This window comes from Bacillus sp. AM 13(2015), assembly GCF_001518755.1.
Lineage (GTDB): Bacteria > Bacillota > Bacilli > Bacillales > Bacillaceae > Bacillus > Bacillus safensis.
Genome location: NZ_LKCP01000002.1, coordinates 115343 through 157796, shown reverse-complemented (window position 1 = coordinate 157796; position 42454 = coordinate 115343). Strand labels below are relative to the sequence as shown.

The window sequence follows — 42454 nt, the reverse complement described above, 5'->3', positions numbered from 1 at the left end:
CACAACAGCAAGAGCGGCAAAAGCGCTGTCAAAAGCGAAGGTCAATATTGAAATGATCAATCAAGGTTCTTCAGAGGTCAGCATGATGTTTGGCGTCAAAGCGGCTCAAGAAAAAGAAGCTGTTCAAGCCTTATATGAGGAATTTTTCTCTATGTCTACTGTCCCTGTCTCCCTTTAATCAGCAGGCTGCCAGATCTTAAGATCCGGCAGTCTTTTTTCCTCTCACCGATTCGAGTTCTCTGCGCATTAAAGTGTATCTATTTCTCGTTTGATTTTGTATGATAGATACAAATCAACTATCCGTTCCGACCTATGATCGGAGCTACAAGGAGTCCTAAAACAATGCCTCGTCAACAACTATTAAAACAGTTTCGCAATTTTCATGATGCTTCTACTAGTATTTTAAACATGATGAGTCAATTCATTGGTGTGAATACACTGTTTATCGCTAAAAATGATCAAAACACCAATCAAATTGTAAAAGTGTTAAATCATGACGAGCAGCTTCTTGAAGAAGGGGAAGAACTTCCTTATGAAAAGACATTTTGCAAGCTGGCGGTCGACCATCAGGCTACACTTGTGATCCCTGACATTTCGAAAGATGACCGTTTTAAATACTTAGAGGTCACGAAAAATCTTCAAGGCGGCTCGTTCATTGGGGTTCCCATTGATTTCACAGATGGGACGAACTACGGAACGATTTGCGGACTTGATGTGAGACCAAATCATTTCACAGAAGAGCATGTGTATATGTTTGAAACGATGGCTTCTTTATTAAGCTACGTTCTCGAGCTAGACCGTGCCAACAGGCAGATTCAGCAATTGTCTGTACCGATCGTACCAGTTGTTGACGGTGTCGCCGTGCTTCCTCTGCTTGGTGATATTGAAGAGACACGTGCTCAGCATATTTTGGAAACCATTTTACAGGAAAGCTACAGGCTGTCGCTCTCTCATTTGGTTATTGATGTATCGGGAACAAAAAGCCTGAATGAACAGAGCATTCAATATTTGGTCAGCTACGCACAAACGCTGAGACTTTTAGGAATTTCGGCAGTTTTAACAGGCATTAAACAAGACCTTGCTTTAAGTGCGATTCAATCCAATATATCGTTTAAAGACATCACCATCCGAAAAGATTTACCGCAGGCACTTGCTCATATTGGGTTAACGTTTACCAAAAATGAATAAGTGGTGATTCACCAAAAAGGGCTAAAATGAACTTCATTTTAGCCCTTTTCTTCTGGAAACGGCAGTCGAATGGTAAATGTCGTTCCATTGTTTTTTTCACTTTTCATATCAATATGCCCTTCATGTAAGTCCACAAGCTGCTTCACGATGGACAAGCCCAATCCATATTCTCCATACGGTGTATTCGTTCTTGAGATATCCGCTTTATAAAAACGTTCCCATATGTGTTTGACTTCATCTGGCGCAATGCCAATGCCTGTGTCTTCCACTTCAATGATCGTCTCTTGATTTCCTTGTTTTCCTCTTAAGTAAATACGACCACCTTCTGTGAATTGAATCGCGTTCTTTGTGATATTGACAAGCATTTGAATGAGCCTGTCATAATCCGCATAAACCTTTAGCTTGGGATCAACATCCACGATCAGCTGATTGTTTTTCTCTTCGGCGATTCGGCCCAGCTGTTCTTTCATCACTTCAAATGTGTCAATGAGTGGATAGTGAAATTTCTGAAGGGTAATTTGATTCGATCTAATTTTCTCATAATCCATATTTTCATTGACGAGGCGCAGCATACGTTTTGTCTCGTCAGTAATTAAGGAATAGCATTTCTCTTTCTCTTCTGCTGACACATCCGCTGTGTTCAGCCATTCCACCAGTCCTCGAATGGTGGTCAGCGGTGTTTTCAATTCGTGAGACACATCTGCGATGAATTGGCGTCTGCGCTTTTCGAGCCGGTCAATTTCCTCTCTTGATTGCTGAAGACGCTTGGCCATCATATTAAAATCCTCACCAAGTGTGCCAATTTCATCAAGGTGTTTGTTTTCAAGCTTGATGTTGTAATCACCTTGCGCAATCTTTTCAGTCGCCTCTCTCAACTTTTTGATGCGGTTCACATGAAATTTAGACAAGAACAGGCTGAGAATAAAGGTGATCGTCAGTGCCACAAATACGATGATATACAGATAACGATTCATTTGGGCGATGAGCTGTTCAGCGCCTTGAATCGGGGCAATAAGGACGACTCCACCCTTTAGCTTTCCATCCTCCATGACAGGGAGTGCCACAAGTGATGCCTCTTGATCAAGGCGGCGTGAATCACTTCGCTTGTCAATGATTTGCTCTCCTTTTGAGAGTTTGGCCCATAAATCCTTTGTCAATAATACTTCATGCGGCGGCATCTCTTGCTGCTGAGAGAGAATATCTCCTTTTTCATCAAACACGAAAAAACGAATTTGCCTCGTCGAAAGAATATCTTCAAATGGACGCAGACGAAAGGTCATCTCGCTTTTAGGGAGTCGTTTATAATCTTGCAAGATTTCATTCCCATAGGAGCTCATTTCATTCACTCTGTTTTGATAGGCAATATCTTTCACAAAATGAGATAAAAGGGTGCTGATAATGACAATGGCGATGAGCAATAACCCAAGATGACTGATCAGCAGCTGATAAAAATATTTAATCTTCATCGAACTTATACCCTACGCCCCATACTGTATACAAAAAGGGTTTAGGCCCGTCCCCAATTTTTTGGCGCAGCCGTTTAATATGGACATCTACCGTTCGTTCATCTCCATAAAATTGATATCCCCAAATTTGCTCAAGCAATTGTTCTCGTGAAAATACTTGCCGAGGATGCTGAATAAAAAAGCACAACAGATCGTATTCCTTCGGTGTGAGGTTCTCTATTCGCTCTCCATCCAGGAAAACTTCCCTCGTTTTCTTATCCAACTGAAAATGTACTGTCTCCAGCCGTTCACCCTCATTCACCTTTTCTTGAGTCGTTGTATGAGCAAAGCGTCGTTTCACCGCTCTAATTCTTGCCATCAAGGTTAGTGGGCTAAAGGGCTTGGTCACATAATCATCTGCCCCAAGATCAAAACCAAGTACCTGATCAGATTCGGTTTCCTTTGCTGTCAGCATGATAATCGGAACATCACTGATCTGGCGCACCTTTTGACAAATGGTCAGACCATCCATCGAAGGAAGCATGACATCTAAGATGAGCAGATCCCAATCCTCCTCTTGCTGAAAACGATTCAGTCCTTCTAATCCATCATGAACGAATTCAGCTTGAAATCCCTCTCGTTGAAAAAACATATCCGTCATTGTACAAACACTCTGATTATCTTCAATCATTAATATTTTCATCATCAGCCTCCGCTGCTGCCATTGTTTTTCTTTATGTAGCTTTATTTTACATCTTCCCTCTCAAATCTCAATTGGATTCCACTGTTTTCATGAACTTATCATCGTTTGGTCATCTTTTATTCATACTTTTTGAAAGAACTAATACTGCGGTGAATCACATGAGTTTTTTTATGATGGAATTGCAGAAGATGGTCAAGATGTTAGTTGAAGTTATAATTCAACATTACTTTACAACATATCAAGATGAGGACAGTGTCATTTATGGTTCTTTAACTCATGAGGAAGTCTCATATATTTAGATAAAGAACTTCCTGACAGTTTATGATAGATCTATTTAAAAAAGCTCATCTCTATTGATGAGCTTTTTTATCATGCCAGCAACTTCAAATACGCAGCGTCGTTTCCCTCTTCAACAGCCTGTAAAATCTGCTGTGCTTGTGATGCGCTTGTGATGCTGCTTAACTTTTGTATGATATCTTCTTTCGATAACGCACAGCCTGGTGCTCCCTGAGGTACATCAACTCGCTTACTGATGTTGGTGCCGTCAAGTAAAGTGAGCTTTACAATCGTAAAGCGTCCTTTTGGAACAGCATCGGGATGAGGCTCTATCATTTGATCATATCCTCTACTCACCCGTTTCATCCATATCCGCATGTCTGATGGAATGCTTTTTTTCGTAAAGGCATCCAGCGTAAGCGTCTGTCCAAACACTGCAAGTGCGATGACATATTCGACACTGAATCGTCCTTCTTCTCCAGTCGAAGGTGTCTGCTCAATAAGCGCTGCATCTCCGCCTGGCGGGAATATGACCTCGACCTGTCTTACCTGCTCCGGCAAAAAAGCCCGCTCTTTTATTAAAGATTGGATCGCATCTGCCGCATGGTGGGCTGCTGAGCAGAATGGATATACTTTGAACCACAGCCCAGGTGAAACGATACGCCATGTAGAACCATAGCCTTCTAGCAAACGGCTTTCCGCACGCTCCTGATCTCCATAGAGTGAAAAGAAACCAAGTGCACCATCAAGAACCGAGTCACTCCCGCCAAAACCTGAACAAGCTAAATCCATAGACCAAACGGCTGTTTTAGCAGCTAAGCCGGCTTGTAATGGTTTCATATCAGAGCCAAATTGCTTTCGCATTCCAGCTGATTGCGCCCCGGCAAAGCCGATTGCTTTCGTCAGTTCTTCTCGTGTGACCTGCTTCAAATAGCCAATCGCACACACTGCCGCAATGGCACCGAGTGTTCCCGTATTATGCCAGCCCCGCTCATAATGCGCCTTGCCGATGGATTCGCCAAGTCTTGCCATCACTTCAACGCCTGTAATGTAGGCTGCTAAAAACCGCTCGCCATACCCTTTGCCGTCTGTCAGCTGTGATAGCAGCGCCGGAATGATGACCGCACTTGGATGTCCTCTCACATCTGAGTGCACATCATCATAATCAAGGGCATGGATGAGGTAGCCGTTCAGCATCGCTGCGGATTGGCGGCTCACCTTCCTCCCTTGTCCCATGACAGGAATCTGAGCGGCTCCGCCTTCCTGTTCAACAAGCGCCATCAGCTTCTGAATCCCTTCATCCTCTTTCGCAGCAAGCGCTGATGCCGCAGCATCTAACAGGCCATTTCTAGCCATTTGAATGGCCCGTTCATCTTGCATCGGATCAGCAGAAAGCACTGCCTCTGCCAGTTGTTTTGTTAATTCCATGATCGAGACTCCAATGCCCGAACGGCAAGCTCAGCAAAGAAAGCAGCAGCAACCGGAAGTGCGTCTTCATTTAAAGTAAACGCAGGGTGATGCCACTCCTTCGTACCACTGGTCCCCATCCATACAAAAAAGCCTGGAATGCGTTCTTGATAAAGGGCAAAATCTTCTCCGCCCGGTGACTGCTCTGCCTGCACAACATGTAAGTCAAGCGAGCCCGCCGTTTCTTCTACTACCTTTGTCAGACCCTCATCATTCATGACAGAAGGCAAATACGGATGCCATCTCACTTCAGCCTCTGCTCCAAATCCCTCTGCAATCCCGCTGACGATTTGTTTCATAAGCTCTGGAATCATCGCTCTTACCTCAGGCTCAAACGTCCGCACCGTTCCTTCCATCTCGACACGGTCGGGTATGACATTCCATGATGTACCGCCCTGAATGCGTGTGATGCTGACAACCGCATGATGCAAGGAGCTGATGCGGCGGCTGACGATTTGCTGAAGGGCACTTGTGATCTGCCCGCTGATGGCAATGGGGTCCACCGTGTGATTTGGAATTCCGGCATGACCTCCCGTTCCTTTAATATCGATTTCAAACCGATCCACACTCGCCATCAATGCTTTTTCTCTAATGCCAATCGTGCCAACTGGCAGGTCAGGTTTGTTGTGCATGCCGAAAATCGCATCGACTCCATCTAAAACGCCTGCCTCTATGACGTGTTTCGCTCCTTGAGCAACTTCCTCAGCCGGTTGGAACAAAATACGGACCGTTCCTTTGATTTCGTGTTTCCGCTCCTTTAATAAAAGTGCCGCCCCAAAAATAGAAGCTGTATGGAAATCATGACCGCATGCATGCATTTTGCCCGGTACCTTTGAAGAAAATGGTTCGCCAGATGCTTCTTCAATCGGAAGTGCGTCAATATCGGCTCTCAGAGCAATCACCGGTCCTTCTTGTTCTCCTTTGATTTCACAGACAACGCCTGTTTGCAGGGCTGGGATATCAAGTACAGTGATCCCTTCCTCTTCTAACCAGCGGCGCAGTTTCTTTGTCGTTTCATATTCTTCAAACGCCAGCTCTGGATGCTCATGAAGCGCTCGGCGAATGTTGATTAAACGTTTGTTTAAAGCTTCATTTCCTATTGATTTCACTATCAATCACCCCTCTAAAGAATAAAAAGCAGCTTATGCTTCTTCAGCCGCTGCTTCTTTTTGGATAAATCGTTTCGTCCGTTCATTCTTCGTTTCATCAAATAACTCAGTTGGCGTGCCCTGCTCAATAATATGACCATCTGCCATGAAAATCACATGGTCTGCCACTTCTCTTGCAAACGCCATTTCATGTGTAACGATGATCATCGTTGTTTCTTGAATCGCAATGGATTTAATGACTTGAAGCACACCTGAAACAAGCTCTGGATCAAGCGCTGACGTTGGTTCATCCAGCAAAATCGCATGTGGATCAACCGCTAACGCGCGGGCAATCCCAATCCGCTGCTGCTGTCCCCCAGATAATGTGACTGGATAGCTGTCAGCCTTTTGCTCTAGCCCTACCTGCTTCAGCAGTTTCATACCGATTTCATTCGCCTGCTGCTTTGTCATTTTTTTCGTCACAAGCAATGATTCTGTAATGTTTTGCAGTGCTGTCTTGTTTTTAAATAAATTATAGTTTTGAAACACCATGGCCGTTTGTTGACGCAGGTGATGGGCTTCTTTACGTGAATATTTAGACGCATCGAGCTTCGCATCGCCAATTTCAATCGTGCCTTCATCTGGTGTTTCTAATAAATTTAAGCAGCGCAGCAAAGTGGATTTACCGGAGCCAGAAGGTCCGATAATGGCCACAACCTGCCCTTTTTGCACGTCGAGATTGATTCCGTCTAAGACGACAAGGTCGCCGAATGATTTCTTCAAATTGGTGAGCTTGATCATGTCCACACCTCCTTAATTCCGGTAAGGTTTGCTGATTTTTCGTTCAAATAGGTCTTGCAGGAAGCTATAAATGATGGTCATCACCCAATACACAATCCCTACGGCTAAATAGGTTTCAAAGTATTTATAGTTCGCCGATGCAATCATCTTCCCTTGTGCAAACATTTCTGCCACACCAATCGTAAAGGCAAGAGATGTTTCTTTTAAAAGACCAATAAAGGTATTCCCCGTCGCTGGAATCGCATTTCTGATGGCCTGCGGGAAAATAATTCTGACGTAAGACTGCCATCTTGTCATACCGACAGATAAGCATGCCTCAAGCTGCCCTTCATCCACTGAGTTCAGAGCCGCTCTGAAAATTTCTGCTAAGTATGCTGAGTTTTTAATACTTAATCCGATAATGACCGCTGTTAAAGCATCCATTGAGGTCATCGCAGGGAATAGCTGCGGGAGACCAAAATAAATGAGAAAGAGCTGAACCAAGGTTGGAACCGCTCTGAAGAAAGAAATATACAGCTTGGCAAATTGGTATAAAACAGGTATCCGGTTTTTTGTAATAAGAGCGAATACCACACCAATGATAATGGCAAATACCATGGAGACAATCGCCATGAAGATCGTTATCGGCAAGTATTGAAGCAGTGTCGGAAAAACCGTCACCATATACTGCCAATCAATTTTGTTCATGTCTGCTCTTCACCGCCGCTGTTGTTATTTTTTAATTGGCACTGTGACATCGTCTTTGAAATATTTCTCAGACAATTTCTTAAGTGTCCCGTCTTCTCTTAATTCTTTGATGGCTTTGTTAAATTCTTCTCTTAGTTTGTCATGCTTTTTATCTTTCGCAAATGGGTAGCCTACTTCTTCATACACAATTGGGTTGCCTACGATTTTCAGCGGCAGACCTGTTTTTTCAATTTGAGCAAGTAATACACTGCGGCCGTTGACATAAGCATCTACGCGGCCATTTGCCACTTCATTTAATACGCCGTCTTGCGTTTCATATGTTTTAATCTTAATTTTCTTATCTGGGTCTTTGCTCTCTAAGTTTTTAGCATGGTTAGAGCCAAGAACCGCCGCCACTGTTTTTCCTTTTAAATCATCAAGACCTTTGATGTCGTTGTTGTCTTTTTTTACGATGATTTGTGTTCCTGCGTATGCGTACGTATCTGTAAAGTTAAATGTTTGTTTACGCTCGTCTGTAATGGCAACTTGGTTTGACACCGTATCGAGCTTACCAGATGTCAGCTGTCCCATTAGTCCGCTGAATTCGCTCAGCTGCCAGTCTAGTTTGTAACCAAGCTTTTTCGCAATGGCTTCTGTTACTTCAACATCGAATCCGACGAGCTTGCCATTGTCTTTATAAGCAAAAGGATAGCTTTGTCCAGTAGCACCTACTTTTAATACTTTTTCGTCTTTGCCTTCACTCTGATTATTGCCGCCGCAAGCTGCTAAAACTGCTAGCATTGCTGCAAAAAGAACGACTAGCCACTTTTTGTTTTTCATGTTCGAAAACCCTTCTTTCGTCTTATGGTTGTGTGATATCTGATCTTAATTGTTTTTTAAAATAAACCGTGATATGACCTTTGCCTAAATCCTTTTCTCCTGCTCTGACATAGCCTTTGCGCTCATACATTTCTACGAGCCACGGGTGCTTATCAGCTGTACCGAGTGACACGTACGGTACCTTTAGTGTATCCCTTAGTACTTCGGTTTCAACCCATTCCAGCAAGGCAGAGCCTGTCCCTTTTTTGGCGGCTGGTTCTGAGGCAAACCACCAGATGTGAGGGACGCCGAACGGTCCTGGCTGCTCTCCCCAAGGCATACGGAGTGATAAGGTGGATAGAAGCTTTCCGTTCTCTTCCATCACATAGCAAAGATTCTTTTGTACATTATTCTGAACGAGAGCGAAATCGGCATGTGCTGCTTGGAACTGGATGCCGAGCTCACGAATTGGCTCATAGGCTCTTGTTGTTAGTTCAAGCAGCGCCTCTATATCTGCCTCTGTTGCCAGACGAAACGTGTATCCCAACGTTAGTCACCTCACCTTATGTCGTGTAGCGATTTTTTGGCTCTGTTAGTCCGAGATTTTCTCGTAAGGTTTGTCCTGTGTAATCGGTTTTGAATAAGCCTCGTTCCTGAAGGATTGGGACGACGCGGTCTACAAACACATCCAGTCCTTCTGGCAAGAGCGGCGGCATCACATTAAAGCCGTCTGCTGCTTCTTCATTCAGCCATGTTTCCATCACGTCTGCCAGCTGCTTCGGCGTTCCAATGAAAATATTATGACCGCGTGAGCCGGCAACTGATTGATAGAGCTGGCGAATGGTCAGGTTATCCTTTCTCGCCATATTCATCACGAGATCAAAACGGCTTTTCACCGCATTTGACGTGCTCGGATCAATCTCTGGAAGCGGTCCGTCTAACGGATACTGAGACAGATCAATCCCGCCTAAGTAATTTTGCAGAATGCTCAGTCCAATCTCAGGAACAATCAACTCCTGTAATTCTTCATATTTTGCTCGGGCTTCTTCCTCTGTCTCAGCAATGATCGGGAAGATACCCGGCATGATGCTGACGTCCTCTCTAGCACGGCCAGCAGCCTCTACTTTCCCCTTCAAGCTTTGATAAAATTCCTTCGCTTTTTCGAGATCGTTTTGTGCAGTGAAAATGAGCTCTGCTGTTTTTGCTGCAAGCTTTTTACCATCTTCGGAAGATCCTGCTTGAATGATCACGGGCTGCCCTTGCGGCGTGCGTGATACGTTGAGAGGCCCCCTGACTGAGAAGAACTCACCTTTATGCTGGAGCTCATGAAGCTTACTAGATTCGAAGAATTCTCCTGTTTCCTTGTTTCTGATAAGGGCGTCTTCCTCCCAAGAATCCCAGAGACCTTTAACGACTTCAACGAACTCTTCTGCCCGTTCATAACGTTTATGGTGTGCTAAATGCTCTTCTCCGCTAAAATTTTTCGCTGTTTCTTCAATAGAAGAAGTGACCACATTCCATGCCGCTCTTCCGCCTGATAAATGATCAAGGGAGGCAAACTGTCTTGCAATATGGAAAGGCTCACTGTATGTAGTGGAAGCTGTTGCTGCTAAACCAATCGTTGAAGTAGACTCAGCAATCGATGAAAGCAGCGTGAGCGGTTCAAATCTCGTTAATACGTTCGGATGAGAGGTTTGATTAATGGATAAACTGTCAGCTAAAAAGAGCAAATCCAGCTTTCCTTCCTCTGCCTTTTTCGCTAATTGTTTAAAATAATCTAGGTTCATGGCTGCGTCTGGTACTGCATTCGGATGTCTCCAAGAGGCAACGTGATGTCCAGTTCCTGCGATGAATACGCCTAGCTTGAGCTTCCTTTTCGGCTGTGACACTTGTTCTTCATCCTTTCTATATCCTACATGTATCAAACTGAAGTCCTTAGAAGATACATTTTTCTGATTGAATTAATCGGTTTTATTAATAAAAAAAGGGCAAATGTTGCGAAAAATGAAAAATAATTATTACTATATGCCCTTTTTACAGGATTGTCAACCGCCTTCTGAACCTCCAAAATAAGGGATTTCAAACGCTCATGATGGCGTATCAATCTCAATATTTCCGATGAGCCGGTCTGTGGTATGTGTCAACAATTGACTGCGTTCCAGCATGTTGTGAGCGATGACAGAATGAGTGGAACTTGCGGTGCGGACGGCAATCGCTTTTTGAGGAGATAGATTGATGATGTTATTGCGCAGCACACGAGCTGAGGAAGCCTGGTCAATAAAGATCGCTGTCGGCTGTCCGATCGATCGATTTAAATAGAAGCGGTTATCTCCAATTTGTGGTGAACCATTTTTAATATACATCACCACATATAAGGATGTTTCTTCAAAGGAATTGTCTTTAATTTCTAATGCCCCTGTCGTGCTACTGTATACAGCGTAGTTTTGATAGTTTTTAAAGCGATTCTGCCAGATGAAAGCCTTTGCATTTTCGGTGACACTGATCGTATAGGAAGAATCTAGCTCCGGGTGTCCTTCTTGAATAAAGTGGTTGCCGTTGATCCCTGTTTCCCCTTCCTGCACCCAGATTCCTCTGCTGAATTCTTTGAATTGATTGTGCTGAATAAGGATATTCGTTCCTCTCACCACGGCCGCATCGATAACAGAATAGACCGTATTGTTTGAAAAGACGACACTATCCGATTGATAGATACGCAGGGAGGCGCTCCTTTTTCCGGTACTCGTTCCTGATTCAATATGGTTTCCTTCTATTAGAATACGATTCGCCATATAAACGGACACAGCCGCATCTTCAAAAAGACTAATTTTATTACCTGTAATGTGAACACTGTCTCCCCTCACATCAATCCCTTTTTCAAACCCCTCAATCATATTGCCAATAATAATCACATTGTTTTCCGTTTGACCAAGTGAGACGCCTAAGCTCGTAATCCCTGCTTTTGTAACACCTCCTCCCACTGCACGAATCATATTGTTGGCAATGATCGTTTCGGTGGAGAAGCCATAGGAGATACTGCTATCTGTATGGTTGCCTTCAATGATCACACCATAGCCATTAAAGTTATAGATGGAGCTTGCAGCACCTCCTCTGACGATGTTGTTTCGAATCTGAATATTCAGCGGTTCTTCCATATTAACGGCATTTTCTCCATAGCCTTCAATATCAATGCCCATTCTCGGCTCGACCCCATTTACTCCTGCTCTTTCCAAGAGACAGTCCTCCACAATGACCCCATCACAGCCTGTAATCGAAATATTGTTGCGTCTCGAATCGGTGATGGTGCAGCCGGAAATATCAATAGATGCAGCAGGCGAGTACGGTTCCCCCTCTGTCAATAAACCATGGGGACTGACAATAATGCCGTCTCCCGTACAATTTTTTATTTGGACATGATTCACCTCGACATGGGAGGCACCTTCAATGCACACCCCAAAGCCCCATTCATGGGTTTTTCGTTCAGAGGGTAGCGGCTTGTATACATGCTCATGACGATCCCCTTCAATACGTCCGCCTCGGATGGTCACATTCTGAACCTTTCCTATATAAAAGGCTGCATACCCCCATGAATCATTTGGTTTTACCTTTATCACAGCGTCTGAAGCCATCTCAATGCATATATGACTTGGCACCCGTATACCTGCACCTCGGAAAGGAAAAAATGAATCACCTCTGTACACCGCATCTATTAAATATGTGCCGCTCGGCAGCCAGACATGGGAATACCCTTGTGCTTTTGTCCATTCTAAACATTCATTGAGCTTGGCTGTGCAATCCGTTTTCCCGTCAGCAATCACGCCAAAATCTAGTACATTGACAACAGGTTTTTTTAGATCAGCTTCATTCAATTCCCCCAACCTAAATCACTCCTTTTCACACATGTTCTCTCGTCATTCTATGCATGTGGTAAAGGTTTGCTTGTACATTGATTCAAATTTTAAATAAATTCTTCCGGAATAACTTTCCGATAATTTTTACTTCAATGAATTTTTCAATTTTTTGAGCCTTTAAGCCTATTGAACTAACATTTTCCTGTTTTAGAATAGTTTTATATTGACACAAGAACTATACAAGAATATCATTTTTCTCATATCTCTTTTTTTAAGAAAGGATCTATGCCATGTCTACAATTGACCACGATAAAATTGTTAAAAGTGTTCCTCAAAAAGGGTTTTTTGGACATCCTAAAGGACTTTACACACTGTTTTTCACTGAATTTTGGGAGCGTTTCTCCTATTATGGCATGCGTGCACTGCTTATTTATTATATGTACACAGAGGTGACAAAAGGCGGTCTAGGCTTTGACCAGACGACAGCCAATTCGATCATGTCGGTCTACGGTGCGCTTGTCTATATGTCAGGAGTTATTGGCGGATGGCTCGCCGACCGGGTATTTGGTTCGTCCAGTACGGTGTTTTATGGCGGAGTTTTCATTATGCTTGGCCACGTGATTTTGGCTTTGCCAAGCGGAGCAACAGCGCTCTTTATTAGTATGGGACTGATTATTATTGGGACAGGTCTTCTTAAGCCAAACGTTTCAAACATTGTTGGCGACCTGTATACAAAAACAGACCCGCGCAGGGACTCTGGATTTAGTATTTTCTACATGGGGATCAACATGGGTGGCTTTATCTCCCCATTAATTGTCGGAACACTCGGTCAAAAAGTGAATTTCCACCTCGGGTTCTCACTCGCTGCCGTTGGGATGCTTGTTGGACTCATTACATTTGTGGTCACAAAAAAACCGAACCTTGGTCTTGCCGGCACTTATGTGACAAATCCATTATCAGCTGCCGAGCGTAAGAACTTCAAAATTTACGGATCATTGGTTGTGATTTTGCTCGCAGTTTTTGCTGTCATTGGCATTCAAACAGGCGCACTCACAATTAATCTATTCACTTGGTTTGTCAGTGCCCTTGGTGTACTCATTCCGATTGTTTATTTCATTGTCATGTATTTCAGTAAAAAGACGAGTGCAGTGGAGCAATCCAGGGTTCTCGCTTATATTCCATTGTTCCTTGCTGCCGTGATGTTCTGGGCGATTCAAGAACAAGGCTCAAACATTTTAGCGACATATGCAGATCAACGAACAAACTTGAATTTTCTTGGGATGACACTAGCGTCTTCATGGTTCCAATCATTGAACCCAATCTTTATTGTGCTGCTGTCTCCAGTGTTTGCTTGGTTATGGGTCAGACTTGGGAAGAAACAGCCGTCTACCCCGATTAAATTCTCACTCGGCCTTCTGTTTGCGGGGTTATCCTTCATCATCATGATCATTCCTGCATACATGTCCGGTCCGAACACACTTGTGAGCCCATTATGGCTCGTTCTGAGCTTCTTCCTCGTTGTGATCGGAGAGCTCTGCTTATCACCAGTTGGACTGTCAGCGACAACAAAGCTGGCACCTGCTGCCTTCTCAGCGCAAACGATGAGCCTTTGGTTCCTTTCAAATGCGATGGCACAGGCGATCAATGCGCAAGTAGTCAAACTGTTTGATAAAGTGCCAGAAACCGTCTATTTCGGTATCATCGGATTGCTGGCCATCGTTTTATGCGTTGTAATGCTATTACTGACACCAGTGATTAAGAAAGCGATGAAAGGCGTTCATTAATAAAAAACTGGACATGAGTACATCATGTCCAGTTTTTCACTTTATTGATGATCAGTCTTCATATAGAAATTTTATATCTTACTGCATGATTCATTCGTTTTCATTGGTACTGTCTCATTTATTTCGATGTTAAAATAATTCACGGCATTGTGATAACAAATATCTTTGACTATTTTTCCTATAAATTCGTAATCCCTTGGAAGCTCACCATTTTCTATCCAAGTCCCAAATAAATTACATAAAATTCTTCTGAAATATTCATGGCGAGGGAACGATAAAAAGCTTCTGGAGTCTGTAAGCATACCTACGAAAGTGCTAAGCAAACCTATATTAGATAATGTTTTCATTTGATCTAGCATGCCGTCTTTTTGATCATTAAACCACCACCCAGATCCAAATTGAATTTTTGCTCTGGCATCAGAAGATTGAAAATTCCCTATAGTAGAGGCCACAATCGCATTATGAACGGGATTTAAATTATAGATAATGGTTTTAGGTAAAAGGTTATCTTTGTCTAATTCATTCAAAAAACCATTTAAATGTCTTGCTAGGTGGAAGTCAGACATAGAGTCGTACCCACTATCTTTTCCCGTTAACTTGAACATTCGTGTGTTATTATTCCTTAAAGCACCTATGTGTAATTGCATGGTCCAATGAAGAGAATGATATTTTTTACTCAGGTGAAGAAGAGTGTTTGTTTTAAATTTATTGATATCCTCTTGGGATAGTGTTTTTCCTTGCAGCGCACGTACAAATATAGAAGATACTTCTTGTTCAGTAGCTGGTGAAAATGGAAATATTTCAAAACCATGATCAGACATTCTGCATCCATTCGCGTGAAAATAATCAATTCGTGAATGTAATGAAGCGATAAAGTTTTCATATGTTAAAACAACGCCGTTGATTGACTCACCTAATTTTTCTATATAATTCACAAAATTTGATTGTTCAATATTTAAAGCTTGATCCGGTCTAAATGTAGGTAGGACCCTAGTAGTAATTCCTACATCTTTACGTATGATTTGATGAATTTTTAAAGTATCGATTGGATCATCAGTCGTACATACAACTTTTACATTAAATTTTTCTAAAATTCCATTTGTGGACATGTTCCTTTCATTTAATCTCTCATTACAGATATCCCAAACTTTATGTGCATTTTTTTCTGAGAACAACTCATTTATATTGAAATAACGACTTAATTCTAAATGTGACCAATGATAAAGAGGGTTTCCTATTGTATATGGAACCGTTTGGGCCCAAGCTAAGAATTTTTCCTTGTCACTTGCATTCCCCGTGATCAATCTTTCTTCTACACCAAACCACCGCATAGCCCTCCATTTATAGTGGTCTCCATTAAGCCAAATATCAGTCATATTTTCATATTTTTTGTTAGCAGCAATGTCATCAGCCATTAAATGCGTATGAAAATCATAGATTGGCATATTTTTCGCGTAATCATGATAAAGAACTTTTGAACTTTCGTGATTAAGCATCATATCTTCGCTTAGGAATGTAGACAATATAGTCACCTCTATACTTATGTTTAGAAAATCTCAATTAAATGAAATAAGGTGTTATTAACAAAAATAACACCTCACTTTTTTAGATCTTACTTAATTCAATCTCCGTATTTACATAGATTGCGTCTCGTTGTGCAATTAAGCATAGTTCTGCGGCTTTAAAAGTATGCTCTTGAGTCATAGCATTTTCAGTATCGTTTAAACAATCTAAAATAAGTTCACCAAAGTAAGGGAAACCTACTTCTCCATTTAGAGAAAAATGTTGCTCTGTCTGTTGATTTACTAAGTATAAATGGTCTCCTATTTTATCCCTTGCTATGTCTACGTATTTGCGAATTTCAATATACCCGTCTGTTCCAAGAATGAATGTGCGCCCATCCCCCCAAGTGCTAAGGCCATCAGGAGTCAGCCAGTCTACTCTAAAATAGTTTGTAGCCCCATTATCCGCAATTAAAGTAGCATCGCCGAAGTCTTCCAATTCTGGATACTGATGATGTTTGTAATTGCCCACTTTACTATGTACAACTTTTGCATCTTTTGCGCCAGAATAGTAAAGGAATTGTTCAATTTGGTGACTACCAATATCACATAGAATACCTCCATAATACTCCTTTTCAAAAAACCAGCTTGGTCTGCTTTCTACATTACTACGATGTGGGCCAGTTCCAAGAACTTGTACCACTTTTCCAATGGCTCCTTGTTCAATCAGTTGACCAGCAAATACGGCACTTTCCACGTGCAAACGTTCACTATAATAAACAGCCCATTTAAGCCCCGTTTCAGCTGTTTTTTTACGAGCAAGCTCCAATTGTTCCAACGTTGTAAAAGGTGATTTATCCGTAAAGTAATGCTTACCATGATCTAAAACACGCAGCCCTAAATCACAGCGTTTAGATGTAATGGCTGCGCCTGCCACGAGCCTTACATCTGGATCTTCGAGAATTTCTTTCTCACTTTTGGCTGCCTGTACCTCCGGATAAGCCTTACAAAATTCTTGTACTTTTTTCTGATCATGATCATAAACCCATTTTAATGTAGCCCCAGCCTCAGTTAATCCATTGCACATTGCATAGATGTGTCCATGATCAAGACCTATAGCTGCCATTACGAATTGTCCTTCTGTAACGACAGGGGCACTTTTTCCCTTAGGAGCATAATTCATTCCATCACTTTTCTGCATGATTGTTCCTCCTCTAGCAAGCTTCCAGTTTATTTTTAATAACTTAATAACGTTAGACTCATAGTTTCTCGTAATTTCCTCCAACGGTTATCGTATCGTCTGAAAAATTTTCTACACTGCTTTGTTTTTCATAAAAATGCTTAACGTTCGCAAGCATTCCTTCACGTGTATAAAAAGGATCGTCTGCTAAAAGAGGAAGCTTCACATGAACACCTTGGTTTGCAGATTTATAGATGGCTGTAATAAGTTCTAGTGTTTTTCTTCCTTCTGTTCCATCAATTAAAAGCTTCTGGTTACCCTTGATAGCCATTAAAAAATTATTTATTTGTCCTTTATGCCCTTCAAATAGCAATTCCGGATACTGATTAAAAGCTTCCTGAATACGATTTTCTAAATCCTCATCATTTTTCTCTTGAGGAAACCCATTTTCTTTAGCTATTTGAGCATTTACTTTCCATGGGACAGATACTCTAGCTTTTTCACCTTGAAAAATCAGTTGTTGTTCTTCTCCATGATGAACAACAGAACTGGTTACTTGTGCTAAGCTGCCATTTCCATAGCGAAGTACCGCAATAGAAAGGTCTTCAACCTCTGCATTATCATGCAAGGTATTACTAGTTGCTGCAAAAATGTCAGTCGGCAATCCTAACATCCATTGCAACATATCAATATGATGGACAGCATGATTAAGTGTACAACCTCCACCTTCTTTTTCCCATGTACCGCGCCACCATAAATCATAGTAACTATGACCACGCCACCAAAAAGAATCAACTTGAGTATGAGCGATTTTTCCAATGAGGTTTTGATCAAGGACATGTTTTAATCTCATAATGGGCGTCATAAACCTGTTTTGAGCAACAACGGATAAAAGCTTTTGGCTTTCAATAGATGCTTTTATCATTTCGTCACATTCTTTTAGAGAAGAAGCCATAGGTTTTTCTACTAAGACATGTTTGCCTGCTTTAAGAAAATCGATGGCAATGGTTGCGTGCATATAAGGAGGTGTACAAATGGAAACGGCATCAATCGTAGGATCATTCAATAACTCTTGGTAGTTAGCGACAACTCGTGCTTCTAGGTTATATTTTGTTGCTGCAGACATTGCTTTTTCAGGATAAATATCAGCTAAAGCTACAATTTTACTGATTTCAGGCATTGCAAGATAAGCCTCGATATGGGCAGTTGCAATAGATCCAGTTCCTATAATTGCGATGTTGGTCATATCAATCTTTCCCTTCTGCAAGAAGATAAATTTTCACTTCTAATAATGAGATAGCGCTTTCAAAAAAATTAATGACTCACCTAACTGATAGATCAGAGTACCGTTCGTTCTATTAATATTCTAGTTATACTAGTATGGTAGCTCAAAAACATTATAACTCAATCTTTTTGAATTTTGTATAGTTTTTTGAATTTTCTTTTTAATATCCCTCACTTTTATGATTGATCATGGCTTACATAGTTAGAATCATCAAGAGTTATAAATGCTCACAGGGTAATATTCAGAAAAATTAAATTAGTGTCTACCATTCTAATGCACTTGTATGGTAGTATGTTAGAGAAAGGAGATTAGAATAATGAATATTGATTTTAAAAACCAAAACCTCTCTACGAGGGAACAAGTTTACAATATGCTAAAAGATCAAATATTAAGCCTGAAGCTTCCACCTGGGACAAATATTTCTGAAAAAGAAATATCCATTCAATTTAATGTTAGTCGAACTCCTGTAAGAGAAAGCTTTTTAAAATTATCTCAAGAAGGATTATTAAGTATCTACCCTCAACGAGGTACATTTGTTTCTTTAATTGATTTGAACCTTGTGGAGGAAGCACGGTTTATGCGAGAACATCTCGAGAAGGCAGTGATTAGACTAGCCTGTCAGGAACCTTCTGAAGAGTTGATTAATGATTTAGATATGAATTTAAGTATGCAAAAAATTTGCGTTAAGAAAAAAGATTATAAAAAAATGTTTGAATTAGATGAGGAGTTTCATAGAACTATTTTCAAACGGTGTAAAAAAGAAAAAACATGGTTAGTTATTCAACAGATGAATGTACACTTTAATAGGAGTCGCATGTTAAGGCTAGTAACAGATTATAATTGGGATAATATTCTTTCTCAACATGTAAATATCTTCAAAGCTATACAAGATCAAGATGCTGATAAAGCTGAAACAATCATGGAAGAGCATTTGAAAATTGCACTTGTTGATAAAGAATTATTGAAGAAAGAATATCCAAATTATTTTAAATAAAAATAGGTTGTTACTTATATTTTAGGGGTGATGGTAGATGAGGATGACATTTAGATGGTTTGGCGAAGGAAACGACACAATCACACTGGAACAAATAAAGCAGATTCCAGGAGTGGAAGGAATTGTTTGGGCACTGCATGATGTGCCCGCAGGAGAAGAGTGGCCATTAGAAAGAATTGTAGAAATGAAAAAATTAGCTGATAAACATAACCTTCATATTGAAGTGGTTGAAAGCGTGAATGTTCATGAAGACATTAAGCTCGGACTTCCAACTAGAGATCGATACATAGAAAATTATAAGAAAACAATTCAGAAGCTAGCAAAGGTCGGTGTTAAAGTCATATGTTATAACTTTATGCCTGTATTTGATTGGATCCGTACAGACTTAAATAAAACACTTCCTGATGGCTCTACAGCTCTATTTTATGAACATAGTCGAATTAAAGATATTGATCCGAAAGACTTAGTAAATAAAATTAGTGAGAACTCCAGTTTAACCATGCCAGGTTGGGAACCAGAGCGGTTAAATCACCTCCACCACCTTTTTGAAGCCTACAGAAATGTAACAGACGATGATTTATGGGACAACTTGAAATATTTTTTAGATCAGGTTATTCCAATTGCAGAACTTCATGATATTAAAATGGCTATTCATCCTGACGATCCACCTTGGCCTGTCTTTGGTCTACCGCGAATAGTAACTAACCAAAAAAACATCAGAAAAATTTTACAACTAAATAATAGCCCACATCATTGTATAACGCTCTGTACAGGATCTTTAGGAGCAAACTTAGAAAATGATTTAGTTTCTATGATTCACGAATTTATTGATAGAATACCATTTACTCATATAAGAAATGTACGTGTATATGATAACGGGGACTTTGTTGAAACATCGCATCGATCAAAAGATGGATCAGTAGATGTTTCAGCTATTATACACGCTTATTATGAAAGCGGATTCAAAGGTTATTGTAGACCCGATCATGGAAGACACATTTGGGATGAACAATGCAGGCCTGGATATGGTCTTTATGATAGAGCACTTGGAATTATGTATTTGTGGGGAGCTTGGGATGCTTTACAAAATAAACATTCTGTATGAAAAGAAGCAAAGGAGGAAGCTACATGGTAAACATACAAGAAAATAAAAATTTAGCTGGTAAAGTAGCTGTCATAACAGGAGGAAGTGGCGTACTTTGCAGCGCCATGGCAAAGGAACTTGCTAGACATGGCGTGTCTGTGGCCATTTTAAATAGAACAGTCGAAAAGGGTGAAAAGGTAGCCGAAGAAATTAACCTTATGGGCGGGAAAGCGATTGCGATTAAATGTGATGTTCTGAATAAAGAGAGTGTTGAACAAGCCGAGAAGATTGTAACAGAGGAATTAGGCAATTGTACAATATTGATAAATGGAGCTGGTGGTAACCACTCCAGTGCAAATACAACCAATGAAATATTTCAAACAGAAGACCTTACTAATCCTAAGGTAAATACTTTTTTTCATTTAAGTACAGATAGTGTACAAAATGTATTTGATTTAAATTTTATGGGGACTTTTATTCCTACACAAATTTTCACTAAAAATATGGTTCATCAAAAGGGAGCAGTTGTCATCAACATGTCATCTATGAGTGCCCCTTCTCCAATGACCAAAGTGCCTGCTTATAGCGCGGCAAAAGCAGCAATTGAAAATTTCACCAAATGGTTAGCTGTTCATATGGCCGAGGCAGGAATTAGAGTAAATGCCATTGCACCGGGCTTCTTTTTAACCTCACAAAATAAAAACCTTCTCCTAACTGAAGAAGGAGATTATACAGAGAGGTCTCATAAGATTATTTCGAACACACCAATGAGAAGGTTTGGTACGCCAGAAGATCTTCTTGGTACTCTATTATGGCTTGTTGATGATCATATGTCAGCATTTGTTACCGGCGTGACCATTCCTGTTGATGGAGGTTTTATGGCGTATTCAGGTGTTTAATATTTTTATTTTTTTCCTTGTCATACATCTTTATTTTATATGTTTTTTTAAATTTATAAGTAGGCTTGGAAAGGAGAAATAAGAATGCAGACTGAGAACAGGAAACTAACACTCAAAAATTATATTGGTTATGGAACAATGGATTTATTTGGAGGGGGAGCATTCGCTATAATAGGCGCATGGATGTTATATTTTTTTATTACATACTGTGGTCTTACCCCTGTTGAAGCAGGATCTATTATTGCAATTGCTCGTATTATTGATGCGATAGCAAGCCCAATTATGGGCCATATCACTGACAATTTTGGTCGTACAAAACTTGGGAAAAAATTTGGAAGACGCAGGTTCTTTTTACTAATTGGAAGCCCTTTGATGGTTATATATTCTCTTCTTTGGATTTCTGATATGAATTACTGGTACTATTTAACGGTTTATATTTTGTTAGAATTCCTTGCAGCAATGGTATTAATTCCATTTGAAACACTTGGAGCTGAAATGACGAATGATTTTAATGCACGGACCAAGCTCTCAACAATAAGATTAATCTATTCAGGACTAGGAACATTTTTAGCTACCTTTATTCCAGGCAGATTATTCGAAATATTCGGAAAAGATTCACCTCAAGTTTTTCTTTACAATGGAATTATCTTCACCTTTATTTTTATGGCTGCATTATTAATTACACATAGAACAACATGGGAACGTAAAATAGAAGAAGACATGATAGAACCTGATGGTGTAGAAAAAGTACCTGCTATAGAATCCATAAAAAAAGTCATCATTGACTTAACATCTACTTTTAGAATTAGAAGTTTCCGTCAGCACCTCACGATGTATATTTGTTCGTTTACTGCCATGGATATTTTAAACGCTGTCTTTGTCTACTTTGTTGTGTTTTCTTTAAATAAAGATGCAGTGCTCGCAGCCGATTTATTATCTATTGGTTCATTACTTCAAATGGTATGTACCATATTGTTTGGTTGGCTCGTGATTAAAATAGGTCCTGCGCCATCTTTGAAAATATCTTATATTGCTATTATTACATGTATCAGTGGTTATATATTTTTATACTTCACACAACCAACTTATATGATTATAGCGCTGTATGCTTTCTCTGTTATCTTAGGTATCGGAAAGAGTGGATTATATTATATACCATGGAATATTTACACTTTCATTCCTGATGTAGATGAAATGGTCACTCGTAAAAGAAGAGAAGGAATATTTGCAGGTATTATGACGTTTACACGCAAGAGTACTACAGCTTTAGCCACATTCTTGGTAGGAGTTATTTTACAGGAAAGTGGATTCGTTGCAAGTGCGACGACACAGTCTACGACAGCAATAAATGGGATTGTAGGTATTCTGTTTTTCGGAACTGTAGGGCTAGTCGGTATTAGTTTAGTTATTTCATTTAAATTTAAATTATCTAAGAAAACTCATTCCATTATGATTAATGAAATTAATAGGTTAAAGAATAATGGTTCAATGGAACAGGCTGATGATGAAACAAGAAGTGTTTTGAAAGCGCTAACAGGATGGGATTACGAGAAGCTTTGGGGTAATAATAACGTAGGATATCAGAATAAGCTCCAAAATTTTGAACAACAAGATTTTAAACAGCAGGATATGAACTAACTTTTGTTGTTAGTTGAGAACTTCCAGAATCACTTCAAAAAAAAACACCTTCAGATTGATATCAGAGGTGTTTTTAAATTTCTTAAATTTAGTGTTTTTTGGTTTTAAAACCGAATCTCGTCATCTCCATGGATTTGCAGCTTCAGCGGCTCACTTTGTGCCTGATGCTTTTTCACATAGCGATGGTAGACAACATATCCAATGATCATGAGCGGTACGCCGACATATAGCCCGATGCGCTGCTCTTGATCAAAGGCAAGGCTAACCAACACGATGGTATTCAGCGTGATCGCAATGATTGGCAGCACCGGATAAAGAGGCGTTTTAAATTTTAAGTTTTCCAGTTTTCCGCCTGCTTTCAAATATTTTCTACGGAAAAGAAGCTGTGATAATGTAATCGTGATCCAGCCTGTCTGGGCACTCATTCCGGCAATGGACACAATCCAGGCAAATACTGTTTTCTCTGCAAAAAACCCGGATAACAGCGAAATCCCTGTAAACAGGAACGTGAGCAGTAAGGCATTCATCGGTATGCCGCGCTGATTGACGCGTCTAAATGCTTTTCCTGCCATTCCTTCCTTCGATAAGGAATACAGCATTCTCGTCGATGCATACAAGCCAGAGTTCGCAACAGATAATAAAGCAATGATAATGACAAAGTTCATGATGTCTGCCGCAAAAGGAATGCCCGTTCTCTCAAACACAGTAACAAATGGACTTTTCAGCACACTGGCTTCCTTCCAAGGCACCATACCGGCTAAGACGAAAATAGATAAGACGAAAAAGACAAGTGTACGCCATACGGTTTGATGAATCGAACGAGGAACGGTTTTCTCGGGGTTTTCACTTTCTCCTGCCGCAATACCGATCAGCTCTGTTCCCTGAAACGAAAAATTCACCGTAATCATCGTGACCACAACGGCCAGCAGGCCATTTGGAAACAGCCCATCATTCACAAAATGGCTGAAGTAAGGGGCGGGTTCACCGCTCGTTGTATCAATAAACCCAAACATCGCCGCTCCGCCTACGCCAATAAAGAGTAAAATGGCAATAATCTTAATGGTAGAAAAGAAAAACTCCGACTCCCCGAACGCTTTCGCTGACCGGGCATTTAATAAGAAAAGACAGAGTCCGAATATGAGACACCAAATCCACACATCTACTTGCGGCAGCCAGCGCCTCATCAGCTGTCCTGCTGATAAGAACTCAAGGGCGACCGTTGCCGCCCAGCCGAGCCAATAAATCCAGCCGACAGCAAAACCCGCTGCCGGGCTGACAAATTTCGTCGCATACGTATGAAACGACCCCGACACAGGAAGTGCAACCGACAGCTCCCCAAGACACAGCATGGTTAAATACATGATCAATCCGCCCACAATATATGAAAGAACAGCTCCGACTGGCCCTGCTTGTCCAATCGTATAGCCCGTTCCTAAGAAAAAGCCTGTCCCAATGACACCGCCAAGTGAAATCATAAATAAATGGCGGGAAGTCATCGCCCTTTTCAATTGATCGGGCTGATTTCGTCCAACATCCACAATGATGCCCTCCTTCTTCTAAGATGCTCTGTTATTAAAACATGTCTCCATGTGATTCATTCCATTTTCAAAACAACCTACTAATTATACATCTTTTATAATAAATATGCTTCCTTCTATGGTCACTGTCTCAAAGTCTTTATTTTAGTAATGTTCGCACAAATAAACTGAATGGCTTTTTAGGTTTGAAAGAAATGGGTTGCGGGCATAAAGTTGGTGAGATTCGCTCAAGCTAGTTTCAAATGCTTTACTTTTAGGTTGCTTCTCTGTAAGATCATATGTTGTAAATACCAACAAGAAAAGTGGGGAATAAAATGAAAAAAATGTTCTTTGCCATTATTTTAGGCGCTTGTGTTGCATTGATCACGGCATGTGGATCTGGTGCAAGCGACAACGCGAATAAACAATCTGGGTCTAAGGAATCAGGAGACCTTTGGAAATCCATTCAGGATAAAGGTGTATTAACCATTGGAACTGAGGGTACTTATGCTCCTTTCACTTTCCATGACAAAAAGACAGATAAATTAACTGGCTACGATGTAGAAGTCATCACTGAAGTAGCAAAACGCCTTGACTAAACCTAGAATTCAAAGAAACACAATGGGACAGTATGTTTGCTGGACTGAATGCAAAACGTTTTGACGTGGTAGCGAACCAAGTTGGGAAAACTGGCCGTGAAAATCAATACGATTTCTCTGATAAATACACGACATCTCAAGCTATTGTTGTGACAAAATCAGATAATAACGACATCAAGAAACTATCTGATGTTAAAGGCAAAAAAGCAGCACAATCGTTAACAAGTAACTACAACAAACTAGCAACAGATGCTGGTGCTAAGATCGAAGGCGTTGAAGGTCTAGCACAATCCATTCAATTGATTCAGCAAGGACGTGCTGATCTGACGTTTAATGACAAATTGGCTGTATTGAATTACTTGAAAACAAGCGGTAACAAAAACCTAAAAGTTGCATTTGAAACAGGAGATCCTCAAAAAACTTATTTCGCATTCAGAAAAGGCAGCGGCGAAGTCGTTGACAAAGTGAATGGCGCATTAAAAGAAATGAAAAAAGACGGTACACTCGCTAAGATTTCTAAGAAATGGTTTGGTGAAGATGTTACAAAATAACATCCTAGGAGTCGTCATTCCTTGGGATCTTCTTCAGCAATCTTTTTGGCCAATGGTGATGCAGGGGATTTATTATACAATTCCCCTCGCCATCATTGCCTTTATTATTGGTATTTTTATCGCGCTTGTGACAGCTCTTGCGAGAATGTCTAAAATTAAAGCCCTCAGATGGATTTTCTCCATCTATGTGTCGGCCGTTCGCGGAACGCCGCTTTTTGTGCAATTGTTTATTATTTTCTATTTCTTTCCGACATTTAATATCACACTGGATCCATATCCAAGTGCCATTATTGCTTTTTCTTTAAACGTAGGTGCGTATGCGTCGGAAATTATCCGTGCATCCGTCCTGTCTGTTCCAAAAGGACAATGGGAAGCAGGTTATTCCATTGGGATGACACATCGCAAAACGCTCGTCCGCGTGATTTTACCGCAGGCTGTGCGTGTATCGATTCCACCGCTGTCTAATTCATTCATTAGCTTGGTGAAGGATACATCCCTTGCCTCCCAGATTCTCGTGGCAGAGATGTTCCGTAAATCACAGGAAATTGCTGCGGCGAACTTGGATCAGATCTTGTTTATTTATATGGAAGCAGCCCTCATCTATTGGGTATTCTGCTTTATTCTATCGCTCGTTCAGCATCAAATTGAAAAACGACTTGATCGATATGTCGCAAGGTAAGGAGGGAACGACATGCTAACAGTCAAAGGTCTCAAGAAATCCTTTGGTGAAAATGAGATTTTAAAGTCGATTGATTTTTCGATCAACAAAGGGCAGGTTGTGGCCATTCTTGGTCCATCTGGATCTGGGAAAACAACGATGCTTCGCTGTTTAAATGCACTTGAAATACCAAATGGCGGCTCCTTTACCTTCGATGATTTCTCGATTGATTTTTCGAAAAAAAAATAAATCAGCTGATCTGCTAAAGCTACGCCGGAAATCAGGAATGGTATTTCAGGATTATCACCTGTTTCCTCACCGTACAGTGCTTGAAAATGTCATGGAAGGTCCTGTCCAGGTGCAGCGCCGTCCAAAGGAAATGGTTCGAAAAGAAGCCATTCAGCTCTTGCAAAAGGTCGGTCTTGAGGATAAAAAAGACCTGTATCCATTTCAGCTCTCAGGCGGTCAAAAGCAGCGTGTCGGGATTGCCCGTGCACTTGCCATTCAGCCAGAGCTTATGCTTTTTGATGAACCAACCTCTGCGCTTGACCCTGAGCTTGTCGGGGAAGTTTTAAAGGTCATGAAGGATCTAGCGAAGGAAGGCTGGACCATGGCGGTTGTCACACATGAAATCAAGTTTGCCCAAGAAGTAGCAGACGAAGTGATTTTTATTGATGGCGGCGTCATTGTCGAACAAGGTCCTCCGGAAGAAATCTTCAAACGACCAAAGGAAGAACGAACAAAACAATTCTTAAACCGGATTTTGAATCCAGTATGATGAAAAAAGGCTGTTCTCACGTGGTGAGGACAGCCTTTTTTTATATCTCTTTTTGCAGGCGAAGCGCCAGTAAATCTTGCAGGAGCAGCCTTGCTCCCTCTGGACTGATGACCACACCACCAGATAGCACCTTATTGGAACACGTCACTTGCCCTGTTACGATACAAGGTTTGTCCTGCCAATACGGCTTCATCACTATTTGATCTTCTTCTCGATAAATCTCCATAAAATCTTGCGGATGAATGTTCAACCGTTTTCTCATCTCTGTCGGAAGAACAATTCTCCCAAATTTATCTATATATTTAACATAATCGTTATTTAACAAATTGCCCCCTCCTGCATCACTAGATATGATATAGACAATTCCCTCTATATGAAGGGATTAAGCGATCAAATCGGTTAATCTGCAGGCTGTTCCAGTGACTAAATACGCTTCCCATATATGATATATCTGTTTGGTGCAGGACCAATATAGGAAAAAGGGTAACATGTGGTGAGGATAAGTTCTTCCTTTTCCTGTTGTAACGTAATAATTGTTTGATCATCTTTCTTCACTATCTTTGTTTTCTCGATTTCATAGACAAAACGTCCATATGAAAGCTCAATAATCAGTTGATCTCCCTTCACAAGTTCTCCTGTTCGTCTAAACACCGTATCACGGTGCCCTGATAGAACGATTTGTCCGTGCTCGTTTGGAAAATAACTCTCGTGAAAGTGACCAACGCCTTTTGCTAAATCATCTGCATCTGTTCCTTCTACAATCGGTAACTCAGCTTTTAGCTTTGGGATGTGCAAAAGCCCAATCGCTTCACCAGTCTGCGGCGCAAAAGGGGAATCTGTTTTCCCCTTTTGCTGAATGGCTGCTTGTGCAGACTGAAATGACTGATCTACTTCTTTTTGTCCATCAACGATATTCAAATATCCTACAATCGCAAGACAAAGCCCTGCTATGATTAATATCGCTGAGATGAATTTTTGAAACATGACCGGTTATCCGTTTCTTTTTCTTCTGTTCCAGACGATAAGAGCTGCACCTATTAATACGAGTGCAAAACCTGCTAGTAAAAGGTTGTACATCGCAGTTGCAGTATTCGGAAGATGATGACCAGGTGTCTCCGTTTCTGAACTAGAAGGCGTATCTGGATTTGCTGGCACCTCTGGCTTATGCGGTGGTTCTACAGTTGTTGAGTTTTCAGGGTTATCTGGATCGTCTACATTCTCACCACTTACGACTGCGATATTTTGAATGGTTTTCCCTTCAGATCCTTTGGCAACCTTCGCCTTAAATGTGACTGTATGCCAGTCCGTATCTTTGATATCGCCAAATTGACCACTCACCGTACCTTTTGTAAATTCCCCGTTGTCATCATCTTTTGCATCTGTGGCCGCTTGTCCATCTACTTTTAACGACCCTTCGACATATTCAAGACCTTCTGGCAGTTTATCTGCGATGACTAGATCTTTGATGACACTATCTTCTACACTATTTTTTGTTTTGATGGTGTAAAGGAGCGTGTCGCCTGCCTGTACTTGTTTTTCATCTGTATTGCCTTTTGCTTTTTGAGAGATTTCAGATGTTTTTTCTGATTCAAGCTTTGGATCTCTTGGATCAATTTTTGTTTCGGTTGATGGCTCTTCTGGCGGCGTGTTTTCGCCTGTTACTTTCGCTGTGTTTTGAATGCTTTTACCTGATTGGCCTTTTGCGACTTTCGCTTCAAAGGTCACTGTATGCCAGTCTGTATCTTTGATAACGCCAAATTGACCGGTTACTGTGCCTTTTGTGTAGTCTCCGTTGTCGTCATCTTTTGCATCTGTCGCGGCTTGTCCATCCACTTTTAGTGAACCTTCTACATATTCAAGACCTTCTGGCAGTTTATCTGCGATGACTAGATCTTTGATGACACTATCTTCTACACTATTTTTTGTTTTGATGGTGTAAAGGAGCGTGTCGCCTGTCTGTACTTGTTTTTCATCTGTATTGCCTTCTGCTTTTTGAGAGATTTCAGATGTTTTTTCTGATTCAAGCTTTGGATCTCTTGGATCAATTTTTGTTTCGGTTGATGGCTCTTCTGGCGGCGTGTTTTCGCCTGTTACTTTCGCTGTGTTTTGAATGCTTTTACCTGATTGGCCTTTTGCGACTTTCGCTTCAAAGGTCACTGTATGCCAGTCCGTATCTTTGATATCGCCAAATTGACCGGTTACTGTGCCTTTTGTATAGTCTCCGTTATCGTCATCTTTTGCATCTGTTGCGGCTTGTCCATCTACTTTTAGTGAACCTTCGACATATTGAAGACCTTCTGGTAATTCATCAGAAATCACGAGATTGTTGACGATGCTGTCTTCTTCAAGATTCTTTGTTTTGATCGTATAAAGAAGGGTATCGCCGACCTGTGGTATCTTTTTATCTGTGTTGCCCTCTGCCTTTTTCTGAATGCCCGCTGATTTTTCTGATGTTAGTTTTGGGTCACGAGGGTAAATTTTTGTTTCTGTTGATGGCTCTTCTGGCGGTGTGTTTTCGCCTGTGACGCTAGCTGTGTTTTGAATGTCTTGACCAGCCTGTCCCTTTTCAACTGTTACTTCAAACGTCACGTTGTGCCAGTCCGTATCCTTCACATCACCAAAAGATCCTGTAACCTTTCCATCTGTGTAGTCTCCGCTATCATCGTCTTTTACGTCCGTGACGGATTCTCCATCAATTTGCAAGGATCCAGTGACATACTTCAGTCCTTTTGGTAATTGGTCTGAAATGACTAAATCTTTAATCAAACTGTCTTCTATCGTATTCTTTGTTTTAATCGTATAAAGAAGGGTATCGCCTACTTCTGGATGTTTCTCATCTTTGTTACCTTCTGCTTTTTTCTGTAAAACCGCTGATTTTTCTGATTCAAGCTTTGGATCACGCGGATAGATTTCTGTTTTTGTTGTCGGTTTCTCTGGTGGTGTGTTGCCCCCTGTGACATTGGCTGTATTTTGAATATCTTTGCCTGATTGTCCTTTTTCAACCGTCACTTCAAACGTCACCGTATGCCAATCTGTATCCTTAATGTCGCCAAATTGTCCTGAAATGGCTCCGTTTGTAAAGTCTCCGTTATCGTCATCCTTTGCGTCTGTAACTGTATCTCCATCCACCTGTAGTGAATTCGGTACATACGCCAATCCTTCCGGCAGTTCATCTGAGATCACTAAGTTTTCAACGAGACTGTCTTCTTTCGTATTCTTTGTTTTAATTGTATAAAGAAGAGTGTCACCAACCTCTGGATGCTTCTCATCTGTGTTACCTTCTGCTTTTTTCTGTAAGACGGCTGATTTTTCTGATGTTAGCTTCGGGTCACGAGGATAGATTTCTGTTTTTGTTGTCGGTTTCTCTGGTGGTGTGTTACCGCCTGTGACACTCGCTGTATTTTGAATGTCTTTGCCTGCCTGGCCTTTGTTAACCGTCACTTCGAACGTCACTGTATGCCACTTCGCATCTTTCACTTCACCGAACGTTCCAGTAACAGTGCCGTCTGTTATATCTCCGTTGTCATCATCTTTTGTATCCGTGACTGGGTTTCCATCTACCTTAAGTGAATTTGGTACATATGATAATCCTTGAGGTAAATTATCAGAAATGACAAGATCTTCAATGAAGCTATCTTCAACAGCATTACGGGCTTGGATGGTATAAAGCAATGTGTCGCCTACTTCTGGATGCTTCTCATCTGTGTTGCCCTCTGCTTTTTTCTGCAAGACCGCCGATTTTTCTGATTCAAGTTTTGGATCTCGAGGATAGATTTCTATATCTGTTGTTGGATTGCCTGGTGGTGTGTTCTCCCCTTTTACATTGGCAGTATTTTTAATATCCTTGCCTGCCTGACCTTTTCCTACTGTCGCTTCAAATGTCACAGTGTGCCAATCGGTATCTTTCACGTCACCTACTTGTCCTGCAACAGTGCCGTTTGTATAATCACCTTTGTCTTGATCTTTTGCATCTGTTACACTGGCACCATCTACCTTAAGTGAGCCTGCAACATAGCTTAAACTGCTTGGAAGCTGATCTGAAATGATTAGATTTTTAAGAATGCCGTATTGTACTGTATTTTTGGCTCTAATTGTATAAAGAAGGGTATCGCCTACTTCTGGATGCTTCTCATCTGTGTTGCCCTCTGCTTTTTTCTGTAAGATAACTGATTTTTCTGATTCAAGCTCTGGTGGATATGGATCAAATTCTGGTTTTACACGTGAAGCTAGGTCGTAAGATAATGTATCACCTACAGTGCCCATATATGTTGTACTTAATGTTTTCGCATCAAGTGTAAAAAGAGTGGAATGACCAATGGATTCATTTAATCCTGACTGTAATAGCATTTGTCCATTTGGCAAAAAGCTAATTCCCCGAACGCCTCCGTCAATCGTTTTACCATCCGCATTTTTAATTGGAATGACACGAATGACCTCTGCTGTATCAGGGTTCATTTGTGCAATGGCACCACTGCCATTGGATGCGAACCAAAGATAACCGTCCTTATCAACGACAAGGTCTCCGCCAACGCCAGACCCAATCTCATAGCCTACGATTTTTTTGGCCGTTTTTTTACCCGTAACTAAATCGTACGTTCCAAGGAAATACTCACCATTAGAAGCATAAGAATATATATATTTATCTTGATACACAACGGCATTAGTAGCACCTTCAGGTAATTTGGTTACGATCTCTGCCTGCCCTGAGGTCGCATTTATTTTATATAGACTAGGGCTACCGACATTATCTGCAGTTGCATATACAACATTTTCTCGATCACTTACAGCAACACCATTCACTGCACCTACATCGATTCCTTTCACCTGTACACTAGCTTTTACGTTTGTTGGGTTATTTCCATCAAGCTGCTGAAGAACCAGCGGTCTACTCCCAAACATATAGGAATCCGTATTGTTCACAACAACCGTCCCCGCGGCTTTCGTCACTACCGGTGAAACTGTTAATAAATTTCCAGCAATCAGCATTAATATAAGAAATAACTGACTTGTTCTTTTCAATATATTCATTTTTTGACCTCCCCTTTTTCTTGCTTTATATCGTAATGGTATGTACCAGTTCACCTCCCACACTTTGGTAAAGAATATCAGTAACATTTCAAAAGTAACAACATGACTAAATGACTAATTTCGACAAAAATAGACCTTTAGTAACAGGTGCCTCTCAACGTTTGATTTGCATATGTTTTTTCCAATAAAATGATCTTTTTTTATAGTAAACCTCCGTATTTTCCAACAGGTCTAATGACACAGTTTACATACAATCTCTTCTATCTAAAGATAATTATTCTTTAATTGGTTTAGATTATTTTTTTGTCAAAATATATTGAATTTTTTTCTTTTTCTTTTAAAAGGAGGGAATTAATGGCTTGGTTTGGTAAAAAAAACAATTCGAAAGTCTTGCTGTTTGTTTTGATGTTTTGAACCTTTACAAATCAAAAAAATTCTTTTTGGAGTAAGCGATTACAATTGAGCAAAGCCATTTAAAGGGGTGTGAGAGTATGTTACGATGGAAATCGAGTGTTTAAGAAAGAAGGGAATGCTTTTGAAGCGGGAACATCTTTTACGTTGGTTTTTTTATTTTGTTGGATTGATCGTACTAGCTTTTGGACTATCGCTGACAGTGAAAGGGAAGATCCTTGGGATTGGTCCTTGGGACGCTTTCCACTACGGACTGTTTCAGCATTTTGGACTCACAATTGGACAATGGTCCATTATCATTGGTGCACTTATTGTGACACTGACTTCTATTTTCACGAAATCATTTCCAAAGATCGGCGCTTTACTGAATATGGTGCTGATTGGTGTGTTTATTGATTTCTTTAATGCGATATTACCTGCACCACATGGGTATTTACCGGCTTTATATGTATTTATTACAGGTGTTGTAGTTTCTGGATACGGTGTTGGCATTTATGTCTCAGCCAATCTTGGCGCTGGGCCAAGGGATTCATTAATGCTGCTCATCTCAGCGAAAACGGGACTGAACGTACAGTGGGTTCGAAATGGCATTGAGTTAACAGTGCTTTTATTTGCATGGATGCTCGGCGGACCGATTGGCATTGGAACGATTTTGACTGCGATCTTCACAGGTCTTGTCCTTCGTTTTTCCTTGCCGCAATCGACACGACTCCTGCAGCTGCTCATTACAAAAACAGCAGAGAAACCTGTTCAAACCCTTACTAGATGAGAACAAGCCATTCTATAATCAGAATGGCTTTTCTTGTGTTAAAATAAAAAAACAGAATATTCACACATAGGAGTTGGAGATCTCATGCAGCTTTTCCACTATCATTACTGGACACCATTTGTTGAAGAGACAGAACAAGCGTATCGTTCGCTGGGCTTTGAGGTAAAAGGACGTTTCACAAAGGATGGTTCCTTTCATCCCCCGCTCACATGGGATGATTTTAGAGATAAGCAGCCGACCTTTCGAATCATCGAAATGAGAAAAGGCCAGATCAATATTACATTCGGATATAGTAAAAAAGTCTTGTTTGATCACATCGGCTTTCTTGTCTCAAACGAAGAATATGATCAGCTGCTTGCACAAGCTAAAGAATTAAACTGGCCTGTCCAAAAAGGGGAACGGAGAACGTTTCTTTCGACACCTCTTCGTTTAAGGCTTGAATTACAGCGGCGTACAGATGTCATTGAAACTGGAAACGATGCGCTGCATGCTATGACAATTGCTATTCCTGATTTGTCACAGACACCTAAAGTGGATCAGCTGCTATCACCTTTGAATCAGCCCATTCACTGGCAAAAAGGAGAACGCCTTTCCCTGCTTGATGTGGTCATGACGGATATTGATAAAATGGAGACAATTGATCCGAATGGTGTACACATTATGAAACAGACATAAAAGCAGCGAGGCTCGCTGTCTTTTTTACATTAATGGACCCTTTTGCACGTCACTCTCCAATGGTACAATGAATGTAAAAAATTAGAGGTTCGTTATGAAGATATTTGCTATCCAATTACAACACTTAGATGAAATCAATGCACAACAACAAATAGAGCGTTTGAAGCTCTTTGTGTCATCTGAAAAGCGTGTAGCGGCTGATCGCTTTCGTTTTTTGATCGATGCCAGAAGAACCTTGTTAGGTGAGGTGCTGGTTCGTCAAACGATACATGATATGTACGATCTGCCTATGGATCAGATCGTTTTTGAAACTGAGGGCAATGGCAAGCCTGTCGTCCGGCAGCTTCCTTCTTTTCATTTTAATCTATCTCATTCTGGCGATTGGGTCGTTTGCGCAGTAGATGATGCACCTGTTGGCATTGATATTGAGGAAATCAAACCTATTGATCTGGCGATTGCCAAGCGATTTTTTTCAGCGGATGAGTATCAGGATTTACTCTCACAACCGGCAGAGCGGCAGGAAGCCTATTTCTTTCATCTATGGTCAATGAAGGAGGCCTTTATCAAACTGACTGGAAAAGGATTATCCTATGGTCTTTCGTCCTTTACAGCCCGTCTTTCAGAGAATGGACAGGCTACGTTGACATTACCCGATCATGAAACGCCTTGCTTTGTTCAAACATATTCAATTGATCCTGCCTACCAAATGGCGGTATGCACACGAAAGCCTGCTGCGGCTGATAGCGTTGAGAGACTCACTTGCAGTGATGTACTGTCCCGCCTTTAATAACGCGTGATTTGCTGAAATACCGTCTTTAATAGATCGACTCCGCGTGTGATCTGCTCTTCTTTCACCTGCCAGATGTTTAGCTGAAAAATCGGGTCCTTTTGATAGGCCTTCAGGTAATGGCGGTCAATTGGCTGAATGGAAACAGATGCCTTTTTCAGCTGCTGAATGAGCTGGTTCATGGGAATCGACCGGTCGACACGTACATGTGTATGGGTAGCCGGCTCCTGTTCTCCCAGCTGATAAGCGCCCTGATCATTTTTTAAACTTGCTACGAGCTGCTTAGAGCGATTTCGATAGCTCGCCCGCATTCTGTCTCTATGCCGCTCAAACATCCCGCTTTTTAAATATATTTCTAAAGCTGCCTGGGACAGCATAGAGCTGTCGATATCAATGAGCCGTTTGTGTTCGCTAAAAGGTCTAATCAGTTCTTCAGGTAAGACGACCGCTCCTGTTCGAAGCCCTGGAAAAATGATTTTCGAAAAGCTTTTCAAATAAATAACCTTTCCTGCCTGATCGTATGAATAAATAGGGTCTCTTTTTGTATCAAATTCTAAATCTGCTAAATAATCATCCTCAACAATGTAGACATCATATTTCTCGGCAAGGGCTGCTATCGCTCTTTTTTCTTGCTTTGATAAACTCGTTCCAAGCGGGTTTTGAAATCGTGGCATCGTATAGAAAAAACGAATCTCCTCTTCTCGAAAGATACGCTCTAATTCGATCAGATCGATCCCTTTTTCCGTCCGCTGAATTCCGCGCACAGGCAATTGGTTTTTCTCTAAATATTGGAGATATAAGTGATAACCCGGCTGTTCTACAAGTATAGTTTGTTTTCCATTCGGAAAAGGGATGGTGCTTAAAATGGATAACGCGAGCTGAATACCAGAGGTCATGACGATCTGTTCTGGTTGAGCAAACACTTGATAATCCATTAATCGCTTTGAAATGACTGGCAGCAGGGATGGTAAGCCGTTGGCTGTGCCGTAAATAAATAAATCATTTTGATACAAATCGATCGCTTGGTTGATGCAGTGCTGAAAATCGACATACGGAAACACAACGGGATCAGGTGCAGAGGAAGCAAAATCAATCCATGTGCCGTCCTGCTTACCTGCTGATTGCTTCGTTTTCACGACATAATAGCCGCTTCTTTCTACAGAATACAGCAGATGTTCACGCTCCAATGTGTCTAGCGCTTTGATGACAGTGCTTTTACTCACTGCATATTGAGCCGCTAAGTGGCGAATGGAGGGAATTTTCATTCCAGCGCTGTACTCCCCTGAATTCATTTTTTCTTTTAAACTCATGACAAGCTGATCATATTTCCTCACGCCTTTTCCTCCTTGTACCGGTACAGATATCATGTTCTCTTATTGTACACGTTAGATGATCCGATTACGATAGAAGAACAGAACCGGTCAATTCATTTGAAGCATGCATGCTCATGTAAGGAGTCACGTTATGAATATTTCAAAACAAAAAGCGTATGCTGCCGCGATCGCATACGCCTCTATCATTGGTTTTTCCTTTTTATTTGTCAAAATAGCATTAGAATCAGCAAACCCAATCGATTTATTGGCACACCGCTTTACTGTTTCTTTTGCAGCCGCTCTATTGCTGTATCCATTTTTACGAAAGAAGAATCGCATATCCATTCAATGGCGTGATCTCATTTATATCGTACCGTTTTCTTTGCTTTATCCTGTTTTGTTCTTTGCTTTTCAAGTGTGGGGATTGATGTATACATCTTCTTCAGAGGCTGGCATCATTCAAGCGACGATTCCCATTTTGACGATGCTGCTGGCATCCTGGTTTTTAAAGGAACGTGCGACATGGATACAAGTGCTGTTTACCCTTCTTTCTGTGTGCGGTGTGATGCTTCTCTTTGTCATGAAGGGAATTGATGTCCAGCATTCTCACTTCATCGGCTATGTGCTGATTTTACTTTCAGCCTTGTCATCCAGTGCATATAGTGTGTTTGCCAGAGTAATTACAAAACGATTCCATGTGATCGAACTCACCTTTGTGATGACCTTCTTTGGCTTTGTCTTTTTCAATGCCGCTGCGCTTATCCGGCATTCGATCAATGGCTCATTGCCGGAGTTTTTCAGTCCATTTACAGATGCATCCTTTGTATGGTCTATGCTCTTTTTAGGTATTCTTTCATCGCTTCTCACGGCGTATTTATCAAACTATGCACTCTCGCACCTAGAAGCGGCAAAGGTCAGCATCTTTAATAATTTATCCGCTTTTATCACAGTCGCCGCCGGGGTTCTCATTTTACACGAAACGATTGATTGGTATCATTTCCTCGGAGGGGTGCTGGTCATTGGAGGGGTGATTGGCGGGAATGTGGTAAAGAAACCGAATTCATAAGAAAAAGCGGCCTCTTTAAAGAGAGCCGCTTTCTTTTTTAATGTCTGATCAATTGTTGCTTGGCTGCAAGTTCAATCACATGTCTCATCTGCTCTGCAAATGGCTCGGGATGTGTGTTGATGTACATGTGGCCTCCATCGAAATCGGTGCGTTCGATGGTTTTTGCCCATTTTAGCCAGCCGCTTGCATCCTTCATGCATTTCTCATCTTGTTTTCCATTGAATAAATAAACAGGTGTGTCGATGATCGATTGATCTTTGTGCTGAAAAGTTTCCAGCGCCCTGTAGTCTGCACGCAAGGATGGTGTAAAGTAATCCATCATTGGTTTATTTTCTAGTAATTCCTTTGGAATCCCGCCCATTTCGGCAATATGCTGTACAAATGCGTCATTGGATAAATGCGTCAGCATCTGCCGTTTTGTTTGCGGGGGCTGAATGGCTGAGATCACCGCTGCTGCCGGATAAACCCCTTCTTTTTCTAGCAGCTGGGTTAGTCTGTATACCACAAGTCCGCCCATTGAATGTCCGAACAGAATAAATGGACGGTTCAATTTGTTCGTGAGTCCTTCTTTATACAGCTCTGCCAGCCTGTCAATGCTTGATTCAAGCGGCATGAGATTGGTGCCGTGCCCTGGGGGCTCTGCTGCTGTGACTTCGGCCATGTCTTTTAGCTGTTCAAAGAGCGGACGGTATGAGGCGGAATATCCGCCGGCAAAAGGAAAACAAATAAGTTGAATGAGATCTGATTTTTTTTCAAAGGTTTTAAATAACTGATTCATACGTCTTTACCCCTTTATAATCGTTTGAAGAATCCGTGCCAGTTCATCTGCCTGCGGTCTTTTCATCATGGTGACATGGTCGCCTTTGATGTGGTAATACGAGCACGATCCTTTCGTATAAGCCTCCCAGTCTGCGAACTTCTTCTGGAAATCGCTTGCGTGATCACTGCTTTGGACAATATAAAATGGCACAGGGAATGGTTCTTTTTCTAATTCAATGGCTTGTGACATGATCGTATTATGCGTTTGCATTTGCAAATATTTATCTAAATATTGATCATTCATGAATTGATGAACAACTTCATCCTTTTCTGCCTCTTTGAGTATTTTCTGCTTCACTTCTTGGAAGCTCAATCCTTGTAAAGCTTCTGGCTGAATGCCGACCAGATTCCCCATTCCAAGGACAAGTGCGAGCATTTTCACTTCTTCTTCGTTCATATCGGCATGAAGTGCCTGATCTGCCTCATCTCTTAGCACTGGCACCGTATCTAAAATGATGAGTCCTTTCGGTGCTTTTCCTGCATGAGAGAGCCGCTGATTCATTCCGTAGGCAAGATGTCCGCCCATTGAATGCCCTGCAAGATAGTCAATGCCCGGACGGTAGAACGTTTCAATAGCTTCAACAAAAAGGGTCACAAGCTCCGTGTAATGGAGAAATTGCGGCTCTTCATCCTCATATAGGCCAGGAGACTGCAAGGCGTACACAGCACCTTGATGTGTCATGAGCTTAGCAACATCAATATAGCCCATCACCGTTCCACCAGCAGGCGGTGCAAAGAATATTCTTGGTTCGGCTGGATCACCTTTTTTCAGCTCGATCACATAGTCCTTCGGAGACCTTTCGACGTTCTCAGCGGCTTCTGGTACTGCGTCCAAATGTGCGGCTAATTGCGCAGGCGCAGGGTGCATAAAAATCCATTTTGGATCAACACGAACACCTTTTTCTTTTAATTTGGCGACAGCCTGAATACTCATAATGGAATCGCCGCCCAGATCAAAGAAGGAGTCATGCATACCAACTTGCTTCACACCAAGCACTTCCTTGAAAGCTGCGACAATCCGCTCCTCCGTTTCGGTGACCGGTTTGTCGTCATCTTGGGAAAGGGAGATTGTTTCTGTTGGCTCTGGCAGTGCTTTTTGATCAACCTTCCCGTTCGTTGTCACCGGCATTTCATCCAGTACGACAAAGTAACTTGGAATCATATAGCCTGGCAGGCTTTCCTGCAAAAAGGCTTTCCAGCCCGGAACAGGATTGTCTCCGTTTGTCACAAGGTAGGCTGCCAGCCGTTTTGAGCTGCCATACGTTTTGGCGATGACTGTACATTCTTTGACTTGTGGATGCTTGAGCAGTGCTGTCTCAATTTCTCCGCATTCAATTCGGTAGCCTCTAATTTTCACTAGATGATCTTTTCGGCCGAGGTATTCAATGGTGCCATCTGACCGCCATGTACCAAGGTCGCCTGAACGATACAGCTTGTCTCCCTTTAGTTCAGGAAAAGGATTGTCAATAAACCGCTCCTTTGTCCGCTCTGGATCATGAAGGTAGCCTTTAGCAAGGCCAGTTCCACCGATATAAATTTCTCCTTTGACTCCTGCTGGTACTGGGTTGAGCGCATCGTCCAGTATGACAACAGTTGAGTTCGACACCGGCACACCAATTGGAACTGATTTTGCGCCTGCTGGCACATGTGTGACTTGATGTGTGGTGGCTAAGGTCGTGTTTTCTGTTGGACCGTAAGCATTGACGAGCACACCTTCCATATGTGGCAGTGCCTTTCGTGCATGCTCACTAGACATGGCTTCCCCGCCAACGAGTAATGTGCGGTAGCCTGCCACACTTTTTGGATCATGCTCCACCAATCGATTAAATAAAGCGGTTGGCAGACAGTTGGCTGTTACTTGATGGGTTTGGATGAACTGCGTTAATTCGTCCATATTCAGTGCTGCATATTTTGGGAGCAGAATCAGCTGACCGCCATTCAGCAGCATTCCCCATAATTCAAATGTAAAGGCATCAAAAGCATAGTTTGAGAGCTGAAGCATTTTGTCATCTGGACCGAGCTTTATATAATTTGTTTCTCTAACCAAGCGGACAACTCCTGCATGAGGAAGCATTACGCCTTTTGGTGTACCTGTTGAGCCTGATGTGTAATTAACATAGGCTATCTGGTCTTCACCTGTGATCGATGATTCTCTTTGATACACTGCATTTGTTTCTGGTATTGGCTTGTCCATGACGATCTTTGTACATGTAAAGTCTACTAGACGGTCTGCAAAATGAGACTGGGTGATGATCACATCGCTTTGCGTATCACGAACGATGAGACGGATGCGTGCATCAGGATATTCAGGTGACATCGGAACATATGCAGCACCAGATTTGATGATTCCTAGTACCGACACAATCATGTCAAAGGAGCGATCAAAAAGCATCGGGACAAGGGAGCCTGGTCCAATTCCTTTTGACTGCAAGTAAGCAGCAAGCTTTGTCGCCTTCTTATCCAAGGCTTCATACGTCATATGCTCATCCATATAGGACAGGGCAATACGATGCGGATCACGCTGCACCTGTTCTTCAAACAATTCTTGAAGCGTACGCTTTGGATAAGGCGTTTCCGTTTGATTTTTCCCTATAATCATCGCTGCCTGTTCCGCTTTGTCCATTAAGCAATAATCAGAAAATGTACGCTCAGGCTGAGCCGTCATGCCGTCTAGCACATGGAGATAATAGTTCATATAACGATGGATGGTCTCTTGATCAAATAAATCCGTATTGTATTCCACATGAATCGACAGCTGCTCTTCCTGTTCAAATACATGCAGGGTGAGATCAAATTTAGATACTGTATGATGGACCATCACATGTTCACTTGTCAGCCCTTTAAGGTTTACATCAAGCGAATTGGTGACATACCCCATGGCTGCCTGAAAAATAGGTGACCGGCTTAAATCTCGATCTAATGAAAGGTCATCGACAAGCTTATCAAATGGATAATGCTGATGCTCAAACGCTTTTAATGTCATCTCTTTCACATTTTCCAAGAGATCGGCGAACGTCTCTGCTGTTGAGACGTCCTGTCTCAGCGCAAGTGTATTCACAAACATCCCAACGAGATGCTCTGATTGCTTGGCATCCCGGCCTGCAATAGGCGATCCAACAATGATATCTGTCTGTCCGGACAGCTTGTGAAGCAGGACGTAGTACGCAGACAGCATCGTCATGAACAGTGTCGTGCCCTGCTGCTTAGACAAAGCCTGCAAGCGTCGGATAAGCGGTTCATCCAATACGATTTGCTCTGTAGCACCGTTAAATGTTTGAACCGGCGGACGAGGGCGGTCAAACGGTAGATCCAGCACTGGAAGTTCACCTTGTAACGTATTGAGCCAATAGGTTTTGTCTGCTTGATGATGCTTTAATTGTTCATTTTCCCAATGTACATAATCTGTCCATTCGATTTCTAAGGCTGGGAGCTGCGGCGTTTCATCTGCAAGCAGTGCGTCATATGCCACTTCTAATTCCTGAATGAGCAGGCTGAGTGACCATGCATCTGAAATGATGTGGTGCTGCGCGCAAAGGAGATAATACTCCTCCTTCCCCATATCTACTATCGTCCACTGCGCAAGAGGCCCTCTTTCTAAATCATAGACGCGTTCTGCCTCTTGCTGAATGAGCTGCTTCAGTCTTCTCGTTCTTGTTTTTTCATTAAATAACGAGAAATTTGCCACTGTCACAGATGGCGGAAGGTCTTCTCGAATGAGTTGGACCGGCTTGCCGCCAAGTGATTCGAATGTTGCCCGAATTGCTTCATGCCGCTTTGTTAAAAGGCCAATCGCTTTTGTTAATGCTTGAATGTGTAATGATCCTGTCAGCTTCCAAGCACCTAATATATTGTAATGATGGCTCTTTTCTAATGTGGATAAGAACCAAATGCGCTTCTGGGCATGTGACAGCTCATAGCTTATTTTCTTTTCAAGCTTTGGAATTTTGGCTTCCTGAACGGCTGGCGCCCCTTTGATGTCATCAACCATTTGCGCCAGATGTGCCAGATGTTTGCTTTCAAATAATATTTTTAAAGGCGCCTTCATTGAAAATTCATGATTGATCCGAGAAATGGTTTGAGTCGCTTTTAACGAATGTCCGCCAAGGTCGAAGAATTGATCCTCTTTGTACACGCGATCCACATCTAAAATATCCTCCCATATGACGGCAAGACGCTGCTCTGTCTTCGTTTCTGGCAATTGCTTTTCAAGGCTTTGTACGTTTTTGTCATGATTCAATTTGAGAGCTTTATGATCAATAGAGCCATCTTGTTTTTTCGGTATTTCCTGTACTTGCTGAATGTCCCATTTGCCTTCTGCGATGCTCTTGATCTCTTCAACATGCACTTCTTTGCCAGGCTGAACAGTGTAAAAAAGCTTTTTTTCAAAGACCGGTATTGGAGCTGGCTGAAGATACCCGGCGATGTCTGGGTTTGCTCCGTCCAATCCGATAAATAGATGCGCTTCATTCAGCCGAACACCTAGACATAATGAATGGAGACCTTGCTTCTTTCCAATCAATTGAAATCCCTTGCGAACGGTGAGAGCTGCTCCTGTATGCCCCTTAGACAAACCGAGATTATCCCACATACTGAAGTTCAAAGAAATCGCTCGTCTTCCTTGTTGAAAGTTGAGAGCGTGGGCGAGTCCATCTAAAAAGCTGTTGGCCGCAGAGTATGCCCCAAATGTCGTGCCGCCAAAAAAGCCATTGACCGATCCAAAAAAGACAAGCGGTACTGTCTGATCATACTTAAAGGCTTCCTGCAGCACCCATGCCCCGTCTGCTTTCCCTGACATTTCTTTGGTGAAATCCTCTTC

The 42454-nt window shown here is 41.6% G+C and carries 32 protein-coding genes and 2 pseudogenes (1 of these 34 only partly in view); 14 read left to right on the top strand and 20 right to left on the bottom strand.

Translation table 11 applies throughout. The annotated features are described in order from the left end of the window. The coding region (locus AOQ70_RS19495) for an ACT domain-containing protein (protein ID WP_442854371.1) at positions 1-178 on the top strand (178 nt) is incomplete at its 5' end. A 164-nt stretch (positions 179-342) separates the two neighbouring features. Then, positions 343-1188, top strand: a complete 846-nt coding sequence (locus tag AOQ70_RS00565) for a GAF domain-containing protein (RefSeq protein ID WP_039176521.1) — start codon at positions 343-345, stop codon at positions 1186-1188. Positions 1189-1226: 38 nt separating this feature from the next. Here the strand turns inward: AOQ70_RS00565 and AOQ70_RS00560 are convergent, their stop codons facing one another. From AOQ70_RS00560 to AOQ70_RS00510, 10 genes are all read right to left on the bottom strand, one after another. Continuing rightward, complete coding sequence (locus tag AOQ70_RS00560; protein WP_047202694.1) at positions 1227-2654, bottom strand: sensor histidine kinase; 1428 nt, start codon at positions 2652-2654, stop codon at positions 1227-1229. Continuing rightward, the gene (locus AOQ70_RS00555; RefSeq protein WP_039176516.1) at positions 2644-3336 is read right to left on the bottom strand and encodes a response regulator transcription factor; all 693 of its coding nucleotides are present in this window, start codon (positions 3334-3336) and stop codon (positions 2644-2646) included. The genes AOQ70_RS00560 and AOQ70_RS00555 overlap by 11 nt, the downstream gene beginning before the upstream one ends. Positions 3337-3705: 369 nt before the next feature. Further along, entirely contained in the window at positions 3706-5040 is a 1335-nt protein-coding gene (locus tag AOQ70_RS00545; RefSeq protein WP_059374442.1) for an MmgE/PrpD family protein, read from the bottom strand. After that, entirely contained in the window at positions 5031-6188 is a 1158-nt protein-coding gene (locus AOQ70_RS00540; RefSeq protein ID WP_059374440.1) for an amidohydrolase, read from the bottom strand. Before AOQ70_RS00540 ends, AOQ70_RS00545 begins: the two co-directional genes overlap by 10 nt. Before the next feature lie 33 nt (positions 6189-6221). Beyond that, positions 6222-6968, bottom strand: a complete 747-nt coding sequence (locus AOQ70_RS00535; protein WP_039176505.1) for an amino acid ABC transporter ATP-binding protein — start codon at positions 6966-6968, stop codon at positions 6222-6224. A 12-nt stretch (positions 6969-6980) separates the two neighbouring features. Then, positions 6981-7655 carry an amino acid ABC transporter permease gene (locus AOQ70_RS00530; protein ID WP_024427305.1) on the bottom strand — a complete coding sequence of 225 codons (675 nt, stop codon included), beginning with the start codon at positions 7653-7655 and terminating at the stop codon, positions 6981-6983. Positions 7656-7679: 24 nt separating this feature from the next. Further along, positions 7680-8474, bottom strand: coding sequence for an amino acid ABC transporter substrate-binding protein (locus tag AOQ70_RS00525; RefSeq protein ID WP_024427304.1), 795 nt, complete (start codon positions 8472-8474; stop codon positions 7680-7682). A 22-nt stretch (positions 8475-8496) separates the two neighbouring features. Next, entirely contained in the window at positions 8497-9000 is a 504-nt protein-coding gene (locus AOQ70_RS00520; RefSeq protein WP_059374438.1) for a GNAT family N-acetyltransferase, read from the bottom strand. A gap of 16 nt (positions 9001-9016) precedes the next feature. Beyond that, positions 9017-10342 (bottom strand): LLM class flavin-dependent oxidoreductase, encoded by a 1326-nt coding sequence (locus AOQ70_RS00515; protein WP_059374437.1) that lies wholly within the window; start codon positions 10340-10342, stop codon positions 9017-9019. 198 nt (positions 10343-10540) lie between these two features. Beyond that, positions 10541-12328 (bottom strand): right-handed parallel beta-helix repeat-containing protein, encoded by a 1788-nt coding sequence (locus AOQ70_RS00510; protein ID WP_059374435.1) that lies wholly within the window; start codon positions 12326-12328, stop codon positions 10541-10543. Positions 12329-12591: 263 nt separating this feature from the next. On the opposite strand from AOQ70_RS00510, the gene AOQ70_RS00505 reads away from it, so the two are divergent. After that, on the top strand, positions 12592-14085 hold the full coding sequence (locus AOQ70_RS00505) for a peptide MFS transporter (protein WP_024425520.1): 1494 nt from the start codon (positions 12592-12594) through the stop codon (positions 14083-14085). A gap of 71 nt (positions 14086-14156) precedes the next feature. Here AOQ70_RS00505 and uxaC read toward each other — a convergent pair whose 3' ends face one another. From uxaC to AOQ70_RS00490, 3 genes are all read right to left on the bottom strand, one after another. Further along, positions 14157-15608, bottom strand: a complete 1452-nt coding sequence (gene uxaC, locus AOQ70_RS00500) for a glucuronate isomerase (RefSeq protein ID WP_058837318.1) — start codon at positions 15606-15608, stop codon at positions 14157-14159. Positions 15609-15690: 82 nt separating this feature from the next. Then, a complete protein-coding gene (locus AOQ70_RS00495) occupies positions 15691-16788 on the bottom strand; it encodes a Gfo/Idh/MocA family protein (RefSeq protein ID WP_059374433.1) in 1098 nt (365 codons plus the stop codon). A 58-nt stretch (positions 16789-16846) separates the two neighbouring features. Continuing rightward, positions 16847-18013, bottom strand: coding sequence for a Gfo/Idh/MocA family protein (locus AOQ70_RS00490; protein ID WP_058837317.1), 1167 nt, complete (start codon positions 18011-18013; stop codon positions 16847-16849). Between the two features lie 355 nt (positions 18014-18368). On the opposite strand from AOQ70_RS00490, the gene AOQ70_RS00485 reads away from it, so the two are divergent. From AOQ70_RS00485 to AOQ70_RS00470, 4 genes are all read left to right on the top strand, one after another. After that, positions 18369-19046, top strand: a complete 678-nt coding sequence (locus AOQ70_RS00485; RefSeq protein WP_059374431.1) for a GntR family transcriptional regulator — start codon at positions 18369-18371, stop codon at positions 19044-19046. A 37-nt stretch (positions 19047-19083) separates the two neighbouring features. Further along, positions 19084-20151, top strand: coding sequence for a mannonate dehydratase (uxuA, locus tag AOQ70_RS00480; protein WP_039176484.1), 1068 nt, complete (start codon positions 19084-19086; stop codon positions 20149-20151). Positions 20152-20174: 23 nt separating this feature from the next. Further along, a complete protein-coding gene (locus AOQ70_RS00475) occupies positions 20175-21029 on the top strand; it encodes an SDR family oxidoreductase (RefSeq protein WP_156417725.1) in 855 nt (284 codons plus the stop codon). Between the two features lie 84 nt (positions 21030-21113). Further along, positions 21114-22667: an MFS transporter gene (locus AOQ70_RS00470; protein ID WP_059374427.1), complete on the top strand. Its 1554-nt coding sequence runs from the start codon at positions 21114-21116 to the stop codon at positions 22665-22667. Positions 22668-22771: 104 nt separating this feature from the next. On the opposite strand, the gene AOQ70_RS00465 is transcribed toward AOQ70_RS00470, so the two are convergent. Further along, positions 22772-24205: an amino acid permease gene (locus AOQ70_RS00465; protein ID WP_082700788.1), complete on the bottom strand. Its 1434-nt coding sequence runs from the start codon at positions 24203-24205 to the stop codon at positions 22772-22774. A gap of 314 nt (positions 24206-24519) precedes the next feature. Between AOQ70_RS00465 and tcyA the strand changes: the two are divergent. The 3 genes and pseudogenes from tcyA (at position 24520) to AOQ70_RS00450 (ending at position 26770) form a co-directional block, all read left to right on the top strand. Continuing rightward, positions 24520-25334 (top strand): annotated as a pseudogene (gene tcyA / locus AOQ70_RS00460) (cystine ABC transporter substrate-binding lipoprotein TcyA). Beyond that, positions 25321-26013: an amino acid ABC transporter permease gene (locus AOQ70_RS00455; RefSeq protein ID WP_024424286.1), complete on the top strand. Its 693-nt coding sequence runs from the start codon at positions 25321-25323 to the stop codon at positions 26011-26013. Before tcyA ends, AOQ70_RS00455 begins: the two are co-directional and overlap by 14 nt. Before the next feature lie 12 nt (positions 26014-26025). Beyond that, positions 26026-26770 (top strand): annotated as a pseudogene (locus AOQ70_RS00450) (amino acid ABC transporter ATP-binding protein). 40 nt (positions 26771-26810) lie between these two features. Here AOQ70_RS00450 and AOQ70_RS00445 read toward each other — a convergent pair. The 3 genes from AOQ70_RS00445 to AOQ70_RS00435 form a co-directional block, all read right to left on the bottom strand. Then, positions 26811-27095 carry an AbrB/MazE/SpoVT family DNA-binding domain-containing protein gene (locus AOQ70_RS00445; protein WP_039176465.1) on the bottom strand — a complete coding sequence of 95 codons (285 nt, stop codon included), beginning with the start codon at positions 27093-27095 and terminating at the stop codon, positions 26811-26813. Between the two features lie 98 nt (positions 27096-27193). Continuing rightward, a complete protein-coding gene (locus AOQ70_RS00440; protein ID WP_058837314.1) occupies positions 27194-27754 on the bottom strand; it encodes a class D sortase in 561 nt (186 codons plus the stop codon). A 6-nt stretch (positions 27755-27760) separates the two neighbouring features. After that, positions 27761-31798 (bottom strand): isopeptide-forming domain-containing fimbrial protein, encoded by a 4038-nt coding sequence (locus AOQ70_RS00435; protein ID WP_059374426.1) that lies wholly within the window; start codon positions 31796-31798, stop codon positions 27761-27763. A 535-nt stretch (positions 31799-32333) separates the two neighbouring features. On the opposite strand from AOQ70_RS00435, the gene AOQ70_RS00430 reads away from it, so the two are divergent. The 3 genes from AOQ70_RS00430 to AOQ70_RS00420 all read left to right on the top strand — a co-directional run bounded on the left by AOQ70_RS00430 (position 32334) and on the right by AOQ70_RS00420 (position 34440). Beyond that, positions 32334-32978 carry a YczE/YyaS/YitT family protein gene (locus AOQ70_RS00430; protein WP_041089049.1) on the top strand — a complete coding sequence of 215 codons (645 nt, stop codon included), beginning with the start codon at positions 32334-32336 and terminating at the stop codon, positions 32976-32978. Positions 32979-33062: 84 nt separating this feature from the next. Beyond that, entirely contained in the window at positions 33063-33653 is a 591-nt protein-coding gene (locus AOQ70_RS00425; protein WP_059374424.1) for a hypothetical protein, read from the top strand. A 94-nt stretch (positions 33654-33747) separates the two neighbouring features. Beyond that, positions 33748-34440, top strand: a complete 693-nt coding sequence (locus tag AOQ70_RS00420; RefSeq protein WP_059374422.1) for a 4'-phosphopantetheinyl transferase family protein — start codon at positions 33748-33750, stop codon at positions 34438-34440. On the opposite strand, the gene AOQ70_RS00415 is transcribed toward AOQ70_RS00420, so the two are convergent. Continuing rightward, a complete protein-coding gene (locus AOQ70_RS00415; RefSeq protein WP_059374420.1) occupies positions 34437-35774 on the bottom strand; it encodes an aminotransferase-like domain-containing protein in 1338 nt (445 codons plus the stop codon). The genes AOQ70_RS00420 and AOQ70_RS00415 overlap by 4 nt on opposite strands. A gap of 130 nt (positions 35775-35904) precedes the next feature. Here AOQ70_RS00415 and AOQ70_RS00410 point away from each other — a divergent pair, with 130 nt between their 5' ends. Beyond that, positions 35905-36819 (top strand): DMT family transporter, encoded by a 915-nt coding sequence (locus AOQ70_RS00410; RefSeq protein WP_059374419.1) that lies wholly within the window; start codon positions 35905-35907, stop codon positions 36817-36819. Positions 36820-36856: 37 nt separating this feature from the next. On the opposite strand, the gene AOQ70_RS00405 is transcribed toward AOQ70_RS00410, so the two are convergent. After that, positions 36857-37597, bottom strand: a complete 741-nt coding sequence (locus AOQ70_RS00405; RefSeq protein ID WP_059374418.1) for a thioesterase II family protein — start codon at positions 37595-37597, stop codon at positions 36857-36859. Between the two features lie 6 nt (positions 37598-37603). After that, a protein-coding gene (locus tag AOQ70_RS00400) for a non-ribosomal peptide synthetase (protein WP_059374416.1) crosses the window boundary here: on the bottom strand, positions 37604-42454 show its 3' portion. Its footprint extends 3345 nt past the window's final position; the window shows 4851 of its 8196 coding nt (coding positions 3346-8196); its start codon lies beyond the right edge, outside the window — the gene reads right to left on this strand; its stop codon occupies positions 37604-37606.

Coding starts and splice junctions, on each gene's coding strand:
- AOQ70_RS00555 (WP_039176516.1), bottom strand. CDS start 3,336: ATGAAAATATTAATGATTGAAGATAATCAGAGTGTTTGTACAATGACG.
- AOQ70_RS00405 (WP_059374418.1), bottom strand. CDS start 37,597: ATGAATCAGTTATTTAAAACCTTTGAAAAAAAATCAGATCTCATTCAA.
- AOQ70_RS00470 (WP_059374427.1), top strand. CDS start 21,114: ATGCAGACTGAGAACAGGAAACTAACACTCAAAAATTATATTGGTTAT.
- AOQ70_RS00485 (WP_059374431.1), top strand. CDS start 18,369: ATGAATATTGATTTTAAAAACCAAAACCTCTCTACGAGGGAACAAGTT.
- AOQ70_RS00420 (WP_059374422.1), top strand. CDS start 33,748: ATGAAGATATTTGCTATCCAATTACAACACTTAGATGAAATCAATGCA.
- AOQ70_RS00475 (WP_156417725.1), top strand. CDS start 20,175: ATGGTAAACATACAAGAAAATAAAAATTTAGCTGGTAAAGTAGCTGTC.
- AOQ70_RS00560 (WP_047202694.1), bottom strand. CDS start 2,654: ATGAAGATTAAATATTTTTATCAGCTGCTGATCAGTCATCTTGGGTTA.
- AOQ70_RS00440 (WP_058837314.1), bottom strand. CDS start 27,754: ATGTTTCAAAAATTCATCTCAGCGATATTAATCATAGCAGGGCTTTGT.
- AOQ70_RS00530 (WP_024427305.1), bottom strand. CDS start 7,655: ATGAACAAAATTGATTGGCAGTATATGGTGACGGTTTTTCCGACACTG.
- AOQ70_RS00545 (WP_059374442.1), bottom strand. CDS start 5,040: ATGGAATTAACAAAACAACTGGCAGAGGCAGTGCTTTCTGCTGATCCG.
- AOQ70_RS00505 (WP_024425520.1), top strand. CDS start 12,592: ATGTCTACAATTGACCACGATAAAATTGTTAAAAGTGTTCCTCAAAAA.
- AOQ70_RS00565 (WP_039176521.1), top strand. CDS start 343: ATGCCTCGTCAACAACTATTAAAACAGTTTCGCAATTTTCATGATGCT.
- AOQ70_RS00425 (WP_059374424.1), top strand. CDS start 33,063: ATGCAGCTTTTCCACTATCATTACTGGACACCATTTGTTGAAGAGACA.
- AOQ70_RS00495 (WP_059374433.1), bottom strand. CDS start 16,788: ATGCAGAAAAGTGATGGAATGAATTATGCTCCTAAGGGAAAAAGTGCC.
- AOQ70_RS00410 (WP_059374419.1), top strand. CDS start 35,905: ATGAATATTTCAAAACAAAAAGCGTATGCTGCCGCGATCGCATACGCC.
- uxuA (WP_039176484.1), top strand. CDS start 19,084: ATGAGGATGACATTTAGATGGTTTGGCGAAGGAAACGACACAATCACA.
- AOQ70_RS00455 (WP_024424286.1), top strand. CDS start 25,321: ATGTTACAAAATAACATCCTAGGAGTCGTCATTCCTTGGGATCTTCTT.
- AOQ70_RS00435 (WP_059374426.1), bottom strand. CDS start 31,798: ATGAATATATTGAAAAGAACAAGTCAGTTATTTCTTATATTAATGCTG.
- AOQ70_RS00525 (WP_024427304.1), bottom strand. CDS start 8,474: ATGAAAAACAAAAAGTGGCTAGTCGTTCTTTTTGCAGCAATGCTAGCA.
- AOQ70_RS00535 (WP_039176505.1), bottom strand. CDS start 6,968: ATGATCAAGCTCACCAATTTGAAGAAATCATTCGGCGACCTTGTCGTC.
- AOQ70_RS00490 (WP_058837317.1), bottom strand. CDS start 18,013: ATGACCAACATCGCAATTATAGGAACTGGATCTATTGCAACTGCCCAT.